This is a genomic window from Paenibacillus sp. FSL R7-0652 (genome assembly GCF_038595045.1).
Taxonomy (GTDB): domain Bacteria; phylum Bacillota; class Bacilli; order Paenibacillales; family Paenibacillaceae; genus Paenibacillus.
The window spans coordinates 3,066,173-3,123,843 of record NZ_CP152001.1 but is presented as its reverse complement, the minus strand read 5'-3'; the positions used below and the strand labels follow the sequence as shown (position 1 = coordinate 3,123,843).

General features: G+C 46.8%; 40 protein-coding genes and 1 pseudogene (2 of these 41 running past the window's edge). 8 read left to right on the top strand and 33 right to left on the bottom strand.

From position 1 onward, the window contains the following. Both MKY97_RS14150 and MKY97_RS14145 read right to left on the bottom strand, forming a co-directional pair. A protein-coding gene (locus tag MKY97_RS14150) for a response regulator (RefSeq protein ID WP_342556032.1) crosses the window boundary here: on the bottom strand, positions 1 to 451 show its 5' portion. 1,172 nt of this gene lie to the left of the window's left edge; 451 of the gene's 1,623 nt are visible here — the first part of the coding sequence; the start codon lies at positions 449 to 451; its stop codon lies beyond the left edge, outside the window. A gap of 3 nt (positions 452 to 454) precedes the next feature. Beyond that, complete coding sequence (locus MKY97_RS14145; RefSeq protein WP_342556031.1) at positions 455 to 1,879, bottom strand: glycoside hydrolase family 140 protein; 1,425 nt, start codon at positions 1,877 to 1,879, stop codon at positions 455 to 457. Positions 1,880 to 2,179: 300 nt separating this feature from the next. Here MKY97_RS14145 and MKY97_RS14140 point away from each other — a divergent pair, with 300 nt between their 5' ends. Then, positions 2,180 to 4,828, top strand: a complete 2,649-nt coding sequence (locus MKY97_RS14140; protein WP_342556030.1) for a chitobiase/beta-hexosaminidase C-terminal domain-containing protein — start codon at positions 2,180 to 2,182, stop codon at positions 4,826 to 4,828. Between the two features lie 173 nt (positions 4,829 to 5,001). Here MKY97_RS14140 and MKY97_RS14135 read toward each other — a convergent pair whose 3' ends face one another. The 3 genes from MKY97_RS14135 to MKY97_RS14125 are packed head-to-tail and all read right to left on the bottom strand — an operon-like array spanning position 5,002 to position 11,316. Next, positions 5,002 to 9,495 carry a carbohydrate binding domain-containing protein gene (locus tag MKY97_RS14135; RefSeq protein WP_342556029.1) on the bottom strand — a complete coding sequence of 1,498 codons (4,494 nt, stop codon included), beginning with the start codon at positions 9,493 to 9,495 and terminating at the stop codon, positions 5,002 to 5,004. Between the two features lie 42 nt (positions 9,496 to 9,537). Next, complete coding sequence (locus MKY97_RS14130; protein WP_342556028.1) at positions 9,538 to 10,416, bottom strand: carbohydrate ABC transporter permease; 879 nt, start codon at positions 10,414 to 10,416, stop codon at positions 9,538 to 9,540. A 15-nt stretch (positions 10,417 to 10,431) separates the two neighbouring features. Further along, positions 10,432 to 11,316 (bottom strand): ABC transporter permease subunit, encoded by an 885-nt coding sequence (locus MKY97_RS14125; protein WP_342556332.1) that lies wholly within the window; start codon positions 11,314 to 11,316, stop codon positions 10,432 to 10,434. Between the two features lie 211 nt (positions 11,317 to 11,527). On the opposite strand from MKY97_RS14125, the gene MKY97_RS14120 reads away from it, so the two are divergent. Together MKY97_RS14120 and MKY97_RS14115 are read left to right on the top strand one after the other, a co-directional pair. Continuing rightward, positions 11,528 to 13,237 (top strand): histidine kinase, encoded by a 1,710-nt coding sequence (locus MKY97_RS14120; protein WP_342556027.1) that lies wholly within the window; start codon positions 11,528 to 11,530, stop codon positions 13,235 to 13,237. 9 nt (positions 13,238 to 13,246) lie between these two features. Next, positions 13,247 to 14,887: a response regulator gene (locus tag MKY97_RS14115; protein ID WP_342556026.1), complete on the top strand. Its 1,641-nt coding sequence runs from the start codon at positions 13,247 to 13,249 to the stop codon at positions 14,885 to 14,887. A 200-nt stretch (positions 14,888 to 15,087) separates the two neighbouring features. On the opposite strand, the gene MKY97_RS14110 is transcribed toward MKY97_RS14115, so the two are convergent. From MKY97_RS14110 to MKY97_RS14080, 7 genes are all read right to left on the bottom strand, one after another. Next, positions 15,088 to 16,773 (bottom strand): extracellular solute-binding protein, encoded by a 1,686-nt coding sequence (locus tag MKY97_RS14110; RefSeq protein ID WP_342556025.1) that lies wholly within the window; start codon positions 16,771 to 16,773, stop codon positions 15,088 to 15,090. Positions 16,774 to 16,945: 172 nt separating this feature from the next. Beyond that, the gene (locus MKY97_RS14105; RefSeq protein WP_342556331.1) at positions 16,946 to 17,500 is read right to left on the bottom strand and encodes a hypothetical protein; all 555 of its coding nucleotides are present in this window, start codon (positions 17,498 to 17,500) and stop codon (positions 16,946 to 16,948) included. Positions 17,501 to 17,672: 172 nt separating this feature from the next. Beyond that, positions 17,673 to 18,386, bottom strand: a complete 714-nt coding sequence (locus tag MKY97_RS14100; protein ID WP_342556330.1) for a glycoside hydrolase family 16 protein — start codon at positions 18,384 to 18,386, stop codon at positions 17,673 to 17,675. Positions 18,387 to 18,636: 250 nt separating this feature from the next. Beyond that, positions 18,637 to 19,479, bottom strand: a complete 843-nt coding sequence (locus MKY97_RS14095; RefSeq protein WP_342556024.1) for an SUMF1/EgtB/PvdO family nonheme iron enzyme — start codon at positions 19,477 to 19,479, stop codon at positions 18,637 to 18,639. A 139-nt stretch (positions 19,480 to 19,618) separates the two neighbouring features. Further along, positions 19,619 to 20,251 carry a glycoside hydrolase family 11 protein gene (locus MKY97_RS14090; RefSeq protein ID WP_342556023.1) on the bottom strand — a complete coding sequence of 211 codons (633 nt, stop codon included), beginning with the start codon at positions 20,249 to 20,251 and terminating at the stop codon, positions 19,619 to 19,621. 113 nt (positions 20,252 to 20,364) lie between these two features. Beyond that, entirely contained in the window at positions 20,365 to 21,132 is a 768-nt protein-coding gene (locus tag MKY97_RS14085; protein WP_342556022.1) for an alpha/beta hydrolase-fold protein, read from the bottom strand. Positions 21,133 to 21,189: 57 nt separating this feature from the next. Beyond that, a complete protein-coding gene (locus MKY97_RS14080; protein ID WP_342556021.1) occupies positions 21,190 to 22,473 on the bottom strand; it encodes an SGNH/GDSL hydrolase family protein in 1,284 nt (427 codons plus the stop codon). 293 nt (positions 22,474 to 22,766) lie between these two features. Here MKY97_RS14080 and MKY97_RS14075 point away from each other — a divergent pair, with 293 nt between their 5' ends. Then, complete coding sequence (locus tag MKY97_RS14075; RefSeq protein ID WP_342556020.1) at positions 22,767 to 23,909, top strand: glycosyl hydrolase family 8; 1,143 nt, start codon at positions 22,767 to 22,769, stop codon at positions 23,907 to 23,909. Positions 23,910 to 24,031: 122 nt separating this feature from the next. Here MKY97_RS14075 and MKY97_RS14070 read toward each other — a convergent pair whose 3' ends face one another. The 15 genes from MKY97_RS14070 to MKY97_RS14000 form a co-directional block, all read right to left on the bottom strand. After that, on the bottom strand, positions 24,032 to 25,672 hold the full coding sequence (locus MKY97_RS14070) for an ABC transporter substrate-binding protein (RefSeq protein WP_342556019.1): 1,641 nt from the start codon (positions 25,670 to 25,672) through the stop codon (positions 24,032 to 24,034). 35 nt (positions 25,673 to 25,707) lie between these two features. Next, on the bottom strand, positions 25,708 to 26,634 hold the full coding sequence (locus MKY97_RS14065; protein ID WP_342556018.1) for a carbohydrate ABC transporter permease: 927 nt from the start codon (positions 26,632 to 26,634) through the stop codon (positions 25,708 to 25,710). 27 nt (positions 26,635 to 26,661) lie between these two features. Continuing rightward, positions 26,662 to 27,636 (bottom strand): ABC transporter permease subunit, encoded by a 975-nt coding sequence (locus MKY97_RS14060; RefSeq protein ID WP_342556017.1) that lies wholly within the window; start codon positions 27,634 to 27,636, stop codon positions 26,662 to 26,664. 158 nt (positions 27,637 to 27,794) lie between these two features. Continuing rightward, a complete protein-coding gene (locus MKY97_RS14055) occupies positions 27,795 to 30,119 on the bottom strand; it encodes a helix-turn-helix domain-containing protein (RefSeq protein WP_342556016.1) in 2,325 nt (774 codons plus the stop codon). A 312-nt stretch (positions 30,120 to 30,431) separates the two neighbouring features. Further along, on the bottom strand, positions 30,432 to 32,147 hold the full coding sequence (locus MKY97_RS14050; RefSeq protein ID WP_342556015.1) for an RICIN domain-containing protein: 1,716 nt from the start codon (positions 32,145 to 32,147) through the stop codon (positions 30,432 to 30,434). A 2-nt stretch (positions 32,148 to 32,149) separates the two neighbouring features. Further along, a complete protein-coding gene (locus MKY97_RS14045) occupies positions 32,150 to 32,368 on the bottom strand; it encodes a hypothetical protein (protein ID WP_342556014.1) in 219 nt (72 codons plus the stop codon). Between the two features lie 81 nt (positions 32,369 to 32,449). Next, the gene (locus MKY97_RS14040) at positions 32,450 to 33,397 is read right to left on the bottom strand and encodes a carbohydrate ABC transporter permease (protein WP_342556013.1); all 948 of its coding nucleotides are present in this window, start codon (positions 33,395 to 33,397) and stop codon (positions 32,450 to 32,452) included. A gap of 17 nt (positions 33,398 to 33,414) precedes the next feature. Then, positions 33,415 to 34,260, bottom strand: a complete 846-nt coding sequence (locus MKY97_RS14035) for a sugar ABC transporter permease (protein ID WP_342556012.1) — start codon at positions 34,258 to 34,260, stop codon at positions 33,415 to 33,417. Positions 34,261 to 34,313: 53 nt separating this feature from the next. Then, entirely contained in the window at positions 34,314 to 36,884 is a 2,571-nt protein-coding gene (locus MKY97_RS14030) for a DUF5696 domain-containing protein (protein ID WP_342556011.1), read from the bottom strand. Positions 36,885 to 36,900: 16 nt separating this feature from the next. Beyond that, positions 36,901 to 37,536, bottom strand: coding sequence for a Yip1 family protein (locus MKY97_RS14025; protein WP_342556010.1), 636 nt, complete (start codon positions 37,534 to 37,536; stop codon positions 36,901 to 36,903). Continuing rightward, complete coding sequence (locus tag MKY97_RS14020; RefSeq protein ID WP_342556329.1) at positions 37,520 to 38,938, bottom strand: NHL repeat-containing protein; 1,419 nt, start codon at positions 38,936 to 38,938, stop codon at positions 37,520 to 37,522. Before MKY97_RS14020 ends, MKY97_RS14025 begins: the two co-directional genes overlap by 17 nt. 72 nt (positions 38,939 to 39,010) lie before the next feature. Further along, complete coding sequence (locus MKY97_RS14015) at positions 39,011 to 39,886, bottom strand: carbohydrate ABC transporter permease (protein ID WP_342556009.1); 876 nt, start codon at positions 39,884 to 39,886, stop codon at positions 39,011 to 39,013. A 2-nt stretch (positions 39,887 to 39,888) separates the two neighbouring features. Next, entirely contained in the window at positions 39,889 to 40,845 is a 957-nt protein-coding gene (locus tag MKY97_RS14010) for a sugar ABC transporter permease (protein WP_342556008.1), read from the bottom strand. Positions 40,846 to 40,864: 19 nt separating this feature from the next. Continuing rightward, a complete protein-coding gene (locus MKY97_RS14005) occupies positions 40,865 to 43,762 on the bottom strand; it encodes an extracellular solute-binding protein (RefSeq protein ID WP_342556007.1) in 2,898 nt (965 codons plus the stop codon). A 267-nt stretch (positions 43,763 to 44,029) separates the two neighbouring features. Then, complete coding sequence (locus MKY97_RS14000; RefSeq protein ID WP_342556006.1) at positions 44,030 to 45,385, bottom strand: extracellular solute-binding protein; 1,356 nt, start codon at positions 45,383 to 45,385, stop codon at positions 44,030 to 44,032. Positions 45,386 to 45,659: 274 nt separating this feature from the next. Here MKY97_RS14000 and MKY97_RS13995 point away from each other — a divergent pair, with 274 nt between their 5' ends. Then, a complete protein-coding gene (locus MKY97_RS13995) occupies positions 45,660 to 46,424 on the top strand; it encodes a helix-turn-helix domain-containing protein (RefSeq protein ID WP_342556005.1) in 765 nt (254 codons plus the stop codon). Between the two features lie 102 nt (positions 46,425 to 46,526). Here MKY97_RS13995 and MKY97_RS13990 read toward each other — a convergent pair whose 3' ends face one another. The 5 genes from MKY97_RS13990 to MKY97_RS13970 all read right to left on the bottom strand — a co-directional run bounded on the left by MKY97_RS13990 (position 46,527) and on the right by MKY97_RS13970 (position 54,926). Next, positions 46,527 to 48,158, bottom strand: coding sequence for a response regulator (locus MKY97_RS13990; RefSeq protein ID WP_342556004.1), 1,632 nt, complete (start codon positions 48,156 to 48,158; stop codon positions 46,527 to 46,529). Beyond that, on the bottom strand, positions 48,143 to 49,900 hold the full coding sequence (locus MKY97_RS13985; protein ID WP_342556003.1) for a histidine kinase: 1,758 nt from the start codon (positions 49,898 to 49,900) through the stop codon (positions 48,143 to 48,145). Before MKY97_RS13985 ends, MKY97_RS13990 begins: the two co-directional genes overlap by 16 nt. Before the next feature lie 37 nt (positions 49,901 to 49,937). Next, positions 49,938 to 51,629 carry an extracellular solute-binding protein gene (locus MKY97_RS13980; RefSeq protein ID WP_342556002.1) on the bottom strand — a complete coding sequence of 564 codons (1,692 nt, stop codon included), beginning with the start codon at positions 51,627 to 51,629 and terminating at the stop codon, positions 49,938 to 49,940. Positions 51,630 to 51,775: 146 nt separating this feature from the next. Continuing rightward, positions 51,776 to 53,311, bottom strand: a complete 1,536-nt coding sequence (locus MKY97_RS13975; protein ID WP_342556001.1) for a glycoside hydrolase 43 family protein — start codon at positions 53,309 to 53,311, stop codon at positions 51,776 to 51,778. Between the two features lie 88 nt (positions 53,312 to 53,399). Next, a complete protein-coding gene (locus tag MKY97_RS13970; RefSeq protein ID WP_342556000.1) occupies positions 53,400 to 54,926 on the bottom strand; it encodes a glycoside hydrolase family 43 protein in 1,527 nt (508 codons plus the stop codon). Positions 54,927 to 55,134: 208 nt separating this feature from the next. On the opposite strand from MKY97_RS13970, the gene MKY97_RS13965 reads away from it, so the two are divergent. The 3 genes from MKY97_RS13965 to MKY97_RS13955 all read left to right on the top strand — a co-directional run bounded on the left by MKY97_RS13965 (position 55,135) and on the right by MKY97_RS13955 (position 56,843). Then, complete coding sequence (locus MKY97_RS13965) at positions 55,135 to 56,025, top strand: AraC family transcriptional regulator (RefSeq protein WP_342555999.1); 891 nt, start codon at positions 55,135 to 55,137, stop codon at positions 56,023 to 56,025. 90 nt (positions 56,026 to 56,115) lie between these two features. Beyond that, positions 56,116 to 56,556 carry a ribonuclease domain-containing protein gene (locus MKY97_RS13960; RefSeq protein ID WP_342555998.1) on the top strand — a complete coding sequence of 147 codons (441 nt, stop codon included), beginning with the start codon at positions 56,116 to 56,118 and terminating at the stop codon, positions 56,554 to 56,556. Positions 56,557 to 56,567: 11 nt separating this feature from the next. Then, positions 56,568 to 56,843: a barstar family protein gene (locus MKY97_RS13955; RefSeq protein ID WP_342555997.1), complete on the top strand. Its 276-nt coding sequence runs from the start codon at positions 56,568 to 56,570 to the stop codon at positions 56,841 to 56,843. 173 nt (positions 56,844 to 57,016) lie between these two features. On the opposite strand, the pseudogene MKY97_RS13950 reads toward MKY97_RS13955, so the two are convergent. Beyond that, positions 57,017 to 57,671, bottom strand: a pseudogene (locus tag MKY97_RS13950) (glycoside hydrolase family 30 beta sandwich domain-containing protein) (its annotated part continues 218 nt past the right edge of the window); the annotation flags it as partial.

Genomic DNA, 57,671 nt, shown 5'->3' with positions numbered 1-57,671 from the left:
TTTCTTTTACCAATTCTATATCCGGTGATGCCGAGGCTGTAGTCCTTTGAACAATATTCACATGGCTCTGCTGCTGATCCAGTTCTTCCCTGACACCTGTCAGCACCTGTTCAATCTCTTCTTCGGTCATCGTCAGTTTTAAAATGTAGCTGGACACATCCAGCTTCAGAGCTTTACGCGCCAACTCAAACTCTTCCAGACATGAGAGCACGACGACACGCGTATGTTTGTCTTGTCTACGGATGTTGGAGATCAGCTCCATTCCGTCCATTCTGGGCATACTGATATCGGTAATGACCACGTCGGGTTTCTCACGTTCATAATAATCCCATGCAGCCAGGCCATCAGGAAAGTCGGCGGTAACCTCCAACCCGAACCTGCTCCATTCGACGGAATTTTTCAGTCCGATACGAACCAGCATCTCATCCTCGACGATCATCACCTTATACATGCATCAAACCCCCTTCAGTATCAAAATCCAGTCATTCCCTCGTCCGCTTGTTGGGGCTGTATAACGTTCAATGCCTTGATTCAGTACTGCAGCATTAGAAGAAGCTTCTGTTCGTTCTCCTGTTCGGGGACAGAACCATGCTGCTCTAATCTGCTTGCCCTCAATATACCTCATGACTACATCGACATACAAGCCATTTGGGAGGTAAATGTAAGCGTTCTCTCTATTTTGTAAAGCAGCCATTCGGTTAGCACCTGTGCGGTTGAAGTGCAGCAAATCCAAGTTCGGCTTTAAGTCTCGCCCCATTTCTTGTTCTAACAAGGCCCGAAGGTGACGCATTTGCGCTGCACCGGGACGATGCAGGGCTTCGCGCCAGGACATAATGAAATAATCACCTTGCTGGTTAGATTCAATCAGGTCATCTCCCCCTCGGTACATCGACCAAATCGAATGGTGACCATAGGTATGACCCATTGCGCCTGAAAATAACGCATAATACGCTGCCTTCCTCACATCTGCCGCATCGAAATATCCCAGTTCCCCCCGAAATCCAACGGGAATGTCCTCGTAACACGGCTCCGCATCAAGCGTTGGCTTCGCCGGTTCCCGGTCGTAATCCTGCTGTACACGTCGGTCATTGGTAATCTCCCGTTCTCCATGACCGGACTGGATCATATTAAAATCAAGCCAGGGCTCATCATGAAACTGGCGGGAAGAAGACTCGCATCCCGGCGGGTGAAAGGTCATCAGCTGCACGGCGCCGCCCTGCTTCAACCCTTCTACCATAGAAGCAGTGATGTCAAAATGCAGCTTGGTCTCTAATGCACGGTCCCCTCCAAGAACCCAGATCACTTGCGGATGTTTACCATACCGTTCCCCCAACCATCTGCCATAGGTATAAGCATTTTCAGGTGTAAAAATCTCAGGTCCTTTGCCCCATTTAAGATTGAATTTATCTCCCCATGTCGGGAGCAGTGCAGCATATATTCCATGACTTCGCGTAAGCTCGAGTACAGCATCCACATGATCCCAATAAGAGTAGGGGCCATCCGTATCGGGTCGAGCCGGGTCAGGCTGCCCATCTTCATTCATATGAAGAGGTGTCCGGCCGGAAGCATTGTTCGTGGTTACCCCGCTGAATTCAGCGAGCAATACCGTTTGAATAACATTAAAGGACTGGGCCGCCCTGGTTCGAAGATACAGCTCACTCTCTTCCAGGTTCAAACGATGCAGCAGCTCCCAAGCCGTATCAGCCAACCAGAAAAACGGAACCCCCGCGCAGGTTTCCAGATACCGTCCATTAGCAGAGACTTGGAGTGCTTCAAGGTGCACAGGCGCTGTTTTCTTTTCGACCCGATCATCAAAAGAATGCTTCGTTATAGGATGCTTCACTATCGTCTCATTAGTTTCCGATTGGTTACTGCTCATTTTCGCTGACACTCCTTGTAAAATTGATTTGTGCACGCGCATGTTATGTTCACTTTTCACTTCAAATCCTTTTCTCCATTTCATGCGAAGGGTTCTCTTAAAAAGCATAAAATGCACATTTGCATCCGTAAAGACCGTTTCGAAGCAAAATCGTTCAAGCAGGCTTTGTTTTGTTCAACCCGAGCCTCTTTTTTTCAACCGCATCAAATCATATTTCAAATCTGTATTTTATTGTAAACGTTATCATATGAAGTGCCGCACGCATGTTGTGCAGTAAACCAACAATAAAGGAGAGCTGAGATGAAAAGCAGATCCGTCCGTTTAGCTTCACGATGGGGTATTTCGCTCCTCACAGCCGTCATGCTTGCTTCGTTTATTCCCGCCCCTTCTCCGGTTGACGCCGCAAAGAACCAACGTCAAAATCAGGACACAAGCACTCATACCATTACGATTGATCCGAATAACGTCATTCAGGATGATTTCCTGGGCGTGGGTGTCAATACCATTCCGACGGCACTCATGCCTGGACAGATGCAGTACGGGTATTCCGAAGCTCATTGGGAGATCGATAAAAAGCGTATTCAAACCGTACAGCCCAAAATTGCCAGGGTCTGGTTTCAGATTGACTGGATGGAGCCTTCCAAAGGAACCTACACATGGGAGAGCTCTAACATGAAAGCTTTCTACAAATACCTTGATGCATTCAAAACGGCTGGAACCGAAATTGAACTGAACTTTGGGTGGAAGGTAGGCTCGTCTGTTCATAACTGGTTCTCCATACCAGGAATTGACCCGTGGACAAGTGCCCCTGCGGATCTGGATGCTTACGCGGCCTCTGCTTCCGCCCTGCTGGATGAGCTGATTCGGAACCGTGGTTATGACAACGTGAAGTATCTTACTTTTTATAATGAGCCGAACGGCAGCTGGGATTTCGAAGCACCGGGAGATCAGAAGGCGTATTACGCCGAAATGGTTAATAAAATAAGTGCCAGACTGACTGCGGACGGCCTCCGTGACCGGATTGAAATCTGGGGACCTGAAGAGACGGGTGCTCCTGCATGGATCGAATATATGAAGCAGCATGCTGATGATGCCATCGACGGGTACAGCTTTCACGTGTACGGCGAATCGTACGAAGGACTGGGCAGTGCTTTTGCACTGCGACAAGGTTATGTCGGAAATAAACCGCTTCATCTGACCGAGTTCGGCTGGGCAGATGATCAAGCAAGTAACTGGGATGCCGGTTATGCCAACTCGGTCATTCAAACCGCCAATATGGGCGTGAAATCGGCTTTGATGTGGCAGTTAAACGGGGTCTGGACGAATGACCCTACGGGTGGAACGAACGGAACCTATACGATGTGGGACGCGGTCGTACTCGGCTTGAATCCGCGTAAAACCTTTTACATTTCAGGTATGCTGAACCGCTATATTCCCGAACACAGTGAAGTACTTGCTGTAAATACTGGCGGTTCCACCGATGTACGTGCGGCGGCATTTAAAGGTACGGACGGCAATTATACCGTGCTCGTCGAAACCAAAGCAGGCTCCAGCAAGGAAATCACATTGGACTTTGGCAGTACTGCGATCAATAAAACGTTTCGGAAAATGGTCTACAACAATGACGTAATACCGGAAGCCAATGCGGTACTTCCTCCAGTCACCGCCAATTTCCCTGCAGGCACTTCACTAACAGACCGTTCAGTTGACGGGGATTACAATGTCATTATCTATACGACTCAACCTGCCCAAACTCAAGTAAAACTGGATCAAGTTAATCCAACCGTACGTTCAGGCGAATCTGTCACCCTTGCGGCAGAAGTCATTGATAACAGCGGAAGTGTCACATGGAACGTTATTGGACAAAACAACGGAACAATTAACACAAACGGGGTGTATCAGGCTCCTCAGGTGAACGATGAAACACTTGTTGCAATTCGTGCCACCAGTACAGCCGCCCCAGAAGCATATGGTGTCGCTCTCGTTCGAGTTCTTCCATCAACATCAACAGATAAGGTCGAGGTTCCCACCTTCAGTCTGGATCAGCACGTATTTCCCAGCTCGGAGGTGCTCTATCTGGAGACCGCAACCGACGGAGCTCAGATTCGATACACCACAGATGGAAGCGAACCTACAGCCCAATCCACCCTGTACGTGAGACCCGTTATTCTGAACGAAGGTTCTCTTGCCCTATACAAAGCCAAAGCGTTCAAGTCAGGATTACAGCCTTCTGGCACAGTGTCCTCGCTTTATCAGATTGGACAGATCAGCAGTGCACCGGACGGATACAAACTCTGCATGATTGAAAATGGTGGAGACTGTTATTTCCAAGGTAAAGCGGTCGTCGCTTATGGTGCAGACGGATTGTTTAATTATTCGATCCAGGAAAACGGCGCAGCATGTACAAGTGCCCTTTTAGGTGATCCGATCCCGGGTACAGCCAAACGCTGCTTTGTGAATCCGAACATTCCGGATGAACTTCCGGCAGTCACATTGTTCAATGCCGGCTTTGAGAAGCCCGCGACAACGTCAGCCAAACCGGGGCCGATGACCAACGGATGGGTATTCGACAGCCGTTCAGGTGTGCAGCATAACAACGGTCCATTTCAAGCCCCGTCAGCTCCTCAAGGGGTTCAGACTGGATATCTGAAAACGGATGGCGGTATATCCGGCACATTAAGCCAGTCCATTAACTTCAAGCCGGGCGTCTATCAAATGTCGTTTAAAGCAGCCAAGCGGACCAGCTTCGGGGGCACTCAGTCTTTTGATATATATTTCGATAATCAGGTTATCGGCTCATATCAGCCCGAATCCGGCAGCTTCGAAACGTTCAGAACCGATGCTTTCGAGACAAGTGGCGGAAAACATACGATTAAATTCGCCGCAACGACAACTCAAGGTGATAATACAGCCTTTATCGATGATGTATCAATTACGTCACTGCCTTGATCAGATGTCGGGGCGTTGACGACCCGGATTGAATGCCGATGCACATCAAAAAGGACGAGGCAGAAATGATCTGCTTCGTCCTTTTTTAAGCTGCATAAATTGATTTTAAAGATTATTCACACGTCGACTTCACTTGTATGCTCCAATGACAGAATACTCTTTCAGTCACTGTTTTATTGCGATTTACCCATATTAATCAGACTAACGTCAGACAAAGTGATCGTGGTGCCTTCCTGTTCATTGCCATCGATAAGGCCCATGTCAAAAACAATTCGGCTGTTATTATAACTCGCTTCAGTCACCGGGAACGTATACGAGAACTGCTGCTCTTCCGTCGTCAGATCCATTTGATTCCCGAAGAAGCTGGTCCATTTATAATTCGCAGGCACATCCACCCAGCCAATACCAACGCTCATTTTGCGTGCTTGATCCGCTTTTGCTTTGAATGTCAGCTTGTAGGTGTAACCCTGCTGCATCCCAAAGCCTTCCTGGATCAACTGCCGATCCCATGGATTCTCTCCCACTTGACCCACTTGTGCCTGAAGCTGCCCGTTATCAGCACGGATCACCAAGTCCTCCGGTTTATTACTGGCCGCATACGTGAACCAGCTGTCCGTTCCCTGCGAGAAGCCACCGTTCTGGATCAGGTTGACGCGTACAGGCTGCCCCCCTTCTTCTGCACTTGGATTAACTTCAAACAGCATTACATTCTGAATAGAAACGATATGCTCTCCTGTCGCCGCTGCCGGATTTCCGAGACCGAAGTTTAACATGCCTGCCTCATCCGCAGTCTCTCCCATGGTAAAGGTATACGTATACTGCTGTTTCGCTTCTGTTATTTCTGCCGTCTGCTCCATATACTTCTCTGTATCACTGCCCGCCTTCGACAAGACCACCTGCATAAATTTTGGTGATGAGGCCGCTGCGTCAAAGCTTAGACGATACGTTTTCCCGGCTTCAAGCGAGAGCTCTCCCTGCTGCAGTATGGCATCCCACCAATGCTCGGTTGTACCCGGAAGCGTCATACTGATGCCCTGCTCATTGCTGTATGTCGCCGTAGTTACAGTCGCAGGCAGCATCCAGTTTGATGAATCGGTACTCAAACCGCCGTTCTTCACTTTACTCCGGGAGATGTCGAGCCAGCGTGTGTTGTATTCGTTTCCTTCAAAATTCACATAATACGTTTTGTTTGCTTGTAAGGAAACTGGTGGCAGATATACGGTTTTGTACGTTTGCCAGCCGCCCGTATTTCCCAGCACAAATTCAGAGCTTGCAGCTGTATTGCCTTCCTCATCTTTGACGGTAAAACGTACTAAGGCATCATCTTTGGCACTCGCCATCCGTGTTGAGAACGCATATACTCCATCATTCGCAGCATTAATCTTGAATTGAAGCAGATCACCTTCATCCATATAGCTGACATGTTGGCCGCCCTCATCGGAAGCTTCGAGCTGCAGCCCCTGCATCACGTAGGCATCAGCCGCTGCAATATGTGCATAATTTTGAATCGATACCGGCTTTCCGCGCTTCGTCAACCGCACGTTATCAACATATACCTTGCCAGCGCTGCCGCCGAACATCAGCTTTAGTTCGGACACTGCTGTCGCCTGGCCCTCTCCGATCACAATTTCACCAGTATACGTTTTCATTTCGTTTCCAATCTGAATCTGCTGTCCTTGATGCACCTTCACGTCGTGGCCCTCAGCAGTGGATAAACCGATATCCATAATGCCTGCCGTATCTGCCTTGGCATCAAATGAGAATCCGTAGGCTGTACTGCCTTCCAGTTTCATGCCAGGCTGTACAACAGCAACCTGCTCCGGCTGTCCATTCGTTTTTTTCACATCGACAACAAGCTGTCTTTCCATGATCGGGAACTTCGAGAAATTATTGACTGATATCTGCGCATCCGCATCCGTTTGAATCTGAGTGTTCCAGAAGCCGAGCCTTTGTTTTCCTTGATCAAATGTACCATTATAAACGTAATTGCCATCCGGCAGCGCTTTGCGTTCCACCGGCAGCGGATCGGCTTCACCAATCTCCTTCAGTCTTACATTGGTTACCCAGACTTCGCCTTCATTTAATCCCAGATTAAATTCAAACCTTGCGTTGTTGTCTGAACCATTACGCATGTTAAATTCGTATTCATACGGCTGCCAATCCGTTGTGACTGAAAGTTCTTTTTCTTCAGAGTAATTCGTCCAGCTTTTCTCATACTGAGTCACTTTGGAACGAATAACCCGATTGGCCGAAGCTTTGGCATCAAACTCAACTTTATATTTTTTGTCTTTCTGTATATACATTGGCATCTGGGTCAGCTGTACCGAATAGGTCTCCGTTCCGGCTTTGGAGATCGTTACTTTGGCTGCTTTGCCTTTGACCGCATCGTCGACAACTTCAACTTTACCCTCTCCGCCTGCATTTGTTATGAAATTCCAATCGACAGGAACACCGCTTGCATCCACGCCTTTGGTAAACTGTTCATTATAAATCTGGTTGCGATCCTCTTGCGGTTCGCGCTGCTTCTCAGGCTCAATTGGACTGGAAGTTACATCCGGCCATTCATCCATATTTTTATAAGCGTATACGCGTACAAAATCTACATTCATTTTATCGGAAACAAATTCATTCTCCGGTGATCCCGGCCAATCCCCGCCAACCGCAAGGTTGAGAATCAGATAGAACGGACGATCGAACGGTGCGGGGAACGTATAGCTTTCCGGCTGTCCCGCTGCCGTGGTCTGCCAGTTGTTAACCTGATGGTGCAGCTTGCCATCTACATAGAAACGAATCATGCCAGGCAGCCATTCCACCTGAAAATCATGATATTCATCGGCAAAGGATTCACCTTGCGGCAGGGTAAACTTACCTTGGTCATGCCCGTGAGAACCATCCGCTTTTTTCGAATCATAGTGGATCGTGCTGTAGATTTCATGGTCCTTGTTCTGTCCGCCGATCAGCTCCATGATGTCAATCTCACCGGAAGCGGGCCATCCTCCATAGTGTGCTTCATCGGTAGGCATCATCCAGATTGCTGGCCACATACCCTGCTGCACAGGAAGCTTGGCTCTCACGACTACTTTGCCGTAGGTCCAGTCGCCCTTCTCCTTTGAGATCAGTTTGCCGGAAGTATAATTTTTGCTTCCTTTCTGCTCCCGCTTCGCTTCAATCTGAAGAACATTGCGGCTGCCGTCCTTCACAATACGAGTATTACTCGGGCTGTAGTACTGCAGTTCATTATTATAGACAAGCTCCGTATCCTGAACCGTCCATTTGGATGCATCTACAGAGGACGCATTGAATTCATCATTCCAAACCATTTCCCACTGCTCGTCTGGAATCGTGGTTGCCGGGATCGGTTTTTCGCCAGACGGTGTGCCTGGAACGGAAGGTGTCTGTCCACCCGGATTCGAGGACCCGCCTCCTTCTGAATTGGAGCTGTTGTTCGAACCACTGCTGCTTCCTGAACTGCCAGAGCCAGGTGCAGCAGGTTTCGGTTGTTCCGTCTGTCCGGTCCCAGAGGAAGTATTGTTGCTGTGACTCCCTGGTGTAACCGCTTTTCCATTGAGCAGCACATCAGGAGCATGCACATCGAACTGTTTGATCGTTCCTTTGCCGTCAATAGTCGTATGACGAGCTTTGCCGTTTACCTTTAATGTTTGAATTGTACTCTCAGCAGACAACTCAACTGAAGTTTTACGTTCAACAATCATCTCCTGCACCTGAGTTGTTCCCGTTATCGCGATATGTACCGGGCCGGTCCTTTTGTCCGCCACAATCCGGTTCAGACTGGAGTTATGAATTTCAATGGAGTGGCTTCCTCCACCCTTCACGATTACACTTCCAGTAACCGTTACTCCATCAAGCTTTACTGTACCTTCACCAATGGCCTCGGTCAGCAGCAAATTACCGTTAACGGTTGTATTTTGTAACGTCACATCTGCTGAGCGAATGATCAGATTGCCATCTACTTTGGATTCATAAATGCCCGGAACACTTTTGATCGCTGCAATCATCGATGACATCAGCGTGGCGGCCTCAGCTCGCGTAATATTGGACTTTGGTGCAAGTTTTCCATTGTATCCGTTTACAATTTTGTTATGCACAAAGTAATTTATCGCCCTTTTTGCGTAGTCAGCAGCATCTTTCTCGTCTTTGAAAGTGGAATTCAACGTTTCATTCTCACTATCTGTTGACAGCTGGAATGCACGATCTGCCATCACCAGGGCATCCTGCCGCGTAATTGGAAGCCGCGGGAAAAGGTGTGATTCATCCGTCCCTTGAATAATACCGGACCCGACTGCACGTGTTATCGCATCGAAATACCAGTCCTGCTCAGTCACATCTGTGTACGACGTTCCTGCAGCACCTCCTGCGAATCCGAACACCCGATCGAGCATGACCACAAACTCAGCCCGGCTGATGCGTTCATTCGGTCTGAACGTACCATCTGCATACCCTTTGGTCAGCGCCATGTCCTGCATACGCATAACATCCTTCTCGGCCCAATGCCCCTTCAGATCCTTGTAGGGAGTCAGAAGCAGGCTTGATGCCTGCACCTGCTCCGCTGCTGTTTGCTGCTTACCCTGTTCTGCCCCGGCTAATGCCGGAGCTGCTAGTGAAACGATCATGCTTCCTGCTACGAGACAAGCCAATCCTTTTTTCACCCAAATTCCTCCCTCGAATGTGTTGTCAGCTTCAGGGCAGTGTTATTCTTTCACTGCCCCAATGACGATACCTTTGACGAAAAAGCGCTGCAAGAATGGATAGATAACCAAGATCGGCAGTGCCCCGATGAAAATCTGGGCTGCGCGAACCGTACGCTGGGAAACATTCTCCAGCATGGATGGGTCCACATTGATTTTGCTTAGATCCTGCTGCACGATAATGGTTTGCAATAAGGAAGCCAGCGGATAATTTTTGACATCGGACATATAGATCATGCCGTCGAACCAAGAATTCCACTGACCCACCATGGTGAACAAAGACAATGTTGCAATAGCCGGCATGGACAAAGGTATGTAAACCAAGGCCAGCGTCTTCACATGACCAGCCCCATCCAGATAAGCTGCTTCTTCCAGCTCTTTCGGCAGCCCCCGGAAGAAGTTCATCATCAAGATGACGTTCCACACGGACAACGCTCCCGGAAGGACCAGCGCCCAGATCGTATCCATCAGGCCGAGTTTCTGGATCAGGATATAGCTCGGAATCAGACCGCCGCTGAACAAAATCGTGAATACAAAGAACCAGGTGTAGATCGAGCGGCCTTTGAAATTCAGATCTTCCTTGGACAACGGAAATGCGGTAAGCAGCATAATAACCATACCGATCACAGTTGCAATAACTGTTCGTTGAACCGAGACCAGCAGGGAGTTAATAAAGTTGGAATTACCGAACGTTTTCACATATGCATCTGTCGTAAAACCTATCGGCCAGAAGCCCACGAGATTCGCCGAGGCCGGTGCCATGCTGCTGAACGATACCGCCAGGATATGAATGATAGGCAAAATGCAAAGCAGGGACAATACGCCCAAAAAAATATAGTTGGCAATGCTGAATATTCGATAGCCTTTTGTTTTGTAATACAAGCCCTTTTCTCCTCTCTAGAACACGCGATAGTTCGCCAATTTGTAAGCCATGCGATATGAGATAACGATCAGAATCGTAGCTACGACGGATTTGAACAATCCTACAGCGGTTGCAAAGCTCATCTTGCCGTTCAGGATACCAAGTCGGTATACGAAGGTATCGATGATGTCGCCTTTGTCGTAAACAAGCGGATTATACAGGTTGAACACCTGATCGAATCCTGCATTCAGAATGTTTCCGATGGAGAGTGTCATCAGTACGATTGTAATTGGCATCAATGCGGGAATCGTAATATGCAGCGTTTGTTTGAAACGGTTCGCTCCATCCACTTCAGCCGCTTCATACAGCGCCGGGTTAATGCCGGACAGAGAAGCCAGAAATACGATTGTACCAAAACCAAATTCCTTCCAAACATCACTGACAATCAGTGTTATCCGAAACCACGTTCCATCCCCTAAGAAAAAGATCGGGTCACCGCCCAATGCAACAATCAGTTGGTTAACCATACCGCCCTGCGGAGAAAGAATATCGAGCAAAATTCCGCCCAGGATAACCCAAGACAGAAAGTGCGGCAGATACACGAGTGTTTGACTGACCCTTTTAAAAGCGGACAACCTCACTTCGTTTAACAAAATCGCGAACAAGAATGGTGCAATCAGACCTGCGATAATTTTGAAAAAGGCAATCACCAGCGTGTTCCAGATCACCTGACCAACGTCCGGGTATAAAAATAAATACTTGAAATTATCCCAACCTACCCATTTGGATTCGGTAAATCCGAGGTACGGTTTAAAATCCTGGAAAGCAATCACAATCCCGCCCATCGGTATGTACTGAAATACAATAGCCAGTAAAACCGCGGGTAAGAGCATCATGTGCAAGGTCCAATTCCGCTGCATATTCCAGCGCTGTCTCACCTTGGTGGCTCGCCCCTTACGAGGCGTCTCTAACGTATGTTCCTTCACCCCTACATCCCCCATGTTCTAAAATTTGTATTTTACAAGTGGATATGAACTTGTATATTAAAATTATAGCAACGGTTATTCGCGATCTATATCCTAATATTGCAACAACGATAACAATATTTTAATGAGTTGAGGGGGCCCCGCATTGTTCGCTCGTCTGAATGTCTTTACCAAAATTACGCTTCTGTTCGTGGCACTGCTTGTCCTGGTCTTATTCGTTTACACCTATTCAAACCAGGAAAGCGTACGAGTAATTAAACACGAAATCCAGAACAACACCATGAATCATCTGTCAACCTTTGCCGATTCTGTAGAATCCAACATTTACCAATTGTCACTGTATGGGATGTCCATAGGGCAGGATTCAAGTATTCAGGAATACCAGCGTCCGGATTACAAAGAAGTCCCTTATGAGAGAGTCAAAGTATCAAGTGCGATTCTTGAAAAAATGAACCTGTATAACGCGGCCAGCAAATGGCACTCGACGATTACGCTTTATTTTCCGCGGTTGCAAAAAGTCATTTCCACAGATTATTATGCTTATATCCCATACGAGGAAGATGATTTTTCCAACCCGCTTTCAAAATCATGGGCTTATACGCATAATCAGTTTGAGTGGTACACGACAGATCCGACGACAGCCATGGGTACTCCAGGGAAGTCCAAACTAATCACGAAGATCAGTTTCCCTGTGCGTCATCTGGTCAACATGCTTGACCAGAACAAACTAAATAATAAAGGCGACCCCTTTATGTTCCATCCCGACTTTGGCTTGATCAGCAACACCAGCGGTAACGAAACGCTGACTGCCATTCATTCCAAACTTAAAGAGATGAAACTGCCAAGAAAAGGCGGGTTCACGACAACGCTTGACCATACGGAATATTATGTTTCGTACATTCAATCCGGCAGTCTTGGATGGTACTATGTGGACTACGTCCCTATGCAGCAGATTCTTGGGCCCATCACAAGCAGTCGTAATCTCTTCTACGCCTCCATCGCTGTTCTGATTGCGATGAGCATCGTTGTGTTATACGTACTGTACCGCAGTGTGCAGCTTCCACTGCTTCAGCTTGTGAAGGGAACAAATCGTTTGTCGACAGGAGATTTTTCCGTGCGTCTGCACCATACTTCACGGAATGAGTTCAGTCTATTGTTTGCACGATTTAACATCATGGCACAGCGGATACAAGAGTTAATTGAGAACGTATACGAGGAACAGCTGCGAAGACGTGAAGCGACGCTGAAGCAGCTGCAGTCACAGATTAATCCGCATTTCCTGTATAACTGCCTCTTCTATATCAAAAATATGGCCAGGATGAAAAATGAGAAGGCGGTTGTAGCGATGGCGCTTAATTTGGGCGAGTATTATCGATACATAACCCGATCGGAGAATGACCAGGCCGCGCTGAAGGAAGAACTGACGATGGTCAAAAATTACCTGGAAATCCAGGCTCTCAGGCTGGAACGCATGCATTTTACGATCGACGTACCTGAAGATATGCTGCACAAAACGTTACCTCGCTTAACGCTGCAGCCTATCGTTGAGAACGCTATCATACATGGCATCGAACCTCGAACGGAAGACGGACATATCACGATAACGGGACATCATACGGATAAAATGAGCACGTTAACTGTGGAAGACAGCGGACGAGGGATGACAGAACAGCAGATGGAAGAGTTAACAAATAATTTGCACAAACCGCTTGATGGCAGCATGGGATGCGGGACTTGGAATGTTCATCAACGTTTGTCTTTTTTGTATGGTGAACAAGCGGGTCTGAGTTATGAGCACTCGCCTAGCGGCGGTATTAAAGTGAACATTACGTGGTACAACAATATCAATGAGTAGGTGAAGTACATGTTACAGATTTTATTAGTCGATGATGAACGTTCAGTTGTAGAAGCGTTGGCCGAAACCATCCCGTGGGAAAGCTGCGGGATCGGCACAGTGCACGAGGCTTTATCCGGTGCCGTTGCCCTGGAGATTATGGAAAATCACGATATTGATATCGTCATTACCGATATTCGCATGCCGGAGATGTCCGGCATCGATCTGATCACGACCATTCACGAAAAGTGGCCGCATGTGCAGACGATTTTACTGTCGGGATTCGCTGATTTTGAATATGCTAAACAAGCGATGGCGCAGGAAAGCTTTGATTATTTGTTAAAGCCGGTAAGTGACGAAGATCTGATCGAAACCGTGCAGCGGCTTGTTGACCGGATCAAGCAAAAGTGGGAAACCGCCGCTTCGTATCAGCGCGCCTTACATGCGTTTCAGGATAACCTGCCTCTGCTGCAGTCCACGATGCTTCATGAATTGCTCACAGGCAAAACCTATTCCCCCTCCGCACTTGCGGACAAGCTGGAGCTTCTGGAACTGCCCTACTCCGTTGGAGAGGAACTGGGCATGCTTGTAATCCGGATGGAGGAGCATCTGTCTGAAATGGCGGATCATGATCTGTCGCTGATGCAGTATGCCATCTCCAATATCATTAGTGAAGTCATGCAGCATCATTTTCATATCTGGCACACGCGGGACGTCCATGATTATCTGGTTGTACTGGTTAGTGTTAAAAAGGGTGCTGCTCAGAACATGAACAAAGAAGAGAAACCACAGACGCTGCTTGAGCATTATGCTGCTCAAATCCAGACGAATGTTCAGCTGTATCTGAAGGGGGCTATATCCATCTCTGTCTCCCATTGGGGTAAATTCCCTTATGAGATTGGAGAAATATATGAGAGTGCTGTCAGGTCCATGCGGAAGCGTATGGGACAGGCCCAAGGTCTGTTCATCACGGCTTCTGATGATAAAGACGTTCATCCCCTTCCTGCCATCCGCTCTCTCTACAATCCGCCGACACTGATCAGTCTGCTGGAAGCCGGACGATTTGATGCGGTCGAGCAGAAAATTGAAGTCATTTTCGAAGAACTGCTGGAATCGGGGCAGCATCACGATATCGCGGAAACAACCATAGAGGTGTATCATGCTTTGGCTGGAGCATTTGCTTATATCATTCATAAAAACGGCAAACAGATCTCTTCTGTCCTGCCTGCTGAGATGTATAAATACTTTCAGGCTCCCAGCTATGCCACAACCCAGCAGTTAAAGGACTGGTCCGTTCGCACTTTACATTCCATCAGTGAAGATGCTGAACAGGAGCTGAAAGACAATCACAGCACGATCGTTCGAAGTGTCAAAAGTTTTGTTGATCAGCATCTCGCTTCAGATGTTTCACTGCCGGCTATTGCCGAACACGTTCACCTGCACCCGGTGTATTTATCCAAAGTGTATAAAGCGGAGACCGGGGAGGCACTCACAGCTTATGTCTATCGATTACGGATGGAAAAAGCAGCTTATTATTTGCGTTCATCCAGCGCCAAGGTTTTTGAAATTGCCGAGCTTGTCGGTTACAATAACACGGCTTATTTTATCCGGGTATTTAAGAAATTCTATGACCTGACACCACAGGAATATAGAGAGAATCTACCTGTCTGAACGAGTCTGATCAGGCAGCAGTACCCCGGCTTGTAATGATGCAAATGAAGTTCACGCCTTCTCTATATAAAAGATGGAAGAAATAAAAAAGCCCCGCTGGAATAATTCCAGCGAGGCTTTTCTTTTGTAAGGTTTTACTTGACCCGGCAGCCTATGCAGCCTCAGCTAACGAACTGCCGAATTTTGTGATCCGTTCCATCTTACTTGCCGCTGGTTACGGATTGATACCATTCATTGACTTCATTCGTATTTTGATCTCCACCGGAAGATTTCCATTTTTCTACAAACGTATCGAACGCGTCAATTGGAGCTTTACCATAGATAATTTGTGAGAACAGGTCCTTCTCCATTTTGGTTAAGATGTCGTTATTCATCTGCATTGACATGGTTGGAGCACCTGTGAACATCTGTTTTAAAGCGATATCTTTTTGATCCTGAACAATCTTGGCCGCTTCAATCATTGGTGCCGGCACGCCAGATTTAAGCTTTTTCTCGAAAGGTGTTACTGCTTCTTCACCGTTAGCAAACTTCGCAAGCGTAGTCATGTTCAGACTCGGAATACGTGCACCATCAAACGTTAATGTGTATTTCTCAGGTGCATAACCGCCTGTCACACCAGCATCCGTTGTTACTTTGCCGTCTTTCATTGCCCAGTCATATCCTTCAGCAAAGCCATTTTCGAATTCATCACCTGCTTTTGGATTTGCATAGTGGTCAAATAGATAGTTTTGATATGTGAAAAAGACTTCCGGGTTCTTCATATCTTTGCTGATCAGAATTACACCGTTGTCATTCGCTGTACCGCGTCTGCCTGCCTTGCCATCAGGTCCAGATGGGATCGGATAAGCTTTGTACTCCGCTTCCGGATTGTTTTTCTTCACATCTTCGAGCGGCCATGATGGCATCCAGTGAGGTCCGACAACAATCCCTGCTTTACCTGCTGTAAACTCTTCTGCTGCTTTGGTTTCGTCATAAACGCCTGCTTCTTCCGGGATGTATCCTTTGCTCATCCAGTCAGCGAGTGTTGCCAAAGCTTGTTTCGCGCCTGGGTTAACAGAGCCGTACTCCAATTTTCCCTCAGCGTTCAGATTCCACTGATTTGGCATCGTGCCGTATGCTCCGAAAACCCAACCAGCATCAGACATCCATGTGCTGAGCCAGTTTTTGAAACCGATGGTCAGACCGTACGTGTCTTTTTTACCATTACCATCCGGGTCTTTATTCGTAAACGTTTCCATAATCACTTCAAGATCAGCCAGCGTTTTTGGCGCTTGCAAATTAAACTTCTTCATCCAGTCCTCGCGAATCCACATCACTGGATCACTGTTGTAGGAGTAATCCAGAATCGGAATACCAATTCGTTTACCATCCTGCATGTACGGATACCACACAGTAGGATCTTCATTCACAGCAGCTTTCCAAGTATCACTTGCATATTTATCAAACAATTCACCGGCGTCAACGAACTTGCCTGTTTCAATCAATTCACGTGCCAGATTGAAGTCGCCGCGATACGAGATAATGTCCGGCATTTCTGCATTGGAGGCAAGCGACAAGCGCAGCTTCGTTTCAAACGCATTGTTGGTGGACGGTGATACCCACTGATTTTTCAATTCAATACCGAGCTTGTCTTTTGCCCATTTGGTATGGACGTTGTTATCTTGATCCTCTCCCGATTTAAACTTTATTTCCGGTCCCCAAGGCCGTAAATAAGTGATGTTTACGGGTGGATCATACTTCCCATCTTTCATTTCCAGTGCAGTACTTGGTGTGCTTGGTGCTGCCTCTTTGCTTGCTCCGCTGTTACACCCGCTCAGCACTACTGAAAGCGTCAACATTCCTGCTAAAGCCAAACCGCCGATCTTTCTTTTCTTGCTAGTGTTCAACTTGTGTGTCCCCCTGTCTATGTAATGATGTTGTCTACAGAGTCCATCATAATGAATGCCCATGGCTATGCCCATACTAATATTGCAACATTTATTGCATTAATTTAGGATATTAAAAAGTGAATATCGATGTTGTATTAGTGCAATGTCTCCGTTACGCCTCTCCGTTCAATCACGGGGCAAACACTGCTGGATAATCACTCTTCCAGGCACCCATACAGCCAATCAGACAGAACTTAACGCAGGTGATCACACTGCTGTTCTCATCAGTTTCATACTCAACGGATATATTCATATTCGACTTGCGCCATGCCAGATAAGGGCCGCTGCCACCAAGCCAGTCACCCTGTTCATAGATATCCGGTTGTCCGTACGCGGCGACCCATTCATCAGGAGCTGCGTTCATCGTAATCCCCTTTGGCAGCTGTCCGGAAAACGGCTTTTTGATCCGGTCATCCGACCCCGGCGCAAGAAAATGAATCGCTCCAATGACCCACTCATCTCGAGGGAGATCATCACGTCCGGTTAACGTATTAATTTTGGGCGAGCGATATACATCGATGCGGACGGATGCTTTAACTGACCAGATGATGTCATCTTGGAAAGGACCGTCTGGCTTCCCTACTCTTTTTACACCGAAAGGCTCCAGCAATACTTGTACCTGTTTGGAATCATATGGTTGACCTAACAGGCTTACGAACTGCTCGGAAGATTCATTCATATTCATATCCACATCTATTCCTCTCATCCTAAAATGGTTTCTATCTTTTTTTCTCATCATCTTACGTTTTGTTATTTCTGTAAAGGTTGAAAAACATAAAAAACAGAGGAAGGCGGATCAAGTCCCCTCCTCTGTTTTATGCATGTCTCAGATTACGTGTACGTAATCAGCTTACGATTTAATTACTCGTATACTTCACCCAATCATATTCGGCGTGCAGCGGATTTGCTCCATTATAAGATCCAAGCCAGCCATCGACGCCGGTTCCATTCCAGATATTCATCATAATTTTACCTGGTGTCTTCGGAATGTTCGTAGTAGCCGTATGCTTCAGCACACCATCCACATACCACTTGATATGCCCTGGCTGCCAATCAAACGCATACGTATGGAAGCCTTGGGACGCATCGAAGCCCAGATTTACGATCTTCTCATGATTTCCGACACCATTTGTATAGTAATTAAACTGCACTTTTGTCGTATCTTTGCCGAGGAATTCAATGTCAATCTCATCCCATTGAGTACCATGAGCAGGACCAGTATAGGTGAAAAAGGAGGATACGATTCCTGTATTTTTGGCAGGCTTCATGCTTACTTCATACAGACCGTACCCGTACGTATTCGTTGATCGATATTCCCCGCAATCAAACTTGTTGTTCGCAGGACTCGTCAGACTTAACCGCAGCTTGCCATCGTTGGTGAAGTTCGCATTGTTCGCCCGCCATGTGCAGTTGAACATCGAACCGTTGGAATACCCGTCTGCTTTTTGCCAGGTACTTGCATTGTGATACGTCAGAGGTTCCCAAAACACCCACCCTGCGAAAGCGCTTACCGAAATAAATAATGAAACCACTCCCGATACCATTAATGTAAACCATGTCTTCCTCTTCATCATACACCTCCATTACGGATTCCAACCATATAAACGAAACCATACAACCAGCAGTTTGGGTACTGCACATCATCACGAATAAGCAGACTACCCGTTTTTGTTAAGCGCTTACATGGTTGGTATTTCCATTTTATACGGATCATTATGGACGAACTATAGCAAAGTTTAAAGAATAGATATTCACTTTTAAAGATAAATGCCCTGTCGGAGCAAATATGCAAAAAGGCCCTTCGTTATGGAAGGGGCCCCGTTATTTACTACGTACGACTCGCAACCCCTGATCGGGTCCAAGGCCATTTGCATCGAATTTTCCTGGATATGAAATCTCTGCTGTATTCACACTACTGACCCAGCCGCCACCTTTGCTGACTCTCCAAGTGTTGTCCGGGGTTTCCGGATGGCTGTGCCATTCCCAGCACCATTCTCTCACATTGCCGGACATATCATAGATGCCTAACTCGTTAGCTTTTTGCTGACCGACAGGCTTGGTTTGATTCCGATTGTTTTCAATTGCAGGCCAGTTCCAATCTCCTGTTAACGGTTTGTCCCCGGCATTCATCCAGTACCATGCTGCTTCGTCGGGATTATTGCTTCCGCTATAGGTGAAATTCTGACTTTTCTGCCCTCCACTCGCCGCGTATTCCCACTCTGCTGCAGTTGGCAGACGATATCCATTCGCATCTTCATTGATGGTTACAGTCCATTTCACGTTATCATTTTCATTTTTGTTATTCATATCCGTAGTTTCTTTGTCAATAGTGTAATATGGTTTCAAGTTTTCCTTCAGGCTTCGTGCGTTGCAGTACTCGATTGCGTCGTACCAGGTCACTCTTTCAACGGGGCGTTCTTCCCCTTTGAAACCAGCGGGATTGTCGCCCATAACGTCAAACCACTGCTTCTGAGTCACTTCATATTTGCCGATATAAAAGTCAGACAATGTGATATCTTGGCCGCTATAACTCGTTTTGCTGCTCTTGAATTTCCCACCCTCTACCAATACAAGATCGTCGCTTACGGCGGCACTGCTGCCGGTTGAACATGCGCTTAGTCCAATAACAGCTGTAATGAGCAGTAATACCATCCACTTTCTCATCTCTGCAATTCTCCTTTGAAACGGATATTGAGAGCAGGACAGATCCGTAGACCTGCCCTGCTTGGGTCCGATAAGCTCAGTTCAGGAAGCAGGACTGTGCCTCACTTTCAGAACAAGTTCTACAATTAAATGAAAGCGCTTACCAAACAGTTACATTTGCATTACCGCTGCTTTGATATCCTTCCGTCGCCATAACTTGATAGGACCAGCTGTTACCCAGGTACATTCCTTTGCTCGCCCACGCATTTACGTGATTCTGGAATGTAATTTGGGAGTTAACACCCGTTGGACGTTTGGATTGTCTAACACTCCAGTATTGCGGGAATGTTGAATACCCGTCAATGGATGGCGCGTTGTATCTCATGGTTGTATAAATATCATAAGTACCGCCGTCACTGTTCACGGTTCCTTTATATGTGCCTGTCGGGCGATACGTACCCCAGTTATCTACCACGTAGTACTCAATAAGTGCATTTCGGGTCCAGCCATAAAACGTCAAGTATCCATTACCGGACGGAGCAAATACACCTGCATTGTAGTTAACTACACGATTCGGTGTTCCGTATGTCCACCCTTTACCGACAACAAAGTTTCCAGTATTCTGCCAGCTTACACTGTAATTCCCGCCGGCACCGTTTACGGCATTAACTGTACCTCCGCCATCTGTCCAATTCTGCCAGTAATCTGTAGCGCCTGTAGTCGCGGCGAATACACCAAAACTCATGGAAGCTGCAAGAACAACTGTCAACAATTTTTTGCTGAATTTGAACATAGGGAAATACCTCCTGATATTTTAGTTTTTTTGGTTTAAGACCGTCCAACAATGAATTCCACGCTTACCACGGGGAGCACTATTGCGCACTAAATGAATAGAATGAGTGTGCCTTACCGGAAGAGGCGCTGTGAGAATAGATAAAGATCATTCTTCCATACGGGCCAATCATGTCCTCCGCTTTCTTCGTACCAGATATGAGGCACACCCTGCTGGTTCAGATAATCATGAACATCCCTACTGATTTGAATAAGATTATCCTGATCTCCGCAGGACAGCCACAGCATGGACAAAAGAGAGGCTGCTTCGGCCGGGTCTGGTATAAGGGCCTCTGGAGCTTTGGTGTTGGGAGCTGCCGAGAAGGCCCCCACCCAAGCAAAATGCTCGAGGTTGCGAAGTCCGATATTCAAGGACTGTCCCCCTCCCATAGATAAGCCTGCTATCGCTCTTTTGTCCCTTGTATGAGCCGCAGGGTAGCGCGACCCGATATGCGGGATAAGATCGCGAATCAGATCTGATTCAAATTGTTCGAATGCCCGGATTTTCACGGGATCAAATAGATCACCTTCTGCCCGATCGTTAGGCATTGCACGCCCGTTAGGGCAAACGACGATCATAGGCTGAATGAGATTGTCGCTGTATAGGTTGTCCAAGATGATATGTGGTGAGCCGTGTGTGTGCCACTCCGTCTCATCCCCTCCAATTCCGTGCAGCAGATAGAGCACGGGATAGGTATGCTCCGAGGAAAAGCCTGGCGGTGTATATACCATGGCTTTACGCACGCTGCCAACCGTAGTGGAATCATACTCTATCGTTTCGACTACACCACGCGCTATGTTATCACGATACTGGTCAAAGCCAGCGGATGCTGATGCTATCATTTGTTCTACTCCCTTCACGGTTAGCATAGTTCTCTGACTCTCATACACAGGTTCCCGCTAATCCACATATCCGAAACCCAGAATGGTGAAATGCTTGTCCTCATGTCCTGGTGCCATGTCAATCTCGATGACATGTTCATCGACCTTTTGCTTACTAAACAGAAGCATGGCATGGCAGTGTGTCCAGTTGATCTGATGAGGATCAGCCTGTTTGGCAGGTTGACCATCCACCTTAATCTGGGCCGTTCCAAATCTCTCGCTGTCGGAGTCTTTATAGATCAAAATAAGGTGACTGCACCGCAAATGCAGCTTGAAACTACTGCCGACTGCTGCTTCACCGGGAACATTCATCCAGTTATTCGGAAAAAGTGGTGTGCCATAATCATGATCGTCCATCTCGGTCATCTGCAGCTCTGTATCTGTGTGGCAGAAGCTGCCTATTTCCACTCGGGCGATCTGGTCCGCGTTTTTCCGATCCAGCAGTTTGACATTAACATAGTCATTACCGATAATTGGATATTTCGTTAATTCATCTTCTTTCTGATCGAGATTTGTACGATCTGTAACACGAAACAGATTCGCCAGCGCATCAGCCATGATCCGATGTCCCACATTGGTGGGATGATAAATGTCATGAAAGTACTGCTCTTTGGTAATGACGCCGCCTTCATCTTTTGGCTTCTGAAACTGCTCTACAAGAGCATCCTTCATGCTCACCATGGGCAGGTCGTAATAAAAGCCCACCGGAGCGAGACGATCCTGGAGATTCCAGTCATTCCGGAATACACTGAAAAGCAGGATGACCGCTGGTTCGTTGTTCGAAGCAAGCGCTTTCAATACTAAACTTTCGTAACAATTCCCACGCGTCTCATCATCAGCGTCGTTTACCGCAAATTCGACAATGACAATGTCCGGCTGCACACTTCCATCCCGGAGCACATCCCGCTCATAACGTATGACGCCAAGTTCTGAAGGCGTCCCGCCTACACCCGCTTTAATCAGCTGAACCGTACTGCTGTTCAAAGGAGCAAACATTGTTTTGAAATGTTCATAAGAGTGATAGGCATAACTTTGGAGATGAATAGGTGCTGCACCGGCGCCATGAGTAATCGATCCCCCGATAAAAGCAATAACGACAGGTTCACCTCGTTTGGCCTTCTCAATCGCTCTCTTCAATCTGACATTATTCCCTAAATTCAGGAGTGATCTGTCGATCATGTCATGATAAGCGGAAGAATTGTAATCAAAGTCAGCCTCTAACGTGGAAACCGCAGCTCGATCAGGGTCACGCGGTGCATGGGTTCCTTCATTCTGATCTACATCTCCTGAATCGCCAATCATGTTACAACCTCACCAACCTTCCAGCGAAAATTTTACACTCCAAGCACTGCTTCATGAAGGAGCCTGAACGAAAATGATGTCGATATCAGGCGGCTCCTTCTCTCCGAGTGTAGCGCTTACATAATTTAACAGCAACCTGATAAACTATAGGACTTGACTAAATATATCATCGACAGCACAAAATGGAAATAGATGGCATATGACACCTATAATTTTCCATGTAAACGCTTTAATTTGAGTAGTAAGGCGAATGTTATACTTTCATATATGAAGCATCTATAAAGGAGGAGCTTATGAACATCATAGGAAAAGGCGCTCATGATACAGGTACATATGCCAATCTTTTTCAAAAGTCGGGGTATACAGAAGTCGAAATATCAGCAAGACTGGAACAAACCTGGAATGATCTGTTTTATGGAGATGAACATACACGAATTTATTATCCTGTTGGTGAGAATCAAGGTTACATGCTGGACACAGGCAACGACGACGTTCGTTCCGAAGGCATGTCCTATGGCATGATGATGGCTGTGCAGATGGACAAGAAAGAGGAATTTGACCGTCTCTGGAATTACGCAGTGACGTATATGCAGCATACAGATGGACGGTACAAGGATTATTTTGCGTGGCACTGCAAGCCTGATGGGACTCGACTGTCTCAAGGTCCCGCCCCTGACGGCGAAGAGTTTTTTGCGATGGCTTTGTTTTTTGCATCCAATCGCTGGGGAGATGGACCTGCTCCCTATAACTATAAATCTCAAGCTCGAAAGATCCTTCATGCCTGTGTGCATCAAGGCGAACAAGGGGAAGGTAATCCCATGTGGGAACCGAGCAATAAATTGATCAAGTTCATTCCCGAGACTCCTTTTAGTGATCCTTCCTATCACCTCCCCCATTTTTACGAACTGTTTGCTGCATACGCGAATGAAGAAGATCGATCTTTTTGGAAAGAAGCTGCCGAAGCAAGCCGGGCTTATCTGCGTACAGCCTGTCATCCGGTAACCGGGCTTTCGCCTGAATACGCGAATTATGACGGCACGCCTGCCCCGGTGCAGCCTCATGGTGATTTCAGGCATTTTTACAGCGACGCCTATCGCGTTGCTGCGAATATTGCACTGGACTGGGAATGGTTTCGCAAGGACCCGTGGCAGGTTGAACAATCCAATCGGATTCAGGCCTTTTTTAGCGACATCGACCCAGCGGATTATCGCCGTTATACGATTGAGGGTAAACCTTTTGACGAACCTGCGCTGCATCCTGTAGGTTTGCTGGCAACCAATGCGATGGCTTCACTCGCAGCGGATGGCCCTCATGCTGATGATTTCGTTCGATTGTTCTGGAATACACCGCTTCGCCAAGGAAAACGTCGTTATTATGATAACTGTCTTTACTTCTTCACGATGCTTGCCTTAAGCGGAAATTATCGGATGTATTAGGTTTTAGATTTGATAGGTACGATAGAGTCGGTAGATTCGAAGGACTTTTGAAAATCCAATAAAAAAAGACGGGCCAGACCGCTTATCTGCGGGTCAGGTCCGTCTTGTCTTTTGTTACCTTTTTATTTGGATGAAACGGATGATGCATCATAAGCGGACTGCATAATTTCCAGATAACGATTGATGTTGAGCCCTTCCAGTCCTTTCACATAATCGTCCCAGTCTTTATCCAAACTTTTTGCTCCTGTGACGAATTGCAGTGCGTTCTGGTCGATATAGTCCTTGATATTGGTCTGCATCATGCTGGTTTCATCCGCAAGGGACGGATCAACCCACAATGCCCAATGCGGGAATACCTCTTTAGGTTCCTTGCCTTCCATCAACAATGTAGCTTCGTACAGGCGGCGTTCATACCCATCGTTGGCATAGATATCTGTTCCCTGTACTTCTGCATCGCGATAGGCCCGGTGATGATTGTACTGGCTTAGCGCAGACCAGCTATCATTACGAGGTTCTTCTCCGGATGGAAGCGGAATCGCTTTATAGAGCGGTTTCACTTGGTCATTCAGCGCCACTTCTCCCTCTTCCGGTTTACGCCAGCTTGTGCCCTCTTCGCCCAGATATGAAGCCATTGCACCTTCTTGTGTATAGAAGTAGTCCAGCATCTGGATTGCAGCAATCTGAGTCTGTTCACTGGCTTTGTTCGTTAAGACAAATGTAGCTCCTGGATCAATCGGATAGTTGTAGGATGCATATTCGCCATTCGGTCCTTTGAGTGGTGGAATCGGATTGTAATCATTGCCATAAGGTGAGCCTTCGGCAGTCGTTACGAATAAGGACGGATGCATTGCTGCGCCTGCACCCAGAAGCTGCGCATCCGCATTGTCTCCAATTTTCTTGAAGGCACCTACGTTTTGTGTAAAAGCACCCGGGTCAATCAGTCCTTCATCATATAAAGATTTGATATACGTAAGGCCTTCCTTCCATTCCGGCTTGTTCGCAGCCGTTTCAACTTTTCCTTGATTCAGAATCAGGTAATTCCGATCATCATTATAGATGAAACCATTCATCAGATACGGAATAATGTGCACACCAAAGTTTTCGGTCGAACCACTCAGCGGTACTTCATCTGCTTTGCCGTTGCCGTTCGGATCTTTCGTTTTAAACGCTTTCAGCATTTCCCGAAACTCTTCTGTCGTTGTTGGCTCTTTGATATTCAGCTGCTCCATCCATTTCGTATTCACCCACATTTTATTTGGATATGAGCAGTGGAAACATTCATTCAGCCCGGTCAATCCATAGATTTTACCGTCAGGCGCGGTATTCATCGCTTTGTAGTACTCGTTGCTTTCAAGCACTTTCTTGATGTTAGGCGCATGCTGATCAATCAGATCATTCAGCGGCAGGATCACACCCTGCTGACCAAATTTCAACAAGTCTGTCTGTGAGAAGCGATCGACCCATGGAATAAGCAGATATAGATCCGGGTAGTCGCCAGAAGCAAGGGATATCTGTCTTTTTTCAGCTGCTCCATCAAAAGGAACTGTCGTCCAGTTGAACTGGATATTGAATTTCTCCTCCATTTTCTTGGTGAATTTATTGGTAGCGAGATTCATGTCTGATCCTTGATGTACAAATACGTTCATCGGGATTTTCCCGTTCGCATCCACCTCTCCGTTCCCTTTATCAGAAGACGAACAGCCTGCCAGTACCAACGTAAGAAGCAGCACACATGCAAGTACCAATGCACTTGTTTTCCTCAATAAAATCCTCTCCCTCATGAAAGTTGTAATTGAACTTATCCTTTGACTGAACCGATCAGCATACCCTGTACGAAATAGCGCTGTACAAATGGATAGATGATCAGAACCGGCAAGCTGGCCATGACAATCAAGGAGTATTTCATCAGTTCAGCCATCTGCTGCTGCTTGATCATTTCGGAAGCATCCATATTGCCCGAGCTGCCCAGAATAAGAATACTTCGCAAAATCAGCTGCAGCGGGTAGAGCGACTGCGATTTCAAGTAAATCAGTGCGTCGAAATAGGCATTCCATTGACCAACTGCGTACATCAACGACAGCACTGCCACAATTGGCTTGGCAAGCGGCAGAATTACACTGAAGATAAACCGGATATCACTGCAGCCATCAATATCGGCCGCCTCTGAAAGTTCATCCGGAATGGAATTTTGAAAGAAAGTACGTGCAATAATGACCTGCCATACCCAGATCGCATTGGGAACCAGAAGCGCCCACCGTGTATCAATGAGTCCAAGAGATTTAACAACCAGATACGTTGGAATCAAACCACCGGCAAAAAGCATCGTGAACGTAATGAAGATCATCAATGTACTGCGTCCGACAAAAGTCTTTTTGGAAAGTGGATAGGCGATCATAATCGTTAACGCTACACTGATAAATGTGCCGCAGGCAGTATAAAACAACGAGTTTGCGTATCCCATCAGCACTTGTTCATTTCGCAGCACGGCCTTGTATCCTTCGAAGGATAGATCCACCGGCCAGAGCCATACTTTTCCTGAAGAAACGGCTGATGGACTGCTGAGTGATGAACTGACGATGTAAATCAATGGATACAGCACAGCAACCAACACGAGTGACAGAATGATGTAGATTGCTGTAATAAACAGACGATCCCCAAGCGATTCTCTGATTACAGTGTTTCTGTTCGCTCCTGAACGACCGGTCTGTGATTGTAAATTAGACATCCTTCAAGTCTCCTCCCCTCCGTGTGGTTACCATAAGCTTGTGTTGGACAGCCGTTTTGCTGCTGCATTGACGGTCAGCAATAAGATAAGATTAATGACAGAATTGAACAAACCAACCGCTGTAGCAAAGCTGTAATTGGCGTTTAACAGTCCCATTTTGTACACATAAGTTGAGATAATTTCCGAAGCCGACAAGTTTAGAGGGTTTTGCAGCAGATATATTTTCTCGAATCCCACCGCCATAATATTTCCTACGCTTAGAATCAAAATAATGACAGCCGCCGGCAGCAAACCCGGCAAATCCACATTAATAATCTTCTGCAGCCGATTGGCTCCATCCACTTTGGCAGCCTCATACAATGAAGGATCAATGCCAGCAAGCGCGGCCAAGTAGATTACTGCGGAATATCCCATGCTCTGCCATACGTCGGAAAATACATAGATCGAGCGGAACATGTCTGGATTGCCGAGGAAATTCACCGCTTCAAAGCCCAGCGCGCCTGCAATGGTATTCACAATACCCAGCCTCGGCGAGAGGAACAGCATGATGATCGATACCATAACCACCGTAGATATGAAATAAGGTGCGTAGGTTACCATCTGCACGGTTTTCTTAAACTTCATGTTTTTAATTTCATTCAAAGCCAGCGCCAGCAGAATCGGGATCGGAAAACCGACAATCAGGCTGTAGAATGAGATGAGCAGCGTATTTTTGATTAACATCATAAACGCTGGATTCTGAAAAAGCAGATCAAAATACTTGGTGCCTGCCCATGGGCTGCCCCAGATTCCTTTGATGACGTTATAATCCTTGAATGCGAGAACCGTATTCACCATCGGTACATACTTGAAAATGATAAAGTACACCACCGGAGGTAAAATGAGCAGATATAACTGCCAATGCCTCCTGAAGCTTCTAGCCAGCGCATGCTGTAATGTTGATCGCCTGCGCTCCTTCACACCCGACTTGTGTTCACTTGTTGTTACTGTTCTCAGAATCATCCCCCCAGTCAGAGATACCTATGATTGAAGTTAGCGCACCTTTTTTTGGTAGCGCTTTCTTTGTGCTCATATCATAAGTTTGACTTCGGGGAAGCGTAAAGGTACATCTCGGAAATGAGCGTACATTATACGCATGGATACTAAATCAGAAGCGTACATTAGCCGCTCTGATTATCCATCTTCCGAAATACGCTCGGTGAAATCCCGCGTACACGCTTGAATGCTCTGCGGAATGAGTGTGCACTGTTGTATCCGGTCGTAAGCGCAATCTCGTCAATGGTTTGGCCGCTCTCCAGGAGCAGCTCAGACGCTGCATTAATTCTCACCCGTTCCACATAATCGGAAAGATTCTCTCCGGTGTGCTCTTTGAACAACTGGGAGATGAATTTTTCGGATTTTCCCATATGTTCGGAAATACGGCAGATCGTCAAATTCGCATCGCTATAATTATTTTCAATGTAACGGGTAATTTCTTGTACGGTGTCGGCATGGGTGGATGATCTTTTTCTTAAAACTTCCTTACACATCTCTTCGGTCAACCACTTGAATTTCCCGCGTAATGCTGTGAGGGAATCGGTAACCTGAATACTCGCGACGCCGCTTTTGTATTCATCATTAAAAGAATCATTGTGCTTCATTTTGGGCTCATCCAGCTTCAGATACGTTCCCTTCAGTTCCATGATGAACTGCTGTACCATCTCATACGAAAGCTCCCGCTCTTCAAAATTCCGTACGAACAGCTGATCCAGAATGCGAATAGCTTCTTCCATTTCTCCGGCTTTGATGGTATTCAGCAGACGCTGTTCCGATTCAATCGGATAATAATACATCTCATGTTCCTTCAATGTATCCTCGAATTTGACAAGTTGGTCTGCTCCCATATGAATCGCATATTCCACAGCCTGTTTCGCCTCATCAAATGAACGTCCCACATCATTCCAAACTTCATAAACAGCCCCGGTACCGATCGTAGTTGATATCCGGTAGTCCTTGTAAATGAGTTCTGTCAGTCTGCCAAGTTCAGACTCATAATGATGTGCTGCTGTGTCCAGCGGCGTCTCTGTTACCGGACATATAAAAGCAATCTGGTCTGTGCCCCAGTCCGTCATCAGCACATTCGCATTCCATTCCGTGATGATCTGTCTGATAATCAGTTTCGCCACACTCAGTTCTTGAATCGTTTCCTCACTATCCAGACTGGCATAACCGTTTACCTTCAGCAGACCGGTTATCCCCTGACTGTTCTGAATTAAAATATGTGTCTGCGAAGAAATCGCCTCCAGCTCTTGTAGTGTATAGAACTCACCTGTGAGCAGCCGTTTGATGAATCCGTCTCGCAGTAATGGAATTTGCTCGTTCAGCGCATTCTCCAGCGTTTGATTATTGGCAATTAAATGGTGAATATGGCTTGCCAGAAAATCATACTCATTGCGCTTTTTATCAGAAGGTTCACTTATTTGTTCACGAAAAGCAGACAGCAGTTTATAGATCGGTGCACTGTTTCGATACGCAAGTATAAGTCCGAAGGCTAATCCAACCAGCAGCGTAGCTAAAGTAAAGGCCAATGTGACTTGTTTAATCCCATCCGCTTTGGTCATCAACGCCTTCTCAGGAATGCCTGCCATATAACTCCAGCCGTTTCGATCCGAATGGATAGATAGAAGCAATCGTCCATCTTCTGCTCGCTGCACCTCGTTCGAATCTGCCTCGTAACTTTGTGCCAAACGCTGCGCTTCCGCCTGTTCTATACCGCGTGAAAAGATGATTCGGCCTTCAGCATCTCTAACTAATGTCCAGCCGCCATACTGATCTACGATATGCTGCGTCAGATTTGCCATCTCATCTTCATCAATCAGAACACCAATGGTAGCCTGCGGTTTATTGAAACTGTTCAGAGGCAGGGATTGTAAAAAGGTAATCGCTGGTACATTCGAAAGTACATTACTGCTTATTTCCCGTTTGTAGTTTTGAAGAGGAATAATTTCATTAAAATGCGGCTTCTTCAAAATGTTCTCGTTCCACTGCTTAAAGTTCATCCCCTCCATTGCATTGGCCGCATAATAATGCTCCGGCCTGTAATAGACCGTGGTAGGCGTAATGATCACGTTATAGTTGGGAATGAAAATAAAAAAGTGAGATAAATATTCATTTGTACTGCTGTACATGGACAAGCTGCGCTGCATTTTGCCGATGCCATAAACATTATAGACATCAAGTGGTTTGGGATCAGCAATCAAACGGTACAGGTCCTGATTGATGGCGAGCTGCCTGGTGAACGCTTCAACCTGAAGCAGGTTTCGTTCAATGATTTCTTTGCCAAGATTCAGGGATTTCAAGCTGTTCTCAATCGAACTGGTCCGGGCTGCTTCAATGGACGCCCTGTAAGAGGCGTACCCAGCAATCTGGGGAATCATGAGAATAACGACATACGAAATCAGAAATCGGCGGAACATCGGTGAAAATTTGGACCATAGGAGCTTCAATGTACTCCCCCCTTTTTCTAGTCAAGCGCTTACATTTCTCGGTAGTGTGACCGTCATTTCATGATACAATGGGCATTTCTCCTCGGTGAAGGTACAACTTCTTCCCTATGGTACATTTACATCCTGCAGTTATACAATACTTGTTTTTCGAATATGTACGTTGAAGCTTCGCGGGTCATAGCAGATAGAGCATGTCTCTTGGCCCAATCTTCATGAGGTTCTGAAAATAAAACGACGAAAAAACAACCTTTCCCAGTCATGAAATGACCGAAAAAGGTTGTTGGGGATTTAAGAAATTATAAAATTAACGCATTAATTACTCACCATAACAAATTTCCACTGCTGATTCGACGCACCTGTATACGTGTTCTGCTGGAGCTTGGCCCCATCAGATGTGGAAGCGTTCTCAACTTCAATCGCTTTGTTACTGTTTACGTTAATAATGCTGTAATACCCGTTGCCAAGATCATTAACCTTGAAATGCTGTGCAGTTGTGTTCAAATTAGCCATAAGCTGCACTGCTTCGCCATTAGTCTGTGTACCGTTGCGAATATCAATAACTTTATCCGGCGAATTCACACTTGTGAGTGTGTAGCTGCCGCCTCCAATGGATGTCAGTACCCACTTCTGCGGGTTGCCTCCCAGATCGCTCCACTGCTGCAGCTGGAGGTTGTTTTCATTTTTTCCGCCCGGAACATCAATGACTTTATTGGAATGGCGGGCTGTAATCTTGTAAGTCGCACCAGACACCAGACCTGTAGTTGGATTCGTTGGATTGGTCGGATTACCGCCGTTTCCATAATTCTGGGAACGCTCGTTATACCAGTTAAACAGGAATCGTCCCATCGCACTGCGTGACGCATCTCCATCCCACTTCAGTCCTGCCGTCGGATCAGCGAACGAACTGCGAGGACCCGGTTCCAGAATGAAACCATTCATATGAGCCGCGATGCTGACATTACCTGCCGCATTGAAAATCGTTTTGGTGTTCGTTCCGAAACCTTCGTTACTGCCATTAAACAGGTTCCAGTAAGCGGAATCTCCCGGCTTGTTCTTGAACCAGGTCACTTCCGTAATGTTGATTGGATATTTGTCAGCAGCAGCCTTGACGTTGGTGTTCCATTGATCTTGTAAAATGTTAAAGTTGTCATACGCTCCATAACCCGGGTACCAGTGAACAGCATAACCGTAGTTGTTCAGAGGGTCAGTCAGCGGATGACTTGCTGTCAGACTGTAGAACTGATTGTAACCCAGACCAGCCGCCCAGATTACATTGTCTGCGCCCTGATTACGAATCGTTGAAATCATTGAATTTTGGAAATTACGAAGATCATTCCAGTGATCTACGAAATCATTTTCCCCGTTATATCCGCCCCAGTGTCCATTGGCAAAAGATTTCACCGGCTCGTTAATCAGCTCAAAGTGTACATTGTCTGCACTTTTAATCTCTGGACGGGAGGCCAGATAACCCCAGATTTGATTGAATTTTTGCAGATTTGAAGCTGTTGTTGCCTGATCATCCTTCAATGTGAAGTCCAGACCCAGAACCACATACACACCTTTGGTTTTTGCGTACTGGATATAAGGAATGATGACGTTCTGCGTCACAGTCTGCACACCCGCAAAGTTGTATGTACCTGCCGCCACATCTCCCATGTCCTGACGATCGATGAAAAGACGTACCTGATTCATCTTCCAGCCGTGATTGCTGCCGTATTTCGGGCTGGTGTCTGCAAACGTGTCCGTAATGTCTTTCAGATAAGCCAGTGTTGCAGCATGACGATTGTTACCGTGAAGGTTCAGATAATAGTTGCTGTCCTGATAGGTCCAGTATGCCCCGGACGGTTGATGCCAGCCATTTAGAAGTACAGGCTGATTGCTGCTGTTCACCAAATGTTTGCCGCTGACTTTAAGTTTCCCCATAGGCATGCCTACCCAAGCCTCAGCCCGGCTGCCTCCCCATGGAGCAATTGTGATCAGTAATGCCAAGACGAGTAAAAGCTTGCAAGACGTAATAATCTTTTTCAATGCTATTCCTCCTGATCGAATAAATTGGTGTACATTACTGCAGTGGGAAGCGGACGACAAGCAGCATATGACCAGCGGGAGGGCTGGGTCGGAGCGCGCTCCCGCAAACCATTCCATATCCAGTGAAGATACTGGCTGTAACGCATACGCCTGTGCGTCCACCATGTGCAGCCATTTACACCGACACTGTAGGCTTGCTTTGTATCAGCTGAACTATTCACGATATCTGCCTCCTTTCTTCTCCAAACTTTTTTATTGATTTAAAAACTGCAATCTTCAATCTTTATGCTGCACTCATTGTTCTAACCTACGATACCTGTGCGCTCCACACTTTCAACAAAATATCGCTGTACGAAAAGATAAATAATGATTAGCGGCAGAATTGCAAGCAGAATGCCTGTATCCTGAATCATGCTTAGATAGAAAGGATCGGCCTGAGAAGCTGCACCGTCAGTAACCTGCTGCGCCAGATTGTATGGAAGAGAGGACAACTGGGTCGACATGACCTTACTGGAAGTCAGATAAGTCGTTGTATAGAAGCTGTCGTTCCACTGCCATACGAATGAAAACAGCATAACCGTTACCATCGACGGGATCGCATTAGGCAGCATGATGCGGGAGAATGTGCGGCCTATGCCAGCTCCGTCCACATAAGCAGCCTCCTCTACTTCTTTCGGAATCCCCCTAAAGAACTGTCGGAAAATAAAAATATAAAGTCCTGCCTTAAGTGAGTTCGCTGTAATGGCTGTTAGAATAAACGGCCAGTACGTATTAAGCAGATTGACCGGTTTTCCGGACAAGAGTGTCATGAGTCCCATCAGATCAAAGCTTTTCAGATTCAGATATACCGGAATTAGAATCGTTGTCGGCGGCACAAGAATCGTTAGAATGACCCCGGCAAACAGCCAATTGCTTCCCTTGAACTTCAGTCTGGCAAATCCATAGCCTGCAAGTGCACAGGAGGCTGTCGTCAGAATGGTTGTTACTGATGACAGCGCAAACGTATTGAACAGGGTTGCCCAGTAGTCCATAACCTGGATTGCCTGTTTGAAATTATCAAGCGAGAAGTTCTGAGGAATCCATACGACTACTGCTGAATATAGATCCCCTTTGGCTTTGATCGATGTTGAGATTTTTTGAAATATAGGAAATAAAATAACAAAGGATAGTCCGGTAATCAGAACGAACCTTATGACAGACCACAGCCAGCTTTTCCAATGCTCTAACGATAATAATCGTGATGTCGTCACGCGGAATGCCCTCCTTTCTAATCTTGATAGAAAACTCGTTTCGAGAAAATGACGGATACGATCACAAGAATGACAGCAATAGCCGCGAAATACACCCAGGCCATAGCAGAACTGAGACCAAAATCAAATTTGACAAATCCCGTATCACGGATCAGTTTCGTCATTGCATTATTAGCAAACGAATCAATGATGGTGTAGATCGCGTTAACAAAAATAAGCGGGCTGACCATCGGAAATGTAATTTTCCAGAACGCTTCGTATCCTGTCGCGCCTTCCATCTTGGAAGCCTCATACAGCTGCGGAGAGATCGTTTGTATACCGGCCAGGAAGATCAGAATCTGTACACCGGATTGGCTTACAATCTGGTATATGCGATCGACTGCTCCGCTCAAATACGTAACTACCCATTCACTTACACCTGCGTTAAGCATCAGACTTTCCAGTTCCAATGTGCCAAAAGCACTTCCGCCTGTGCTGCTCTGATTCACAGCTTCAATCAAACTTGTGCTTTCGAGCGACATAATGACACCGGATGCCAGAATGACTGGCAGGAAAAAGATAGATCTTGCCACGGCACGGCCTCTGAATTTCTGATTCAGAATAACTGCCAGGAATAAGCTGAAAATGACAATAAGAGGTACGTTGACAAGCACGTCTGTAATGGATTCAATTAGTGCCCTGTTAAAGCTTGTATTAACGGTGAGTGCCTGAATATAATTGGCGAGTCCCGTAAATTGAATGGCAATTCCCTCTGCATTAGCCTGAATCGTGCTCATGCTGTAGCGCAGCGATGCGAGCAGCGGAACAAAGAAAAACAGTATAAAACCAATAAGCCACGGAAGTACGTAGATGACACCCCACATTGCTTTCTGCTGAGCATACGTACGACTTCCCCATTTGAACTTCAGGAGTGTCTTCAGAGCTGCTCACCACCAGTCACATAACTTAGGGCTTCTACGGTATGATTCTCTACATTAACAGGAGCGTCGTTGTAATTGACAATCACATATCCTCCGCCTTCATACATTGTTCGGAATACGCCTTCGGCCAAGGTTTCATGAGAGATCATCGGTTTACCCGTGAACGGCTGGTTTACTTGGCTGACTTCGTTATAAATATCTGAAGCCAGATCAATCCACTGCTCATAATTCGCAGCATAGAGATTGTTGTAATCCGTTTCTTTCACTACATGGTTAGGCGCATTAAACCAGGCAAAATAAGGACTTGCTCCATATTCAATCAGTTTCAGCACATACTGCCTTGCATTGGTATATGTCGACAAATTGTACGGTGAACCCGTATAAGCCACACTGCCGTGTACAACCAGTTGGAAGAACGGAATTTCTTCATCCTCCAGTTTGAATCTGCTGCTGCTCATCGGAGCATCGGTAAGTCCTGCAACATAAGGAAGCGCATAAGCGTTGCCGCCTTCAGCAACGATGGAGCCGGTTTGCTGTTTGATCTGATCCAAAGCTTGACGGATCGTTTCCAGCGCCTGCGTCCGATCCAGTAATTTTTTAGGATTCATGTCGCTGTTTAATTGTTCAGCCATATCTTTCAGCGATATACCTTCCACTTGCAGCGCTTTCATATCCTTCAGCATACCTGTTGTCACATCGGTAATCTCGTTAGGTGAAAGGACATAAGATGCTGTTAAATCCTTCGCCCGACGCTCCAATGCAGGGTCCATCGGATACAAGATAGCCGGTTCCTGCGTTAGAGTCCGCGAAGCCTCACTGGAAGGGCGGAATCCTTTTTTGGACTGAACGTTCAGCACGGCGACATCAGGATAAAATCCGATTCCTGCTTCACTTGTGTAAGCGCTGAATTCCTTCATACCCTTTTTCCCGCCAATCACGCCGTCCACTTTGATGGAATCCGGTAATCTGTGGTGCAGTCCGTCGTTGAACCATCCAGCGTAGCGAAGCTGAATGTTAGATACGTTTTTCTCGGAGAGCTTGGATAGAATGGCTTTGCCCTCCTCAAATGTCGTGAGAGCCTCAGTAGAGTTATACGGTATGCCAAGCATATGCTGCCTGGTTGCCATTCCTCCGAACAGCTTCAGATAGAACGGGATACCTGTCTGTTCATTTCCAGCTTTCAGTTCAGGGAGTCCTCCTGTCTGCTGTAAATACTCCCGGTACACTGAAGCGAGACCCGAATATGAAGCCTGTTCCGCCCCCACAAATGCGTAACGGACAACGAAGTCGGATGACGTTGGTTTATTCTGGAATTTCGGCAGTGTACGAACCATGTCACTGGACTGAAGGGTTATATCACTTTTATTCACGACATAAAAGCTCGGATATACGTTATTGTAGCTGTTCAGTTTACCGCTAATATCGGCATTCACCACAGCCACCGCATCCCCTTCCTCGATGATGCCGAGGAACGCTCCCTCCGGACGAATGACTCCAAAGACCGGTAATCTTGCCTTACTTTCGTTCGAACCTGCTTCCCGAACCTTCATTGTCAGATCCGGGCCGTAAATATCCTGCTGGTAGGAAGGGTACTGTAATTTGCCGTTGTTAAAATGAATCAGCGCTCCTGACCCGTCCGGAACCAGCATAGCTCCCTCTTCCTTGGAACCTCCGGCTCCGAAATATTCCAGCACAGATATCGTGTTAATTGGATATTCTTCCGGGAAATGAATGCCGGACGCCGGAACCCTCACCCGCAGCTGATCGCCGTCCAGTTCATACTCCATCGTGAGCATAAACAGGCGCGGCCCGCTTCGTTCGTGCTCAATTCCATGTTCGGCATGATCCTTTGCAAGATCCTCTTCGGTATAACCTGCGTCTTCAAACGCTTTCAACGCGCGGGTCAGCTGGAGTCCCTGCATCGCCTTGTCAATCCGAACGTATACCCCTTCATCCTTATCTTCCGCATATCCAACTTTCAGCGCCCGTTCGCCTGATTTATCGAGCTTTGCCAGCAGGTTTTGTTCAAAACGTTCCTTGCTAATCTTCACGGGCAAATCTTCAATGGAACGCTCGGTGCTGCCGAATTGATAGTGAACCCGAACACCGCTTGGCAGTGCTTCATAGCTCACCTGCTTATGCCGAGTGCTGTCCGTGTACGAATTCACCATACTGCTCTGACCCGAACTGTTGAAGAAGCTGAGTCTGGATTGGGAGGACAAAAGATCCTTGTTAATTCCGGCTGCAGCGCCATCCTTCTCGCGGTCTGCTGGATTACTGCGCCAGATTTGTCCGCTCTGGCTGTGAACTATGGCAATCTCGGCAGTCTCTTCGTTGATGAAAAGCTGCAGTGCGTCATTTCGGGCGATGCCGATCATGCCGGGAATGCGTGTATCGCTAAAAGCAGATTTCAGTTTTTCTCCGGGAGGCAGGGAAGGAGTCTCCACTTGACTAACATCTGCTGCCGTCTCGCGAGTCGCCGTTGATGGCGAGAACTGACAACCGCTTAGAAGTAAACTGCTCACCAGCAGTATTCCGGTTATTTTTTTGGCTGCGGCATATTTCATTGTGATTTCCTCCTTCCTAGCCCCGAAGCACTAATTCCTGATAGATGGTATAAACAAAAGATACAATCTGCTGCACGAGGCTGAAGAACAACAAGCATAAAAATGCCATAAATGCCATAGCTACAAGCGTGAGCAGCATCGTGAGAATCGTTTTGGCTGGTGTGTACTGATGGACAGTCATATTGCCTACAAACAGCAGATAGATGGTCCAGCAAACCGCAATAGCGTTGGAAAAGTAATAAAATGCCGTTTCCTGTTCAGAAATAGCAAGACTCAGCCAAATCCACGGAAAATGTACCAAAAACATCGGTACCAGCGCAAAACAGGTAGACATGAAGATTTCCGAGAACTTGCCTTCCCCATCCATCAGTGTTGTGAGCGACCAGTTGGCAACACACCAAAACAGTACAGGTACGATCACATACACCATCTCAAGCAGGCTGTTCAGATACTTGGGATTGTTATAATTAATTAGAAAGCCGCTGTACTGCGCCTGCAAAATTTTAGTGACAATCAGCAGCACCATAATCATCAAGGCGATCAGCAGTGTTGTTTTTTGGTTCCGTTCATATTTCAATTCCCAATATCCGTCGAATGGGTGGAAAATCAGATGCAGCGGATATTGGTACAATTGTTTACTTGATGCCTGCATTCGTTGTCCTCCTTTTCTGTCTGCGAACGATGATGACGGTGACGAACGCCGCTGCAGCCAGGAATATACCGGACATCACCCATGAAAAATGCTCACGCATCAATTCTTTACGGTACAGAAGAAAAGCTTTGGAATACCCTTTACGCTCCATACTTTGTTTGAAGTATTCTGCAGACTCGGCGTACTCCTTCTGGCGCAGCAGCGCTTTGCCGATACCTGCATAGGCATACTCCAGATTAGCGTTCATCTCGGCTGCCTTCGCAAATAGCTGCGAAGACTGATCTTCCTCCCCGTTATAATAACTGCGAACTGCATCATGCAGAATACGTCCGTACTCTGTCGTCTCGAATACGGTAATCTCGCCAAGCGCTTTGTCCAGCACGAGCATCCGGTCTCCCGCTCGTTCAAGCGCGACTGGGGTATTGAACATACCCGTTCGGTTCCCGATGCCGCCAAAAATATGAAGCAGATAACCGTCGCCATTATAAGTGAAAATACGGCCTTTGTTCGAGTCCAGCACAGAATACATATCGCTGTCACCCACGTCCACATCAATCAACCGGGATGCTCCGCCTTCGGTTGAATAGCGCAGATCACCTTGAGGAGCTGCATAACCTTCTCTACGCAAAATGTCCGTTCCCTGGGCATTTAATTTTTTGATCGGGTCTTTGCCGCGATCGCCGCTAGTTGCATAGATGAAACCTTCTTCGTCCATATCCAGATTGGTGAATTCGGTAGGAGTGAACATCACCATTTGGCTTCGCTGTTCCCGGGTAGCAAATCGTTTCCAGAGATACTCTACCGGATCAACCTGAACCCGGTTCGCGCCGATAAAAGATGAGAATTCGCCATCTGCGCTGAATTCCATAAATCCATCAAATACCCCTGCGGCCATGACGTAGATTCGTTCCCCTTTATCCATCACAATCCGAATAGGTTTGAATTGAAAGTCTTCATTCAATAAGTCGGACTTCGGTTCGGATACGATCTTGACGAGCTGTCCCTTGTCATCCAGATGCACGACCCGGTGATTCTCCGAATCGGCGACCAGCAAATCGCCTTTTTCCGTTACAAACAACCCCTGAGGGTTTTTGAACTGATCTTGTTTACCGGCGTTTTTGAAGGAATCAATGGTCCGCACGAGCTTGAAGTTACGGTCGAGCTCCACAATCCGGCCATTGCCCGAATCAAGTACGTAGACACGCTCGTCTGGTGTAACATGCATATCACTAGGTTCCTTGAACGAGCTGATATTCAGCGTCCTGCCTGTAATAATCATCGACGCTTCATAAGCAGCCGGAGCCGGAACGGCATCTCCATAGTAGGAATAATGATAGGCATCTGCTTCACCGTCTGCGCTTGCAGGCAGTGCTGCTGAACTGAACAGCAGGAGGCAGACCATGCCCATGATGACCCATTTCCGATGTTTCCATGTGCTTTTCCGTGTGCTTTGCTGCACTTTGCTGCCTCCTTTCTATTCTTTCATGCCCGAAGTAGCCATCGTCTGCATGACACTGCTCTGAGAGATCACAAACAGTGTAATCGGAACGATCATAAGCAGCAGTGCTACTGCAGCACCGACCCCTGCCCTGGCAATCCCGCCCTGCACAATCTGACTGAGCGCATAATGCAGCGTTTTAAGGTTTTCACTATAGATGAAACTTCCACCATCTGTTCCCCACAGCGCCGGGAACTGCAGGATCATAAGCGTAAGCCACGCGGGCTTCACATTTGGCATGACGATGCTCCAGAAAATGCGATATTCGTTCGCACCATCAATCTTCGCTGCCTCCAGCAGTGCATCAGGAATCTGTTCCATGAACTGTTTCATCAGGAACAACCCAAGTGAGAAGGCCAGCGAAGGCACGATAATGGATGCATGTGTATTGATCCAGCCAAGCCAAGACATGACCATGTAGTTCGGAATCGCCGTCACGTGCGGCGAGAACATCAGGGACAGAATAACAATGGTGAACAAGATTTTGGAACCTGGAAAACGATATTTCGCCAGCGGGTACGCCGCTGCAGAAGCAAGCAGGATATGACCTGCTGTACCCACGAGTGTAATGAGCAGCGTGTTGGCGATATAGCGGGATAATGGTACCCAGGAATTACCCATCAGGTTAATCAAATCTGCAAAGTTTTCCGTTGTCGGATTGTTCACCCAGAAGCGTGGCGGGAAAATAAACAGCTCATCCAGCGGCTTAAAGGCATTGTTTACCGCATAAATCAGCGGAAGTACCATAAATGATCCGAACACAGCCAGCAGCGCAAACAGCATGAAACTGACGGTAAATGACCGATTAAGTCTCTTTGGCATGCCGAACATGGCACGTACTTTGCTGGTCATGGTCATTCACCTATCTTTCTCAGCATTTTTTGCGTAAACACGTTTGTTCCAAGCATCAGAGCAAACAGGACCGTTGCGATCGCTGAAGCATATCCCATTTCAAAGCGGATCGTACCAAAGTCCATCAGATGCGTGACTACCGTATGTGCTGCATAGTTAACACTCGGGAATCCGGCCAGCGCAATCGAGATTTCAGCTACAGCAAACGACGCTGTAATCTGCATGACTGCCCCAAACATCAGCTGCGGCCGCATGGATGGCAGTGTGATGTACCAGAGCTCCTGCCAGCGGTTTTTAATTCCGTCTACGGTTCCTGCTTCCACAAGTGAACGGTCAATCGTCTGCAGACCCGCAATAAAGGCCAGAAAGCTGGTACCGAGGCTAAGCCACAGCTGCACCAGAATGACGATGCCGAGTACATACTTCTCATTGGCAAGCCATTGAATCGGCTCCAGAATTACACCGAGGCGCATCAGAAAACCATTCATATAACCGTAGCTGTCTCCAGAGAAGATGATCAGCCAGATAAAAAACACATTGCCTGATATGGATGGTGCATAGAACACCAGTGTCATGACTGCCCGGACTTTAGGAGACAGTTCATTAATGATCCAGGCAAACAGGAAACAGGCGATGTAACTGACCGGACCGGTGATCACGGCAAACAGCAGTGTGTTTTTAAGTGCGATCAGGAATACATCATCGTTCAGGAACAACCGTGAGTAGTTCTGCCAACCGACAAAACGAGGCAGTTCCAGCATATTGAAGTGAAAAAAGCTTAGGCCCAACGAAATGCCGACCGGAATGACTGTAAACATGAAAAAGATCAGCATAAATGGTGCCATCAATACGTAATAATGCCTGCTGAGATACAGATTCCTTTTCAATAGGGACCACCAGCCGACCTCGCGTGTATGCATGACAGGAGCGGCGGCTGTCTTGGATGTTTTGGCTTGCAACCGTTACCCTCCCTTTCCTTTATTCCAGATTAAATTCCTTGCGCTTCAGTTCAATCTCATCGTCAATATAAAGTACATAGTCTGACAGGGCTTCACGCGGATTTTCACTCGCGTTAACCACTTTACGGAAGGCATTATCCAGATGTCGGCCTGTAAAATAACCCCCTGGCATCTGCGGGATGCCCTGTACCCATTCCCACTGCTTCTTCAGGTTTTGATAATCCTTCACCGGCCAAGGTAACTGCTCTAACGCTTCAATGTTAGCTGTCGGGTAACGGGCAGCCGCTCCCATCAGACCTTCCATTTCCCGTCCGTACTCAATCTGGGTGGATTCATCTGTCCACCATTTCATGAACTTCCATGCCGCTTCCTTATTGCCAGCATTCTCAAGCATCATTACAGCACTGGTTGCACTGGCTACCTCATGTCTGATGGAACCGTCCGGAAGCTGCGTGCCGGGTACAATGGTAAAGTCCCACAAGTTGCGAATTTCCGGTGCTAATACCGTCAGCATGTTGTAGGTCGTGTAATCGGCAATCCCGATGGGCATCTCCCCTGTACGGAAACGGTTCGGGAAGTCTGCTTTGAGCGGAAATTTATAATTGGTATAAAACTGCGTCCATCGTTTGAATGCTTCCATCGATATTTCTGAATCAAGTGCACTTTTTTTACCGTCTTCCGCATAGAATCTGCCGTCATTCTGATACAAAAGCATCGCAAAGGTTGCATTAGGAACCATGTTTGCGTTGTTCAATGTGTCCTCAATAGGCAGGTAGAACTCCATATTATGCTTTTGCAGAACTGCGATCGCATTATACACGTCCTGCCATGTTTTTGGCGGCTCCAGACCTAATTCATTCAGAATATCTTTCCGGTAAAAGAGCATTGGAAAATGCTGCTGCTCCGGGAGTGCGTATACTCCCTCGTTATACTCATACGGCGTTAATCCGCTTGCACGGAATCGGGATGCCACATCTTTGAAATCCGGAAATTTGCTCAAATCCGCTGCTGCATTTCTCATCGCGTAGTTAACAGGAATATCTTCGCCCATCTGCATGGCCACATCCGGTCCTTCCCCGGCAAGTGTCGCAGGCAGCAGAATATTCGGCGGCACCAGACGCAGCTGAACGGATACGTCCGTATCCGGTGTAAACGTATCGTCAATCATGCCCTTGAGCACCTGAGCCTGATCTCGTCCTGTTGTGATCCAGACGGTAATGGCGTCCTTCTTTTTCTCCACATTTCCGATGCTGTCATAATCTTCTGTGTACGATGCGACATAGGCACCCAGTTCGTGCTTCACCTGCTGTACGGCAGATGCCGCTGCTTTCGGCAGCTCCTGCCCTGGTGGAGCAACGATCAGGTAATCCATCGTAATCGGCTGCTCACGTACGGTCAGAATCCATGTACCGAGACCGCCGACGTTGATTTTAAATGTATCCAGCCGTTTCGGAACCGTTTCCGGCCTTGCTGCCATATCTTTCAGCTGCACGACCATCGCATGCAGAATGGCTACCTTATCACTCTGTTCTCCAGTTGCCTTTTCCAGATACTCGGCTACAGAAGTAAGAATCACGGCTTGTTTTTCAAAAACCTCCGTCATCTCGGGTATACGTTTCTCCAGTTGATAATCCCGAAGTGGATCAGGTTTATTGGAGGTAATCATCAAAATTTTGCGGTACATCTCATTCAATTCAAGTACGCTTGATTCAACGGTACGCAGTAACGGGGCGATATCGCCCAGTGTGACTGTCATCCGTAAGCGATGCTTGCCTTTCTCAAGATGAAACAGATATGGTTCTTCTCCACCATTTCCAAGTACCTGTGTCTGCCAGGCCGGACTGTAGTTGAACCGAATGCGTTTCATTTCTTCGAACGGAGCTTTGCCATTAATTGTGAGACTGCGCGTGGCATAAATGCCGCGAAGCTGATCCTGCTTCACTTTAAGAGCAATCTGATATAGTCCATCCTCCGGAACATCAACCTCCCACTCCACCCACTCGCCCGGAAGCTTCCAGTTCATGCCTCCGATCGCGTTGACCCTGATTTTGGATACATCGTAGGGTTCAAGTGATGGACTGGACCGATCCGAGATTGGCGCAAGTGTGGGAGAGGATTTGGTTACCGCTTCTTCCCCTTGTACTTTAAGCATCACGGGACTCGCTGGCTTTAAACCTAATGAATCATAGGTTTTCTTCAGTTCCGCATACGCAGGAACAGCCTCTTCCTGATACAATTCAATATAATCAATCGCCATACTCTCTCTCAGAGAGGTCAGAGATAATTGCTGGGTGCCCTTTTCAAAATAAAACTGGAACGGTTCCTCGAAATACCCGGCACTGTCTCGAAACGAAGCAAGCTGCCATTCAGGTTTTTCTACCTGTCTTGGCCTGAGATCATTACCTCGATCGTCCTGACGCACATGATCTTCGCGATTCCCCCATACCCTGTCGAATAGAAGTACATCTGCTTCTCTGAAAGGAACCTCCCCGTTTAACTCCAGCTTGCGCTCGATACCCGAGCTTTTTCCTTCGACAGGAAAATAATGAACGCGAACGTTATATAAACCACTCACTTGAACGGGGACATCCCAACGAATGGTTCCGGATTCGGGTGTAATGACAGCACTGCCATCCAGCCCCGCATATCCCTTTACGACCTCGAACTCTCCATTTTCCGCCTGGGTGTAAGCTTCACCTTCAACCCTCACGGTTGTATCCGGTTTGGCAGTGCTTGCATACTTATCCTGATAATTTTCATAGCTTCGTGAATCCCTGGTGCCCGATACAGCTTCAAAATCCTCAAGTGCATGTACTATCCCGGGGCTCTGATTCTTTGATGGATAGATCACGATGATCGAGAACACCAAAGCCAGAACAAGTACCAGAATCAGTCCCTTTTTCTTACGTGACCGCATGTTTGAAAGTATCCCCTTTCCTGTAAGCGTATCGACAAATGAACGATTGACTAGGGCGTGTCTTAAAACTCGCTGAAGTGCATCTTTTACCGTCTTTTCGCCCCCTGCTGCGTCACTTTCCCTTGACGTGCCCCGGCACGCCTGCGGAAAACTTCCTTGCTTGGAACGAAAATCCGACAAAACCTGCTTCCTTCGGATTTTTCAGACACGCCCTACCCGGGCAGACCGCACCAACTGCTCGCGCGTTCTGCCCGTATGAAGTAGTGCTTATTTGTATACCTCATCGATTGCGGCCTGGAAAGGAGCCTTGTATTTCTCGATCAGCGTAGATACGGAAACGCCTTCTTTCAGCTCTCCATCAAAATCCCAATAAGGCAGTGACGGGAAGGTGTTGTGATCGAGCACAAGCATTCCAGCTGCCACCTCTCTGGCGTTGTTGATATCTGCTTCATCCGTCAAGTGTCTCTCCAAAGTGGATTGTTCCGGATAATCATAAATCGAATCGATTTCATTGATTTTTTCCCAGATATACATCAGCTGCTCCGGATTTTCTACCGCTTTAGGAATTGTGATTGCCTGGTAGCGGGATTCACCAGAGTGATATGCTGAAGCGCTCGGCCCTTTTGGATACGGCAGGAAGCCGATATCGTAGTCCGGCATATCTGTTTTGATGCCTTCGATTTCATACATCGCGCCAGAATACATCAGTGTATTTCCTTGACGGAAGAAAGTAGCTGGTTCAGTCCAGTCACCGCCTTCTGTCGGTCTGCCCACTTTCTCTGTAGCCAATTTGTTCAAGAAGTTGAGTGCTTCTTTTGTTTTTGGGTCTTCGAGGTTCTGTTTATCCTCTTTCGTCAGGGAAGCTTCGTTAGAATACAGGATCGGTTCGAGGAGGCCCGTTTGAGCAAGTCCCCATGTATCCAGCTTGCCATCATTATTACGATCCTTGTTGGCCTGTTTGGCAACAGCCAGGAAATTATCCCAATTCCATTCATCAGCATCCACGTATTCCTGCAGCGGCTTCAGTCCAAGCTCCTGCATAAGTGTACGGTTGTAGAATATGCCATTAATGAAGGAAGATTTATCTTCTGTGAAACCATAACCTTTGCCCTCATACTGCATGTATTCTTTGGTTGTTTTTTGGTTGAATACCTTGTCGTTCTTGATATAATCATCTACTGGCCACAACAGATCCTGTTTGGTCAGTGCTGGTATCGCGTAGTTTTTACCCAGTCTTACAAAGTCGCCCAGCGGTTCACCTGCCATCAGGGAGGCAACAACTTTCTCCTGATACTCACCAAAATCAATGGATACGTATTCAATGTTGAAGTTATGTTTTTTCTTCAGAGCTTCCAGGTTTTCGATACGTTTAATATTGTCCGGGTTGTTATCTGTAATCTGCATATCCCACCAAGCTACCACTTTAATCGTTCTGCCGCCCATGTCGAAATCCATCTCAGGCGTAGAATTTTCATTCTTTGGCTCCGTTTCAGCCGGTGCCTGCTCTTCCTGTGGTGCGGGTTTTTCCGGTGCAGGCTCGGCAGCAGGTGCAGAGCTGCAGGCGTTGATCAACAACATGGCTGCAAATATCAGACTGAGCAGCATAAACTTGTTTTTCTTCATTGTCTTCCCCCCTGATTGTCGTGTGCCCTCAAAGTGTATCCTCCAAATGTAAGCGCAAACAACCTGCTTAAATACAGGTGTTTACCCCGACAAATTATAGATCGTGCCGGTTTGAACAGGAATATAGATGATTTCACAAACAATTGGTAAAGAAATGCACTCTCTGCAAAATAATGCACATTGTATGCGCTTTCTTTTCTTCCCATAATGAAATTAAGCCTTATTTCAGTTGAACAGTTGATCGGAATATCAGGAGAAGGTGAGGTCATGTTTCGTGTACAATATTTTACTTGTAGATTACAGCCGCCGTCTGTGTAAAGAGCTAAGACAGCTGCTCGAAGACAACAAATTCCCTCTTACAATCACAGATTCAGTCTCTACTTCAAGCGATGCTCTCCATGCATTGTCTAATCGAGACTTCAGCGTTGTCGTTGTGCACACGGAGCGATACGATACTGCTGGATTATGGTTGTGTCACCACATTCGAAAAACGAGTGATATCCCCATCCTCCTGCTCGGTGGAAGAGATCAATTCAGACTGGTTCGCAAAGCCATGACGTATCAGGTGAATGATTATCTACCCTCCCCTGTCAGACCTGCTGCACTGCTGCAAAGTCTGCGTGGACTTCAGAACAAACTCGGGCCCGTGTCTATGAAAAAAAGCCCTGCCATTAAGCCAACAATTCAGCTTAATGGCAAAGCTTTGGATTCCAGCCATGTGATCCGGATTGTAAAAGCGTATGTAAGAGATCACTTAAATGAAGAGATTACTCTGAAAAAAATTGCCGATATGCTGCACTTTAACTGTGCCTATTTGGGACAAAAATTTAAAATGGAAGAGAACATTTCTTTTAATGACTACATGCTTCAAGAGCGAATGAAAAAAGCAAAACAGCTCCTCCTGTCCACCAACCTGCGAATATACGAAATCGCGTTGGAAGTGGGGTACCGTGATATCGATTGGTTTTACAAGAAATTCAAAGCTTACGCCGGGTCTAGTCCTAACGCCTATCGTCGGCAAAAAGCTCATACTGCCTAAACCGGCCCCAGCTTCTAAATCTTCCCGCAGTGTATTTCATTAATAGATAACAAACAAAAAGCAAAGAAACGCAGAAGCAGCCCTCTGCGTTTTTTTTGCCGATTACCGCTGTGCGGAACGGGTAAGTAAGGACTCACGATACTCCTGAGGCGTCATACCGGTCAGTTTCTTGAACAGCCGCGTAAATGAATGGGCGGATTCATAACCGACTTGAAGCGCAACTTCCCGAACCATCAATTCGTTGTTTAACAGCAGCTCCTTAGCTCTGCGTATTCGGCTGTCATCAATAAACTCTGATAAATTTATGCCCATTTCCTGTTTGAAAAATCTGGACAGATAAGAAGGGTTAAAATGATGCAGTTCTGCCAGGCGAACCAGCGTAAGATCCTTTTCAAGATTGCTTTTAATGTAATTGCATAAGCTTTGCACGACTAGATTGGCTCGTTCCTCTTCATTTGAGCGTTTGAAATTGACCAGTTCATCGGCCGCGGCATACAGATACTGAACGGCATCTTTCATGCTGGGGAAATTGCTTAAATGAAGCAGGCTGCGCTGATCCGGCGTTTTCTGCTTCAGCCCCCACCGATTAAAGGCAGCATACAGAGATAGGGCCAGGTGATAATACATCTCCATCGCCCGTTCCATCGCCATATCCTGCTGCATAAGCTCACCAGTAAGCTCTTCGAAAATATCGTAAAAGGATTGAAACCGTCCTGTCTCTAAAAAGCCCGACATAACCTCCACGCGACTTGAGATGCGCGCAGTTTCTTTTGGAATGCCCGCTTGTAGTTCCTCGTAATTGTCCGTCAGCACCATCGACACACCGTCACCAATCTTCATCCACTGCAGTAAGCGCAAACGCTCATATTGCTGTGGAATTCGGGACCATTCACACCCTCGACCGCTGAATGTAAACGCAACGGACACACCGAGTGAAGCAAGACACGATTCCTGCACAAGCTCTAATGTGCCTTCAATATATCTGGCAAAGTGCTGATCTTCGTCTCCTTGTTCTTCTTTGGGCTGCAGCAGCCATACCGCATCACCGTAGTGATCGGCAGCGCTGGCGCAGGCTGCATGTTCGCCTAATAATGATGTTCCGATGATGCGCACAGAACTTTGAGTACATCCTGATCCGGCTTCTGCCGGTTCGTGCAGTTTTCGCCCCAGCACCAAATATACTGGGGAATCAGCCTTCAACCCCATCTCCTTGATCAACGGCTCGGACTGAATCTGTGCAGATGACCCAGCAGGTAAACCTTCCTGCAAAAGCTTCCGGACGTATTCATCCTGTTTAAAAGCCGTCAGGCGAGAGGTAATCTCACGCTGCTGTTCTACCAGATTGTTCATATCATGACTCTGTCTGATCTCCTCCATGACCTGCTCCACCATGTGCATTACTTTATCGTACCCTTCCGTTTTGAGCAGATAACGTACATTGTTCATCTGAAAAGCTTTGTACGCATATTCAAAATCACTGTGTCCTGTCAGAAAAATGACACGGCACTGCGGCCAGCGGCTCTGAATCTCTTCCGTCAGCTCCAGCCCGCTTATCCCGGGCATGCGAATGTCAGTCAGCACAATATCAATTCTGGATCTTCGCATCCAGGTAAGTGCCTCTGCGGCGGAGTATGCTTTACATACATCCAAACGATCGGGCATGTGTCTCGCAAATGTTTCATACAAACTATCCGTAATGATCTCCTCATCATCAACAATCAGCAGTCGATACATTCGTGTTCCCCTTCCTTCCACTGGATTCGAATGACAACTTTTAACCCCTGCAGCTCACTTCGTGAAAGATAAAGCCCGCTGCCCGCTCCATATGTCAGAACGAGACGCCTATGGATATTCATTAATCCGGTTATGTCTTCCGTCGCTGCATCATTGTACAGAAGATGCTGCAGCTTCTCAATATCTTCTGTCTGAAGATCCTGCCCGTTATCTTCCACGATGATTTCTGCACAGGATGATGTCCTTTGGAATTGAACTCGCAGCAGACCGGCAGCCGTATTCTTTTCCAGACTGTGCTCGTACGCATTTTCAATGACCGGTTGAATGATAAGCCGTGGAACCTGCATTTGCTCCATTTCAGGTGGAACCTCTCCAAATTCAACTGTGATTCGCCTGGAAAATCGCAGCTGCTGGATTTCAGTATAAATACGGGAATGATGCACTTCTTCCTTGAGCGGTACATGATCTGTTCCATTGCGTGTAATGAAGCGAAAATATTCCCCAAGCATATTGGTGAATTGTTCAATTCTCTCTGTCTCTCCTGTCCTCGCTAACGAGTTCAGAATAAAGAAACTGTTGTACAGAAAGTGTGGATTAATCTGCGATTGAAGCTGTTTTAGTTCAGCTCGCTGCATCATCATCGTTTTTTTGAAATCACGGTCAATGAGCATCTGCAGATTCTCAATCATATGGTTAAAACGGGAGTACAGAAATCCGAATTCATCTTTACGATGATGTACGATCGGAATATCCAGCACACCACCTTCCATCTTTTTGAACCTCTTGACCAGCAGCAGCAGGGGAATGTGAATCAGTTTATACGTTGAGTAGAGATACGCTGTAATCGCAATGAAGGATGTAATTGCAAAAATCCAAGCCCATTTATAAAATTTGCTCAGAGGTTTGGTAACCATCTTTTCAGGCAGATATGTAGCAATGGATAAACCGAGCGGCGCCATATGATGCTGATTCACATGGTACGTCGTATCCTCCACGCCTACCCGAAAGCTGTCGAGCGAGTTCTTTTGACTATATTCACGATAGTTAGCAAGAATGATTTTACGTTCGTTCTGATCTAAAATAGCAAACCCCGTTCTCTCCTCAACAAGAAGAGAGGCACTCTCAGGATAGAGATTAAGCTGTGACAGCTCATTCTGAAAAGCAGCGTTATCCAGCTCCACCTGAACGACAAACAGCGGTGTGTCTCCTAGTTTGCCTGTTACACGTACAGCACTCAGATTCAACGCATCGTCTTTTACTGTAAATCGAATGCCATCTTCCTGCATGGACGAACTGAAATATTCGTAAGAAGCTTGATCGTACTCATCAATGCCCTGCACTGCTGAAATACTCTTGTTGACTGAAGGAATATGTACATAAACGTTCTTAATATAAGCACTGCTGTTTTTAAAAGCGGCTAACCGCTCGGATAAATAATTTAATATTTCACGTTTTTCAATTTGGTCCATGTTGTTCCAGAGGATCGCCAGCCGATTCAGCTTGCGGTCCTCTGCAATATCAAACTGCTGCAGCTCCATCCACTCAATCTCCCTGTTGAGTTCTGTGGCATATTGACTCAGACGCCTTTCTGTAGACAAGGAAATTTCCTCGCTTGCCGTATCATAGCTCCAGTGGTACAGATATACCCCCAGAAGAATCAGAGGTATGACAAAAACCAGGTAGGTCATTATCAGCCGTGCAAAAATGCTGTTGAACCACGACTGTGCCGGTATCTTGAACAACGCTCTCCCCTCCTGATTTCAGATCAAAGATACCTGCCTAATAGGACAAGGCAAACGCCTGGTGATTCCGTGATGCATTGGTTCTATACCATGCGTTCACCTCCGATGTGATCTCGGCCCCGCCCAATTGAAGCCAATCCTTTACAAATTGATCAAAGTCTTCTATAGGCGATCCATGGATAATATTCATATACGCTTCAAGCTGAAGATCCCGAAGGATGATCTGTCGATCCACCATCGTTTCTGTGATCCCGCCTGTGAATTGATCATAAAGCAGCTGCCCGTTCACCTCATAACGATCCGCAATGCTGAATGCTCCTGTCGGACCATAGGTTTGTTTCCACCCCCATCCGCTCTGCAAACCTTCGGATTCATAGGCTGCAATTCGTTTGTGAATGGCAAGTGCTTCGTTCTCCAGTACGGAGAAATCCCCCGTCTCCCTTGCGTCCCGAATGTCTCTATACGCATCCATATTTTTCGTTCCAGGAAAAGGCGTGACCGGAGACAGCATCCACACAGCGCGAGAGTCATCATTATAATACGTTTCATATTCAGCGTTCTGTCCCCAGTTCTTGTCCAGATGCAAGTTCATCAGCTTGACGACAACTTCAGGGTGGGCGAATCCTTTTCTCACCGCAAAATAATGTCCCGTATTGGAACGAAGCGGGACAGCAAGGCTCCGTCCTGCCTCAACTGCAATAGGGAAAGCCTGCCATTCGGCTTCAGGATCCTGTTCACGGGTGGATTGTATAACAAAAGGAGTCCACTGCTCGCCATAGAGCATTCCAATTTTCCCCTGCTGAATGAGACGATACTCCTTGCTTCCATTTTTGTATGCAAAGTCCGGATCAAGCTGCCCTTCCAAGTACATCGTCTGCAGCACCTGCAGCGCTTTGCGCACTTCCGGCTGTATCCCTCCGTAAATGAGCTCTCCCTCTTGATTTTTGATCCAGATGTTCGGGAAAGCACCATATCCGGCCATAAATCCCGAAACACCCATAACGGGGTCCCAAAGATAACTCGTCAGTGCCAAGCCATAGGTGTCCTGTTTACCATTTCCGTCAGGGTCCATCGATGTAAACGCTTCCGATAATTTCAACACATCTTCGATCGTCTCAGGTGCCTGCATCCCCAGTTTATCCAGCCAATCCGTTCTGATCCACAAGTACTGTGCTGTCTCAATAGAGGAAGAGGATTCGGGAATTGCCATCAGCTTACCGTTAATCGTAGCGGCATCAAATGCCCCTTTGCCTTCGGCCTCCAAAATTTTCTTGGTCAGCGGTGAGGCAAAATCCCGGTATACTTCGGTCAAATCTTCAATCAAATTGGCATTACTCAGCTGCCTAAGCTGATATGGGTTGACCTTGACCACATCGGGAAAGCGTCCTGCAGCAAGGGAAACCCCGAGCTTTTGATTGTATACGTCGCCCGTCGCGATCCAGTCATAACGAATCTGAATGCCCAGTTCTCTTTCATAGAGCCGAGTCCAGCGATTATCCACTAATGTCTCATCCGGCAGCTGCTCTATCATTCGCTGCAGATCTTCTCCTGTTTCCCTGACAAAAGAGACTTTAATGGGTGGGTCATAAGCCTCGGAGGAAAGGCCCGGCTGTTCATTGTTGGAGCTGTTCAACTGCCCCGAGTTCCCTTGCGTCAGTCCGACAGGCATACAGACTGTAAGAAAAATAATAATGGTCCATCTTGTTTTGTACATCCATCTCTTATGCATGGTGACCTGCCCCCATTTTGATTGAATGAACGCATCCTTTTTCTTTTCTATTTACCAGAATTGTTATCATTGTACAACATCTAATCTGTGATGAGTACGAAAAAGCTGCCGCTCGGCAGCTTTTATTTACAGCTCTGAAGAGAAAATTACCGCTTAATATGATAATCGAAATTAGAAAAGTCAGCTGAACCTCCGATTGTTTCTGTAGAAAACAGAAACAATCCAATTCTGCACCCCATAAAGTGATCCAGCTTGTAAACCATATGATGAGGAACCCCGAGACTCTTCCACTCCACCCCGTCCTTATAGGCAAAGCGGCATTCATCCTGATTATTTGCAAAATTTGCGGAAGCCTGCAGTGTCACCATCGGCCCTGACACGGGTATCCGAGCGTGCTCTACGGCAGGCTCCTGATCGATAAAATTGCCAAAAATACTGGAATCTTGACTTTCTCTGGCCTGCATAACCAGAAAGTATTGGCCTTCATCTTTGGTCAATGCAATCAGACCGTAGGTCCCTATCAGAAAACAAAGACCCGCATAATCCCCGTTATTCAGGCGGCTGCCATCAAGCGTTACTGAAGCTTCACAAGCCGGACCCATCGCACGCTGTGTCAGTGTGTTTACTGCAAACGTCAGGTTCGGGCTGAGCTGACCGGTTCGAATCCGGTACACCCCCGGTTTTTCAGTTACAGACCACAGATCATCATGCGGCGTATGATTCCACTGCCAAACATCTCGCAGGCGCACCTTACCCTGGTCGTCAAGCATGTATTCAAAACGGTCGCTTGCAGCGAGCGGGTTATATTGGTGTCCAGGCTTCGTACTGGCAATGTCGATTTGTTTCGGAGCTTCTTTCGCAAATACCGGTAACCCTTCCTCAAAACGCATCGGTACCAGCACCGGAATCCGACCCACAGCCCCATGATCCTGGAAAAGCACTGCGTACCAGTTCCCCTCAGGCGTATCCACGATACCGCCCTGAGCGACTCCTGAATTAAAATATCCCATATCATCGTTGAATACTTCTCCACCGACAAATGTACTATCCAGCGTATCCGCTCTGTAACATGCTTGTGTTCTTCGCCCTGCTTGCTTCGTCATGTGAATCAGGAAGACATAATAAATTCCTTCAATTTTGTAAAAATGTGCACCTTCATATCCAAGATAATGCGGCTGATGATCTGTTACTATGATCCGATGTCTGCCATCCGGCCTAGGCCCCGAAAGATCCGGTTTCAATTCAGTTAGGTGAATCTCTCGATTACCATGCACTAGATAAACCCGTTCGTCGTCATCAAAAAACAGCGAGCAGTCGTGGTAGAATCCCTCTACAATCTGTTTGCTCCAGGGCCCTGTTATCGTTTCAGATGTGTACAGATAGGTTTTACGGGTATCATTGGCCACGAAGATGACATAAAATTTCCCCTGATGATAACGCAGTGAAGCAGCCCACATCCCCTTACCATAGATCTGTTCACCATTCTCCAGCCGCTGTGCCGGAGTATTATCCAGAATGTCATACACATACGCAGCCGTTTCCCACTGCATCAGATCATACGAACGTAGAATGACACAACCAGGCATCATATGCATTGTTGTGCTCACCATATAATACGTATCTTCTACCCGAATGACGTCCACATCAGGGTAATCAGCCCATATAATCGGGTTGGAATGCATGTTTGAAAGCACCTCTTTTTTCCGCTTTTGCGGGATATCAGTTCATATAGATTCGGTTCGTGGTCTTGTGTAAAAAACACTTATCATTCTAAGCTTTTTCAAACGCCCACTGCTGCAGCAGAATACACGGACTGCTGCTCGAATTGCTGTCTGGTGACTGCAGCACAAGATACAAATCATGCACACGCTCCGCACCTGTAATCGAAGTCCACCCTTCCATCCATTCCCTACCTTCGGCTGCTGCCGGAATATGCACAGTTCCGATCAATTCTCCGTCTTCACGATCCAGTCGAAGTTCAAGTATCCCTGCACCACCTTGACTGCATAGCAATGAGGTAAAACTGGCCGCTCCTTGTTCACCAAAATCCACAGAAGAGAGAGCAATCCAGCTTCCGTCACGCATGAGACTGACAACTTCATCCTGCTCTGAAGACTGTCCATGCTCGGCCGGGCTTAGTTGGCGTGTGCTTACTCCTGCACTCCAGCCCATCGCTGCACCGCTAACGGTTTGATACGGGTAAAATGACTTTAATTGATCTACGCCTGCATAGTCGGCATGAATTTCCTTCATCCTTCCACTTGTCTCCTCATACTCTACGCGGTTCAGATGTGTAGAACGATACCCTTCAGGAATATCCATAGCTTGACAGAGCGTCTGCGCATGATAGGCAATATACCACTGATTATGCAGTGGAAAAATGGCATGATGATTGTTACCACCGATACCAAAGAAGTGACCCGGATTCTTCAGGATCGTTCCCTGATACGTCCATGGACCCATCGGCTGCGAACTTGTCATGTATGCGATCTCTCCAGGCGGCGGGCTGTCTTCATCACGTTCCACTTGGAAGAAATTTGAGCAATAGGTGTAGTAGTACGTATTATCATATTTATGTATCCCTGAATTTTCAAACATAAAAGGTGCAGGAATTACTTTGGCCCTGCCTTCAACGCTGACCATATCCTCCCCAAGCCGCATCACTCGTGCCGTATCCGGTCTTTCCGGTTTGCCTTCAGGCACGCCTCCTCCGAAGTAGAGATAAGCCTGATCGTCATCATCCACTAGAACGGCTGGATCAAATAACCAGGTTACATCTTCTACCCCCGGTGTTTCTCTAGTGACCAACGCTTTACCAATCGGATCAATCCAAGGTCCTGTCGGTGTTGGCGCACTCAAGACACCAATGCCGCTGGCATTATTCGCAAAATACAGATAAAAACGGTCCTCTCCGTTGATGCTGCGATGGGCAGCTGCCGGAGCCCAGGATTGAGAAGCCCATGTTGCCGCTCCTTCCGGACCGGCAACCTTGATCTCCCCGTGATCCGTCCAGTTGATCAAATCCTCTGAAGAGATCACCGTTATTTTATTAATGGACTGATAGCTGTTTTTCTGAGGAATCTTGTTCGCATCGTATTCCAGTTTGTCACTGGTCATGTAGAGATAAACACGGTTATTATACACCAGCGCATAAGGATCGGCCCCGAATTTGTGAGCCATTAAAGGATTAGCATTTGGACGAATCTTGCCAACTTCCTTTGATGTACATTCCCGAGGAACGGTCAAACCGTTCTCATCCTTTTGCTTGTTGGTCTGCGGCATCGTATCGTTATTCATTTCATTTCCTCCTGAAAATAGAATTGAACTACCTAATATCTTCAACTTCACCTGAGATATCATAACAATTGAACACACCAAATAGAAAGCGTTTGCAAAACAAACGTTTTCATGATAGGATGATTACATTTTAAGTGAATCTAAGTCCAATTTCATTGCGTTGTTTGCTTGATTTATTGCGCGAAATGACAGGAGGTACTTACGCCAGATGTCTTCTGACTACTTTTATGACCCCATTCAGCCAGAGCTGCTGTACCGTCATCCTTTAACGACATACCAACTCGAAACCAGTTATCATCGTCATAATGCGTACGAAATCTATCTGTTCCTGAAAGGCAGCGTACATTTCTATGTGGATCACCGTTGTTATCCCATGCAGTGCGGAGACTTACTTGTCATCTCTCCCGAAGAGATGCACCGGACGCTGATTCTGGATGAGACTGAATATGAACGGATCACAATAAACCTCAAAAAATCATATCTATGCCAGCTGTCTACTGTACGGACGAATCTGTTGTCCTGTTTTGATCAAAGGCCTGAAGGAATAAGCAGCATTATTCATCTGCATAACGATCAGTTAAACCAGCTGCTGTTCTGGACCAGCCAGATTGAAGAAGCAGCGGATTGTAATATGTACGGAGCAGACGTGCGCACGAATGCGGCAATGGCTCAGCTGCTTGTTCTCATCAACCAGTGGTTCCAGCAGAATTCCTTTGTACCTCAAGATATCATGCCGGAATTGGTTCGCAGAACGATGGAATATATCGAACTGAACATTACACAAGAGATTACACTGGGCCAACTGGCTGAGGAGTTCTATCTGAACAGCACCTCCATCAGTCGACAGTTCAAAAAACATACAGGACTTACTCTTCGTTCCTACATTTTAGGTCGGCGCATCGAACTGGCGAAACAGCATCTGACAGAAGGAATGAGCATTACGGATGCCTGCTTCCAGTCAGGATTCAGTGACTATGCCAACTTCATTCGAAGTTTCACTAAAATTGTAGGAATCTCACCGGGGAAATATAGGAAGCATCGGCGGGAAACCTCAGATTCGCCATCTCTCCAGCAGATTGTAACCAATTTCGAGCCATAATAAGACTTGATGTTTAATGGCGAACATTGATTTACAACCAGAAACAGATTAACATTAAATGCATTGTCATCATTAAAAGGAGATCAGAACATGCATTTAAGAAAATGGTTATACCCCCTGTTCATCCTGCTTTCTGCATTGCTTTTTGCAGGCTGCACCACGCCAATCACGACCGATACCGGCTCTCATGCGGGCCAAGTTTCGAAGGAGATGGGTTTTCAGGAAGTTGCCGACTATATCAAGGAGCATCACGAACTTCCACCCCATTATATTACCAAAAAAGAAGCGCGTGCTCTTGGCTGGGAACCGAGTGAGGGCAACCTGCATAAGGTGGCCCCTGGCAAGAGCATTGGCGGTGATATATTCAGAAATCGCGAAGGTCTTCTTCCAAGCAAAAAAGGACGCACCTGGTATGAAGCAGACATTCATTATACCGGCGGCAAACGGGGAAGTGACCGAATTTTATATTCGAGTGACGGCCTAATCTATCAAACAACAGATCATTATAAGACGTTTTATCAGATCAAATAACGGAGGAAAGCATGAATATCATTCTGATTGACGGTCGTGATCCTCATAACCGCGAAGAACTTCATCAGCTGCTGCAGGACAAGCTTCGACTGCACGAACATTATGGACGCAATCTGGATGCTTTATGGGATGCCTTGACAGGCGAAGTGATGATGCCGCTGACCATCCGCTGGAGTTTTTTCGATGCATGCAGAGAAACGCTTGGTGATTATGCAGACCAAGTGGTCGAAGTGATGCGCGAAGCAGAACAGGAGATCGATGGATTTATACTCGAGCTGCTGCCATGACAAACAGGCTGCCCTTAGGCAGCCTGTTTATTTTAATACTCTTTTCTTCTTTTCAAGCATTTGTTCTTTAGTTCTTTAGTTCTTTAGTTCTTTAGTTCTATCTTCTATTGTACTTTTGTTTTATTGTAGTTCTTCTATTCTTATCTAATTCTTTTTCTTCATTTCATAAGTTCTTACGGCTGCACGACAAATGTTGTGACACTTTGGGCCGGAAGATCTGCCGTAAATCCGCTGCCGGAAATCTGCAGTGGAGAACCAGCCGCCAGGTTATGCGTGCTGTCTGTTACCCAGGAGGATACGGCTGAAGCTGTTCCATTCTGCACAGTGAATCGCTGATTCACAGCTGAAGTATTTTTGTTAATCGCCACAATGGTAACCTTGTTGTTCTCTCCTTTGTAAGCTGACACATATACTCCGTTTGCCGGATTTTTGGTTGCGTCTACTCTGACATCACCCGGACGAACAAACTTCGAGTAATGCGCCATACTGTAACCCCGTTTACTAATCGTCCCGTCCTCTTTAATTGGACCATAATGTCTGCGGATGTACCACCAAACATAGGTCTGAAAATTACCTTCAACCATCGCATTATACATATGTTCCGCTACCCCGAGCGCTTCTGGCCAGCGATCTGCCGAATTGGTTTCGCTATTTGGATAATACACTTCTGTCATCCAAAGCTCTTTCCCCGCTCCCTTTTGTTCAAATAAAGGATACGGAAAATCGCTGTACTGCGTACCATACGTATGTGCACCGAGAATATCGAGATTCGCAAGCGCTTGCGGGTCATTGAGAAGCGGGTCTGACATCGTTTTCACATAAGAGAAG

Excerpts from the sequence above, each read along its gene's own strand:
- MKY97_RS14075 (WP_342556020.1), top strand. The coding sequence starts at position 22,767 with ATGAACATCATAGGAAAAGGCGCTCATGATACAGGTACATATGCCAAT.
- MKY97_RS13970 (WP_342556000.1), bottom strand. The coding sequence starts at position 54,926 with ATGAATAACGATACGATGCCGCAGACCAACAAGCAAAAGGATGAGAAC.
- MKY97_RS14035 (WP_342556012.1), bottom strand. The coding sequence starts at position 34,260 with ATGTGGGGTGTCATCTACGTACTTCCGTGGCTTATTGGTTTTATACTG.
- MKY97_RS14090 (WP_342556023.1), bottom strand. The coding sequence starts at position 20,251 with ATGTTCAAATTCAGCAAAAAATTGTTGACAGTTGTTCTTGCAGCTTCC.
- MKY97_RS14060 (WP_342556017.1), bottom strand. The coding sequence starts at position 27,636 with ATGATTCTGAGAACAGTAACAACAAGTGAACACAAGTCGGGTGTGAAG.
- MKY97_RS14145 (WP_342556031.1), bottom strand. The coding sequence starts at position 1,879 with ATGAGCAGTAACCAATCGGAAACTAATGAGACGATAGTGAAGCATCCT.
- MKY97_RS14100 (WP_342556330.1), bottom strand. The coding sequence starts at position 18,386 with ATGAAGAGGAAGACATGGTTTACATTAATGGTATCGGGAGTGGTTTCA.
- MKY97_RS14095 (WP_342556024.1), bottom strand. The coding sequence starts at position 19,479 with ATGAGAAAGTGGATGGTATTACTGCTCATTACAGCTGTTATTGGACTA.
- MKY97_RS13955 (WP_342555997.1), top strand. The coding sequence starts at position 56,568 with ATGAATATCATTCTGATTGACGGTCGTGATCCTCATAACCGCGAAGAA.
- MKY97_RS14115 (WP_342556026.1), top strand. The coding sequence starts at position 13,247 with ATGTTACAGATTTTATTAGTCGATGATGAACGTTCAGTTGTAGAAGCG.
- MKY97_RS13960 (WP_342555998.1), top strand. The coding sequence starts at position 56,116 with ATGCATTTAAGAAAATGGTTATACCCCCTGTTCATCCTGCTTTCTGCA.
- MKY97_RS14105 (WP_342556331.1), bottom strand. The coding sequence starts at position 17,500 with ATGAATATGAATGAATCTTCCGAGCAGTTCGTAAGCCTGTTAGGTCAA.
- MKY97_RS14125 (WP_342556332.1), bottom strand. The coding sequence starts at position 11,316 with ATGCAGCGGAATTGGACCTTGCACATGATGCTCTTACCCGCGGTTTTA.
- MKY97_RS14085 (WP_342556022.1), bottom strand. The coding sequence starts at position 21,132 with ATGATAGCATCAGCATCCGCTGGCTTTGACCAGTATCGTGATAACATA.
- MKY97_RS13980 (WP_342556002.1), bottom strand. The coding sequence starts at position 51,629 with ATGCATAAGAGATGGATGTACAAAACAAGATGGACCATTATTATTTTT.
- MKY97_RS14065 (WP_342556018.1), bottom strand. The coding sequence starts at position 26,634 with ATGTCTAATTTACAATCACAGACCGGTCGTTCAGGAGCGAACAGAAAC.
- MKY97_RS14000 (WP_342556006.1), bottom strand. The coding sequence starts at position 45,385 with ATGAAGAAAAACAAGTTTATGCTGCTCAGTCTGATATTTGCAGCCATG.
- MKY97_RS13975 (WP_342556001.1), bottom strand. The coding sequence starts at position 53,311 with ATGCATTCCAACCCGATTATATGGGCTGATTACCCTGATGTGGACGTC.
- MKY97_RS13990 (WP_342556004.1), bottom strand. The coding sequence starts at position 48,158 with ATGTATCGACTGCTGATTGTTGATGATGAGGAGATCATTACGGATAGT.
- MKY97_RS13965 (WP_342555999.1), top strand. The coding sequence starts at position 55,135 with ATGTCTTCTGACTACTTTTATGACCCCATTCAGCCAGAGCTGCTGTAC.
- MKY97_RS14005 (WP_342556007.1), bottom strand. The coding sequence starts at position 43,762 with ATGCGGTCACGTAAGAAAAAGGGACTGATTCTGGTACTTGTTCTGGCT.
- MKY97_RS14020 (WP_342556329.1), bottom strand. The coding sequence starts at position 38,938 with ATGGTCTGCCTCCTGCTGTTCAGTTCAGCAGCACTGCCTGCAAGCGCA.
- MKY97_RS14025 (WP_342556010.1), bottom strand. The coding sequence starts at position 37,536 with ATGCAGGCATCAAGTAAACAATTGTACCAATATCCGCTGCATCTGATT.
- MKY97_RS14015 (WP_342556009.1), bottom strand. The coding sequence starts at position 39,886 with ATGACCAGCAAAGTACGTGCCATGTTCGGCATGCCAAAGAGACTTAAT.
- MKY97_RS14080 (WP_342556021.1), bottom strand. The coding sequence starts at position 22,473 with ATGATTGGCGATTCAGGAGATGTAGATCAGAATGAAGGAACCCATGCA.
- MKY97_RS14030 (WP_342556011.1), bottom strand. The coding sequence starts at position 36,884 with ATGAAATATGCCGCAGCCAAAAAAATAACCGGAATACTGCTGGTGAGC.
- MKY97_RS14140 (WP_342556030.1), top strand. The coding sequence starts at position 2,180 with ATGAAAAGCAGATCCGTCCGTTTAGCTTCACGATGGGGTATTTCGCTC.